At 37.0% G+C, this 57,671-nt stretch carries 45 protein-coding genes, 1 tRNA gene and 2 pseudogenes (1 of these 48 running past the window's edge); 21 read left to right on the top strand and 27 right to left on the bottom strand.

Translation table 11 applies throughout. The annotated features are described in order from the left end of the window. Positions 1–414, top strand: the 3' portion of a protein-coding gene (locus ABD909_RS03830) for a L,D-transpeptidase (protein ID WP_345096643.1). It extends 330 nt beyond the left edge of the window; the window shows 414 of its 744 coding nt (coding positions 331–744); its start codon lies off the left edge, out of view; it ends in the stop codon at positions 412–414. A gap of 295 nt (positions 415–709) precedes the next feature. Here ABD909_RS03830 and pth read toward each other — a convergent pair whose 3' ends face one another. Continuing rightward, on the bottom strand, positions 710–1,288 hold the full coding sequence (gene pth / locus ABD909_RS03825) for an aminoacyl-tRNA hydrolase (protein WP_345096642.1): 579 nt from the start codon (positions 1,286–1,288) through the stop codon (positions 710–712). Between the two features lie 81 nt (positions 1,289–1,369). Next, a complete protein-coding gene (locus ABD909_RS03820; protein ID WP_345096641.1) occupies positions 1,370–1,996 on the bottom strand; it encodes a 50S ribosomal protein L25/general stress protein Ctc in 627 nt (208 codons plus the stop codon). A gap of 281 nt (positions 1,997–2,277) precedes the next feature. Between ABD909_RS03820 and ABD909_RS03815 the strand changes: the two genes are divergently transcribed. After that, positions 2,278–3,777: a helicase HerA domain-containing protein gene (locus ABD909_RS03815; protein ID WP_345096639.1), complete on the top strand. Its 1,500-nt coding sequence runs from the start codon at positions 2,278–2,280 to the stop codon at positions 3,775–3,777. On the opposite strand, the gene ABD909_RS03810 is transcribed toward ABD909_RS03815, so the two are convergent. The 4 genes from ABD909_RS03810 to lgt all read right to left on the bottom strand — a co-directional run bounded on the left by ABD909_RS03810 (position 3,774) and on the right by lgt (position 7,960). Beyond that, positions 3,774–4,706 carry a ribose-phosphate pyrophosphokinase gene (locus ABD909_RS03810; RefSeq protein WP_345096637.1) on the bottom strand — a complete coding sequence of 311 codons (933 nt, stop codon included), beginning with the start codon at positions 4,704–4,706 and terminating at the stop codon, positions 3,774–3,776. The genes ABD909_RS03815 and ABD909_RS03810 overlap by 4 nt on opposite strands. A gap of 461 nt (positions 4,707–5,167) precedes the next feature. Then, complete coding sequence (gene pgeF / locus ABD909_RS03805; RefSeq protein ID WP_345096636.1) at positions 5,168–5,947, bottom strand: peptidoglycan editing factor PgeF; 780 nt, start codon at positions 5,945–5,947, stop codon at positions 5,168–5,170. Between the two features lie 80 nt (positions 5,948–6,027). Continuing rightward, a complete protein-coding gene (locus ABD909_RS03800; RefSeq protein WP_345096634.1) occupies positions 6,028–7,107 on the bottom strand; it encodes a class I SAM-dependent methyltransferase in 1,080 nt (359 codons plus the stop codon). Further along, positions 7,082–7,960 (bottom strand): prolipoprotein diacylglyceryl transferase, encoded by an 879-nt coding sequence (gene lgt, locus ABD909_RS03795; protein WP_345096633.1) that lies wholly within the window; start codon positions 7,958–7,960, stop codon positions 7,082–7,084. The genes ABD909_RS03800 and lgt overlap by 26 nt, the downstream gene beginning before the upstream one ends. A 269-nt stretch (positions 7,961–8,229) precedes the next feature. On the opposite strand from lgt, the gene ABD909_RS03790 reads away from it, so the two are divergent. Both ABD909_RS03790 and ABD909_RS03785 read left to right on the top strand, forming a co-directional pair. After that, complete coding sequence (locus ABD909_RS03790; protein ID WP_345096632.1) at positions 8,230–8,493, top strand: accessory factor UbiK family protein; 264 nt, start codon at positions 8,230–8,232, stop codon at positions 8,491–8,493. A gap of 362 nt (positions 8,494–8,855) precedes the next feature. Continuing rightward, positions 8,856–9,356 carry a type III secretion system chaperone family protein gene (locus ABD909_RS03785; RefSeq protein ID WP_345096631.1) on the top strand — a complete coding sequence of 167 codons (501 nt, stop codon included), beginning with the start codon at positions 8,856–8,858 and terminating at the stop codon, positions 9,354–9,356. Between the two features lie 50 nt (positions 9,357–9,406). On the opposite strand, the gene ABD909_RS03780 is transcribed toward ABD909_RS03785, so the two are convergent. Then, on the bottom strand, positions 9,407–10,747 hold the full coding sequence (locus ABD909_RS03780) for an ATP-binding protein (protein ID WP_345096629.1): 1,341 nt from the start codon (positions 10,745–10,747) through the stop codon (positions 9,407–9,409). An 8-nt stretch (positions 10,748–10,755) separates the two neighbouring features. Beyond that, entirely contained in the window at positions 10,756–11,460 is a 705-nt protein-coding gene (locus tag ABD909_RS03775; RefSeq protein WP_345096628.1) for a response regulator, read from the bottom strand. 145 nt (positions 11,461–11,605) lie between these two features. Between ABD909_RS03775 and ABD909_RS03770 the strand changes: the two genes are divergently transcribed. Continuing rightward, entirely contained in the window at positions 11,606–12,256 is a 651-nt protein-coding gene (locus ABD909_RS03770; protein WP_345096627.1) for an MBL fold metallo-hydrolase, read from the top strand. Positions 12,257–12,320: 64 nt separating this feature from the next. Here ABD909_RS03770 and ABD909_RS03765 read toward each other — a convergent pair whose 3' ends face one another. The 3 genes from ABD909_RS03765 to ABD909_RS03755 all read right to left on the bottom strand — a co-directional run bounded on the left by ABD909_RS03765 (position 12,321) and on the right by ABD909_RS03755 (position 16,549). Then, entirely contained in the window at positions 12,321–13,043 is a 723-nt protein-coding gene (locus tag ABD909_RS03765; protein WP_345096626.1) for a BA14K family protein, read from the bottom strand. 735 nt (positions 13,044–13,778) lie between these two features. Further along, positions 13,779–16,100 carry an excinuclease ABC subunit UvrB gene (gene uvrB / locus ABD909_RS03760; protein WP_345096625.1) on the bottom strand — a complete coding sequence of 774 codons (2,322 nt, stop codon included), beginning with the start codon at positions 16,098–16,100 and terminating at the stop codon, positions 13,779–13,781. Positions 16,101–16,228: 128 nt separating this feature from the next. Next, positions 16,229–16,549 (bottom strand): SH3 domain-containing protein, encoded by a 321-nt coding sequence (locus tag ABD909_RS03755; RefSeq protein WP_345096624.1) that lies wholly within the window; start codon positions 16,547–16,549, stop codon positions 16,229–16,231. A gap of 332 nt (positions 16,550–16,881) precedes the next feature. On the opposite strand from ABD909_RS03755, the gene greA reads away from it, so the two are divergent. Further along, positions 16,882–17,355, top strand: a complete 474-nt coding sequence (gene greA / locus ABD909_RS03750; protein WP_006590195.1) for a transcription elongation factor GreA — start codon at positions 16,882–16,884, stop codon at positions 17,353–17,355. A gap of 6 nt (positions 17,356–17,361) precedes the next feature. Next, positions 17,362–18,420, top strand: a complete 1,059-nt coding sequence (locus ABD909_RS03745) for a glycosyltransferase family 4 protein (protein ID WP_345096623.1) — start codon at positions 17,362–17,364, stop codon at positions 18,418–18,420. Between the two features lie 490 nt (positions 18,421–18,910). Here ABD909_RS03745 and ABD909_RS03740 read toward each other — a convergent pair whose 3' ends face one another. After that, positions 18,911–20,305 (bottom strand): TrkH family potassium uptake protein, encoded by a 1,395-nt coding sequence (locus ABD909_RS03740; protein WP_345096622.1) that lies wholly within the window; start codon positions 20,303–20,305, stop codon positions 18,911–18,913. Between the two features lie 311 nt (positions 20,306–20,616). Between ABD909_RS03740 and trxB the strand changes: the two genes are divergently transcribed. Next, entirely contained in the window at positions 20,617–21,570 is a 954-nt protein-coding gene (gene trxB / locus ABD909_RS03735; protein ID WP_345096621.1) for a thioredoxin-disulfide reductase, read from the top strand. 36 nt (positions 21,571–21,606) lie between these two features. Beyond that, a complete protein-coding gene (locus ABD909_RS03730) occupies positions 21,607–22,512 on the top strand; it encodes a LysR family transcriptional regulator (protein ID WP_345096620.1) in 906 nt (301 codons plus the stop codon). A 622-nt stretch (positions 22,513–23,134) separates the two neighbouring features. Here ABD909_RS03730 and ABD909_RS03725 read toward each other — a convergent pair. The 4 genes from ABD909_RS03725 to ABD909_RS03710 all read right to left on the bottom strand — a co-directional run bounded on the left by ABD909_RS03725 (position 23,135) and on the right by ABD909_RS03710 (position 30,467). Beyond that, the gene (locus ABD909_RS03725) at positions 23,135–24,337 is read right to left on the bottom strand and encodes a pyridoxal phosphate-dependent aminotransferase (RefSeq protein ID WP_345096619.1); all 1,203 of its coding nucleotides are present in this window, start codon (positions 24,335–24,337) and stop codon (positions 23,135–23,137) included. Between the two features lie 493 nt (positions 24,338–24,830). Further along, complete coding sequence (locus ABD909_RS03720) at positions 24,831–25,040, bottom strand: cold-shock protein (RefSeq protein ID WP_345096618.1); 210 nt, start codon at positions 25,038–25,040, stop codon at positions 24,831–24,833. A 605-nt stretch (positions 25,041–25,645) separates the two neighbouring features. After that, positions 25,646–29,146, bottom strand: coding sequence for a carbamoyl-phosphate synthase large subunit (gene carB, locus ABD909_RS03715; protein WP_345096617.1), 3,501 nt, complete (start codon positions 29,144–29,146; stop codon positions 25,646–25,648). A 481-nt stretch (positions 29,147–29,627) separates the two neighbouring features. Beyond that, positions 29,628–30,467: a DUF1460 domain-containing protein gene (locus ABD909_RS03710; RefSeq protein ID WP_345096616.1), complete on the bottom strand. Its 840-nt coding sequence runs from the start codon at positions 30,465–30,467 to the stop codon at positions 29,628–29,630. Between the two features lie 630 nt (positions 30,468–31,097). Between ABD909_RS03710 and ABD909_RS03705 the strand changes: the two genes are divergently transcribed. Beyond that, positions 31,098–32,318, top strand: a complete 1,221-nt coding sequence (locus tag ABD909_RS03705) for an MFS transporter (RefSeq protein WP_345096715.1) — start codon at positions 31,098–31,100, stop codon at positions 32,316–32,318. A 202-nt stretch (positions 32,319–32,520) separates the two neighbouring features. On the opposite strand, the gene carA is transcribed toward ABD909_RS03705, so the two are convergent. The 5 genes from carA to ABD909_RS03680 form a co-directional block, all read right to left on the bottom strand. Continuing rightward, a complete protein-coding gene (gene carA, locus ABD909_RS03700) occupies positions 32,521–33,717 on the bottom strand; it encodes a glutamine-hydrolyzing carbamoyl-phosphate synthase small subunit (protein WP_345096615.1) in 1,197 nt (398 codons plus the stop codon). Between the two features lie 727 nt (positions 33,718–34,444). Further along, positions 34,445–34,960 carry a chorismate lyase gene (gene ubiC / locus ABD909_RS03695; RefSeq protein ID WP_345096614.1) on the bottom strand — a complete coding sequence of 172 codons (516 nt, stop codon included), beginning with the start codon at positions 34,958–34,960 and terminating at the stop codon, positions 34,445–34,447. A gap of 749 nt (positions 34,961–35,709) precedes the next feature. Further along, complete coding sequence (locus ABD909_RS03690) at positions 35,710–35,961, bottom strand: GlsB/YeaQ/YmgE family stress response membrane protein (RefSeq protein WP_345096613.1); 252 nt, start codon at positions 35,959–35,961, stop codon at positions 35,710–35,712. 644 nt (positions 35,962–36,605) lie between these two features. Further along, complete coding sequence (locus ABD909_RS03685; RefSeq protein WP_345096612.1) at positions 36,606–38,297, bottom strand: Na/Pi cotransporter family protein; 1,692 nt, start codon at positions 38,295–38,297, stop codon at positions 36,606–36,608. A 71-nt stretch (positions 38,298–38,368) separates the two neighbouring features. After that, positions 38,369–39,586, bottom strand: coding sequence for a mechanosensitive ion channel family protein (locus ABD909_RS03680; protein ID WP_345096611.1), 1,218 nt, complete (start codon positions 39,584–39,586; stop codon positions 38,369–38,371). Positions 39,587–39,720: 134 nt separating this feature from the next. Between ABD909_RS03680 and dnaG the strand changes: the two genes are divergently transcribed. The 3 genes from dnaG to ABD909_RS03665 all read left to right on the top strand — a co-directional run bounded on the left by dnaG (position 39,721) and on the right by ABD909_RS03665 (position 45,046). Then, positions 39,721–41,658 (top strand): DNA primase, encoded by a 1,938-nt coding sequence (gene dnaG / locus ABD909_RS03675; RefSeq protein ID WP_345096610.1) that lies wholly within the window; start codon positions 39,721–39,723, stop codon positions 41,656–41,658. 349 nt (positions 41,659–42,007) lie between these two features. After that, entirely contained in the window at positions 42,008–44,020 is a 2,013-nt protein-coding gene (gene rpoD / locus ABD909_RS03670) for an RNA polymerase sigma factor RpoD (protein WP_345096609.1), read from the top strand. 564 nt (positions 44,021–44,584) lie between these two features. Further along, positions 44,585–45,046 carry a YcgN family cysteine cluster protein gene (locus tag ABD909_RS03665; protein ID WP_345096608.1) on the top strand — a complete coding sequence of 154 codons (462 nt, stop codon included), beginning with the start codon at positions 44,585–44,587 and terminating at the stop codon, positions 45,044–45,046. A gap of 38 nt (positions 45,047–45,084) precedes the next feature. Here the strand turns inward: ABD909_RS03665 and ABD909_RS03660 are convergent, their stop codons facing one another. Next, the gene (locus ABD909_RS03660; RefSeq protein WP_345096607.1) at positions 45,085–45,822 is read right to left on the bottom strand and encodes an SIMPL domain-containing protein; all 738 of its coding nucleotides are present in this window, start codon (positions 45,820–45,822) and stop codon (positions 45,085–45,087) included. A 171-nt stretch (positions 45,823–45,993) separates the two neighbouring features. Between ABD909_RS03660 and ABD909_RS03655 the strand changes: the two genes are divergently transcribed. Together ABD909_RS03655 and ABD909_RS03650 are read left to right on the top strand one after the other, a co-directional pair. Continuing rightward, positions 45,994–46,070: transfer RNA gene (locus ABD909_RS03655), tRNA-Ile, on the top strand. Between the two features lie 1,096 nt (positions 46,071–47,166). Then, positions 47,167–47,349: a hypothetical protein gene (locus tag ABD909_RS03650; protein ID WP_345096606.1), complete on the top strand. Its 183-nt coding sequence runs from the start codon at positions 47,167–47,169 to the stop codon at positions 47,347–47,349. Here the strand turns inward: ABD909_RS03650 and ABD909_RS03645 are convergent. Further along, positions 47,273–47,587 carry a helix-turn-helix domain-containing protein gene (locus tag ABD909_RS03645; RefSeq protein WP_345096605.1) on the bottom strand — a complete coding sequence of 105 codons (315 nt, stop codon included), beginning with the start codon at positions 47,585–47,587 and terminating at the stop codon, positions 47,273–47,275. The genes ABD909_RS03650 and ABD909_RS03645 overlap by 77 nt on opposite strands. A gap of 473 nt (positions 47,588–48,060) precedes the next feature. On the opposite strand from ABD909_RS03645, the gene ABD909_RS03640 reads away from it, so the two are divergent. Further along, positions 48,061–48,393, top strand: a complete 333-nt coding sequence (locus ABD909_RS03640; RefSeq protein WP_345096604.1) for a hypothetical protein — start codon at positions 48,061–48,063, stop codon at positions 48,391–48,393. A gap of 457 nt (positions 48,394–48,850) precedes the next feature. Beyond that, positions 48,851–49,165, top strand: coding sequence for a hypothetical protein (locus ABD909_RS03635; protein WP_345096603.1), 315 nt, complete (start codon positions 48,851–48,853; stop codon positions 49,163–49,165). 368 nt (positions 49,166–49,533) lie between these two features. Here the strand turns inward: ABD909_RS03635 and ABD909_RS03630 are convergent, their stop codons facing one another. Continuing rightward, positions 49,534–49,713, bottom strand: coding sequence for a YegP family protein (locus tag ABD909_RS03630; protein WP_345096602.1), 180 nt, complete (start codon positions 49,711–49,713; stop codon positions 49,534–49,536). Between the two features lie 407 nt (positions 49,714–50,120). Then, positions 50,121–50,660 carry a helix-turn-helix domain-containing protein gene (locus ABD909_RS03625; RefSeq protein WP_345096601.1) on the bottom strand — a complete coding sequence of 180 codons (540 nt, stop codon included), beginning with the start codon at positions 50,658–50,660 and terminating at the stop codon, positions 50,121–50,123. A 340-nt stretch (positions 50,661–51,000) separates the two neighbouring features. On the opposite strand from ABD909_RS03625, the gene ABD909_RS03620 reads away from it, so the two are divergent. After that, positions 51,001–52,053 carry a DUF475 domain-containing protein gene (locus ABD909_RS03620; protein ID WP_345096600.1) on the top strand — a complete coding sequence of 351 codons (1,053 nt, stop codon included), beginning with the start codon at positions 51,001–51,003 and terminating at the stop codon, positions 52,051–52,053. 46 nt (positions 52,054–52,099) lie between these two features. Here ABD909_RS03620 and pncA read toward each other — a convergent pair whose 3' ends face one another. Further along, a complete protein-coding gene (gene pncA, locus ABD909_RS03615; RefSeq protein WP_345096599.1) occupies positions 52,100–52,708 on the bottom strand; it encodes a bifunctional nicotinamidase/pyrazinamidase in 609 nt (202 codons plus the stop codon). A 47-nt stretch (positions 52,709–52,755) separates the two neighbouring features. After that, positions 52,756–53,292 (bottom strand): hypothetical protein, encoded by a 537-nt coding sequence (locus tag ABD909_RS03610; RefSeq protein WP_345096598.1) that lies wholly within the window; start codon positions 53,290–53,292, stop codon positions 52,756–52,758. Between the two features lie 160 nt (positions 53,293–53,452). Between ABD909_RS03610 and ettA the strand changes: the two genes are divergently transcribed. The 3 genes and pseudogenes from ettA to ABD909_RS03595 all read left to right on the top strand — a co-directional run bounded on the left by ettA (position 53,453) and on the right by ABD909_RS03595 (position 56,762). Beyond that, on the top strand, positions 53,453–55,102 hold the full coding sequence (gene ettA, locus ABD909_RS03605; protein WP_345096597.1) for an energy-dependent translational throttle protein EttA: 1,650 nt from the start codon (positions 53,453–53,455) through the stop codon (positions 55,100–55,102). Positions 55,103–55,209: 107 nt separating this feature from the next. Next, positions 55,210–55,413: pseudogene (gene murD / locus ABD909_RS03600) on the top strand (UDP-N-acetylmuramoyl-L-alanine--D-glutamate ligase); the annotation flags it as partial. Between the two features lie 411 nt (positions 55,414–55,824). Further along, a pseudogene (locus tag ABD909_RS03595) lies at positions 55,825–56,762 on the top strand (methyltransferase domain-containing protein). The last annotated feature ends 909 nt before the right edge of the window (positions 56,763–57,671 follow it).

The raw sequence follows: 57,671 nt of genomic DNA, 5'->3' as shown, positions 1-57,671 counted from the left end.
GGGCTAGCATTTGAGGGTGAGGGAATTATACAGCGCAAGCGCCGATGGCCAAGTTGGGTCCCTACAGCGGCAATGATGGCCAGAGAACCAGAACGTTATGGCCATTTGGGTAAAGGAATGCCGCCTGGAGCTGATAATCCATTGGGAGCGCGCGCACTTTATCTTTTCAAAAATGGCCAGGATACGCTCTTCCGCATTCATGGTTCGCATGAATCATGGTCGATTGGTCGTGCTATTTCAAGTGGCTGTATTCGTTTGCTGAATCAAGATATTATTGATCTTTATGATCGTGTTCCTATTGGTTCACGTGTGGTGGTGCTGCAAAACAATGCAAGTGCACCTCGTATGTTAAGTCAACAATCCAATGTTTATGATCCACTAGAGTCCACCATTTACTCCAATAAATTGTTTTAATTAAAATGTAATTAAATCTTTATGGGTCATGCTCCTGTTGGTTTGCAGGTAGTGGTGTTGCAAAATCATAGGAGGGCTTCTAAAGCTTTAAGTTAATAATCAAGTGTGGACCATAAAGATAATTTTTAATCCAAGTAGACTTTTTTAAATGCTAAAGAGGGTAAGTTTGGCTTACTTCCTTTGGTAATTTTTACTTTGCTTTTTGTGCATGTTCCTTAAAAAAGAGTCGGGGGGATTATGCAAAAGATTTACAGAAGAATTTAATTTATTTTGTTTTAAGGATAAAGAGTTGCTATTATAGATTTTTGTTCCTCATTGTTTGTGAGATTTCATTTATAAAGAGGCTTTTATCATTTTTTATAAGGAGAGCAATGTTTTTTGCAATTGTCTGTAAAAGAACAGGTAACCATTCTTGATCAGATTTTGTAAAATTTCCTAAAACATGTTGGTGAACGAGCTCTTTGGAATGTGGGCGCCCAATTCCTAAACGCACACGGTAGTAGTCAATACCGCAATGGGCATCAATAGATTTTACACCATTATGCCCATTATTCCCGCCCCCGATTTTTACACGAACTTCTCCTGGAGGTAAGTCTAATTCATCATAAATAATAATCAAATTTTTCACATCTAATTTATAAAATCGCAAGGCTTCGCCAATGGCTTGGCCAGAGAGATTCATAAAAGTTTGCGGTTTTATCAGAAAAGCTTTTTCACCATTTATGAGACCATTGGAGATTTCGGCTTTAAATTTTTTCGACCATGGAGAAAAAGACAAGAACTGATAAATAGCGTCAATAGCCATGAAACCGATATTATGACGGTTGTTTTGGTATTGTAAACCAGGATTGCCAAGACCAGCAATAAGCCACATGTGCATCTTCAGTAAAGTGTGAGAGGTTCGTAAATGCCTCAACAAGTTAAGGCGGGGAAAATTCCCGCCTGCTGAGATTTATCAATTTTTTTCGTTGTTTTCATCATTCTCTTGTTCGGAAGTTTCATCACTGACATCCATACCAGCAGGAGCTGCAATGGTTGCAATGGTAAAATCTCGATCCTGAATGACCGGTATTACATCTTTTGGTAGTTGCACCGCCGAAATATGGATAGAATCACCAATAGAGTAGCTGGAGAGATCAATCTTAATCGCTTCAGGGATAGCATTTGCTGGAGCGGTACATTCAATTTCGTGGCGAACAATATTGAGAACGCCGCCTTTTTTAAGACCAGGAGCTGTATCTTCATTGAGAAAGTGTACAGGGATATTTACTTCCACAACGGATTTCGCTGAAATACGGAGAAAATCTACATGTAAGGGGAAATCACGCACAGGATCTAATTGGTAATCTTTTGGGAGAACCATGATTTTTTCTTTACCAATTGTAATCGTTGCAACGGTGGTACGAAAACCACCAGCGTGAATTTTATAAAAAATTTCTTTATAGGGAACTGTGATTGCCAAAGGTGGTTGTTTTTCACCATAAATGACAGCAGGTATGAGACCGTTGCGGCGAAGTTCACGGGAGGACCCCTTACCAACCCGCTCGCGAATTTCGGCCTTAAGAGTGTAGCTTTTGCTCATAATTTAAGTCCTTTTATATGATTGGAGATTCATAAAAAACCAACAACAGTTTTTGTATGAATATGAAGATATGCGCTGATAAGCAGCGATTGCTCCATTCTGCGTTGCCTCCAAGGGTGTCTACGCAGAGACTTTTTCTATAATTCAAACTTTTCACAGATGCAAGAGTTGTGGGAAAAATCGATGATTTCTATCGTTGAAAAAGAGGAAATGTTACAAGCATAGTTTATTTGGAGAAGAATTAAGAGCCAAGATATTCAAAATTGGATAGTGGAGATGTTATGAAGGTTGAGATCGCCTTGGGTGAGATGGCAGAATGTAATGCTTTGCGTAAATCCGTATTAGCATGTATTGATTTGGAAGAATTATTGGCAACACGTCTTCTTGTGCAGGGCAACTCTGGTTCAGGAAAGTCACATCTTCTTCGACGTCTTCTTGAGCAAAGTGTTTCATGGGTACAACATTGTGTGATTGATCCAGAGGGCGATTTTGTCACTTTGGCAGATAAATTTGGTCATGTTATTGTTGAGGCTCAACGCAGCAAACTAGAATTGACGCGTATTGCTCACCGAATTCGCCAACATAGAGTTTCGGTGGTGTTCAATCTTGAGGGCTTGGATACGGAACAACAGATGCGTGCTGTGGGTGCCTTTCTTGGCGCATTGTTCGATGTGGAACGTGATTATTGGTATCCCATGCTTGTGGTGGTTGATGAAGCACAATTGTTTGCTCCAGCAGCGGCGGGAGAAGTGTCTGATGAAGCACGTAAAATTTCTCTTAGTGCTATGACAAATCTTATGTGTCGAGGACGCAAGCGTGGTCTTGCCGGTGTTATCGCGACACAGCGTTTGGCTAAGCTTGCCAAAAATGTTGCTGCTGAAGCATCAAATTTTTTAATGGGGCGGACTTTTTTAGATATTGATATGGTGCGTGCTGCTGATTTGTTAGGAATGGAGCGTCGCCAAGCAGAAATGTTTAGGGACCTTGAGCGAGGACATTTTATAGCTTTAGGACCCGCTTTATCAAGGCGTTCTTTGCGGATTATCATTGGTCCCGTTGAAACATTGGCACGTTCTTCTAGTCCCAAATTAATGCCTCTGCCAACAGAGCGAGTGGATGCAAAAGAGCTTGTTTTTACCGCTGCACCCGAGGAAATTTTAATTCCATTTAAACAATCACGAGAACCGGTGCGAGAAAAATCAATTCATGAGATGTTAGAAGAGGCTGTGCACAAAAAACAAGAATTATTGCAAGAAAACCCGAGCTTATTTCCTGAACTTTCTGTTGTTGAGCGTGATCGCCAAGTAGAGTGTATTATTCGGGAAATTCTTGATGATCCTGAGGCTTTTTATCCTTCTACAGCGGTACTCTATCAAGATTTCTTGGTGCGTTGCCGTATTCATGGTCTTTCAGGAGATCCTTTGAACTTATCACAATTTCGACGTAAATTGGCTGTTACTCAAGCTTGTGTTGATGAACAAACCGCTGTGAGTGAAAATTGGAAATGCCTTTTACAACTATCAGAAAGTCTAGAAGATGATGTTCAAGGTGTTTTTTTAAATGTTGCACAGGCCGCTTTAAGGGGAAAACCTTGCCCATCGGATGCATTTTTGGCGTGTCTTTATGGAACCCATTCGCTAAGTCGTGCACGCCGACTCTTAAGCTATTTTGAAGAGCGCGGTTTTATTATTATCCATACACATCTTAATGGTCAACGCATTATAGCTTTCCCTGATCTTGGTGTGGAAACAGCTCCAGGAGATCCTAAGCAACCCGTTTAACCAAATAAGCTTGAGACAGATTGTTCTGCCGCTGTTCTGGCGATTGCTTCGCCAATCAGGTCGGCAATTGGTAAAACACGAATATTATGCGCTTTTTCAATTTCTTCTGTTGGCATAATTGAATCTGTAATAACCAATTCTTTCATCTCCGAGTTAGTAATACGTTCAATAGCATTTCCAGAAAGAACGCCATGTGTGATGTAAGCTGTGACACTATTGGCACCGTGTTTCAGGAGAGCACTTGCTGCATTGCATAGTGTTCCACCTGAATCAACAATATCATCAAGCAAAAGACAGTCTTTTCCAGAAACATCTCCAATGATATTCATAACCTCTGATTCACCAGGGCGTTCGCGACGTTTATCAACAATAGCCAGCAAACTATTTAAGCGCTTGGCGAGCGAGCGAGCGCGTACCACACCACCGACATCAGGTGAAACAACAATAACATTTTCAAGGGGGTAATGCACTTTGACATCTCGAGAAATAACCGGGACAGCATAGAGATTATCCGTGGGAATATCAAAAAAGCCTTGAATCTGTCCGGCATGAAGATCCAATGTTAAAACACGGTGGGCCCCTGCTTCAGTAATCAAGTTAGCAACAAGCTTTGCGGAAATGGGGGTACGTGGTCCAGGTTTACGATCTTGGCGGGCATAACCAAAATAAGGTATAACGGCTGTGATACGGCGCGCTGAAGAGCGGCGAAGCGCATCAATCATAATGAGCAATTCCATTAAATGATCATTGGCCGGATAGGATGTAGATTGCAAAACAAAGACATCTTGTCCACGTACATTTTCATGTAATTCTACGAAAATTTCTTGATCAGCAAAGCGTTTTACAGTTGCTTTGCCTAAGGGAATATTTAAATAATTTGTAACATCTTCAGCAAGGCGTGGATTAGAATTGCCGCAGAAAAGCTTCATAGTAGGACCTCTGTGTCAGAACGGTAGGGTATGGTAAGGTTTTAACTTCTTATTATAAGATTGCAAGGAAACAATTATAAAAGTATTACAATTTTCTCTTTTATTGTTAAAGAGCTTTATATTTTGTTGTTTTGAGAGCTCAGTTTTTTGACTATGGGATAAAGAAATATAGTAATTAAACTTTTTTCTCTTACTCTATAAAACAATGTACGTATTGTTTTCTGTATAAGGAATAAAGTATAGTTAAAGTATAGTTTATGTTAAAAGAACTTTTCTTAAGCTCATCCCGCATAAGTGAATCTTGGAAAAAAGAATAGCCAAATGTTCCATATTTTATCTGTGAAAAAAACATTTTTTATAAAAAGCACAGTATTTGAAAGTGCGTGTTGTTTTATTGAGAACAGAAATTTTGTTTTGTCGTTTTGCTGTTTTCTTTAGGTAAGAGACTCGTATTACTCGTATTATTTATTCAGCATAATAGCAGAAAATTGTCGCCCATCGTCAGGTTCATTGCGGTGTATAGCACGACGATAGGAAAAGAAACGTTGTTCATCTTGATAGGTGCAAAGTTCCAAACAAGAAGCATTAACGCTAGCTTCTTTTAGTTGATCGAGAATGAATGCCCACAGGTTAAAGTGAAAATGATTTATTTTATCTGTTCTTGAAAAATATTTCTGAAATTTGCTATGGCAATCAATAAATTGATTGTAAAATTCGTCTGTGACTTCGTAGTGACAAGGACCAATACAAGGGCCAAGAACTGCTGTTATTGATTGTCTTTTTGCTCCTTGCTTTTCCATAACAGTAATCGTTTTTTCTACAATTCCTTTTAAGCTACCTCGCCAGCCAGCATGAGCAGCGGCAATAACACCTGCTTGTGGATCAGCAAATAAAATTGGTCCACAATCTGCTGTAAGAATACCGATGATAAGTCCTGCTGTAGTGGTAACAAGAGCATCTGCTTTGGGAGGTTCATCAATAAAATCTTGATCTACTACGATAACGTCAGAAGAATGTATTTGATTGACAGTGACGAAATTTTGCACCTTAACAGCAAAATAATCGGCAATCAAAATGCGATTTTGTGCGATTTGTTCAGGTGAGTTTTCTAAATTTTGGTCAATATGAAGACTTTGAGAATGTCCTTTTGAAACACTTTCTTGGCGTGTGAAAAAACCATGTTTTATTCCGTGTAAGGAAGAAAGCGCTTTGGCAAGAATAGGGGGAGAGACGAGATTCATACAAATTCCTTATAGGGATAGTTATTTTCAAAGGAAGAATGGTGGGTGAGATTGCGCGTATTTGTCAATATTTACGGTTATCAAAGTCTAGGAGGTATAGATATATTTTTATTACTCACATGCAAAACTTTAAATAATTTTCCCATTTGATCTGGGCTAGCTAAGCGCTTGATATCTTGGCGGATTTTATTTTGTATTGTCACATTTTTGTCTGCTCCAAGCTGTTTTGCGCGTTCTAGCAGCCCCATTTTTAAAAGAAAGTCTCCTTGTTCTAAAATTTCAACAAAACAGCCTTGTTCAAGGGCTATATTCTTTAAAAAGGAAAAATCAACATGGGATGTTAAATCATGTTGACCTGGAGCATCAAAAATATCACGGAATTTATGTCTTGAGAGCGCTTGAAGTGTATCACCAAAGGTAAGAGCACAAGCACCATAATCAATAAGCAAAGCCGAACCTTTCACTTGGATTAAGTGGTTACTGATTTGTTGCATGAATTGATGGCGTGAGGGTGCGTGTTCAAAAATTGTTCCATTAGGGGCTTCAGAACAATAGGATTGTAGACAAGAAGAGGGAAGTTTACGCGAGTCTGCAACAAATGTGAAATTTCCATCTTGATTGGTTGTGATGAGGCGTTCTCTCCATTCTCCATCAATTTTAATATATTGGTTTATGGGGAGGGTATCTAAAAATTCATTTGCAATGCAAAAGAGAGGTTTTGCAGGGAGTTGATCAAAGTTTTTAATGCTATGGATTTGTTTCTGATAAGAGGCAAGATTTTTTTTTTGTTCTTTTGCGAGCTTTTCACTTATTTCAATAAGAAAAATTTCAGCAACATTAAATGCTGTTGTGGATAATTTTTGTATGGTGCGCAAAATATCATTCATCAAAGTTCCACGTCCTGGTCCTATTTCAGCGAGAATAAAAGGGGTAGGGCAATCATGGGCTTGCCAATTTGCAAGAAGCCAAATGCCAATTATTTCTCCAAATAATTGGCTTACTTCAGGTGCTGTTATGAAATCACCAGCACGCCCAAAGGGTGTTTGTGTTTGATAATAGCCAAATTGAGGGTCTGTGAGCGCTAATGTCATATATTGGCTGACAGTAATGGGCCCATGAGATGCGATGATTCCTTTAATTTTTTCTTTGAGGGATGCCATTTTTGGTAGATTTGTCTTTATATGCTTGGAGGAGGAGATAAAATCCCAAAAGAAGCATGGGAAGAGATAACGCCATGCCATAGGTGAAGCCTGTGGAATGAAAAAGAGTAGAGAACCATTCTGGATCTTCTTGAGGAGCTCGGTAAACTTCTGAGGTGCTGCGTGCTATTGCATAGCCTATAATAAATATTCCGGACACAATTCCGCGGCGCTTTAATGCTTTGAAAACAAAAATAACAATGAAAAGAATGATGAAGAGAAGAAATCCTTCCATAAATGCTTCGTAAAGTTGGCTTGGATGGCGCGGTAAATAATGAGGATCTAGGGGAAAACAAACAGCCCAAGGTTGTGTGGTAACGTTGCCCCATAACTCTTGATTGATGAAATTGCAGATCCGGACAATGCCAATACCGATAGGAGCACCAGCTGCAATAATATCAAACATTGCGCGTATGTTGATGTTATTTTTACGGGCGAACAAAATCATTGCAATGATAATACCAATGAGACCGCCATGAAAAGACATCCCTCCATCCCATACTGCGATGATAGCACTTGGATGGATAAAGTAATAAAGAGGATCCCATACAAGCACTTGCCCTAAACGGCCACCAACAACAACACTGATAGCAGACCAAACAACAAAATCCCCTATTTTTTCCTTATCCATGGGAGGGTGATTTGCATACCATAGAGATTGTTTTTTTAAGAGTTTCTGTGCATACCACCAAGCAAAAAGAATGCCTATTACATAACCAAGTCCGTACCAATGTAGAGATAAGGGACCTAAACGGACAATTACCGGGTTAATAAAAGATGGAAAAGCAATGGCTGGACAGATAAGATTGTTCATGAGTTACATTCTATAAGATTACTAGTCAGAAATGACAGATGAATGCACAATGGTCAAGCGGGGAGGGTGGTCGCTTTCCACTGGATTCTCATGCTAAAACTTTATGATGGTAAAAAGAGTGTAAAGGACTTAAAACGAAATCTGTATGGCAGAATTTGTATGATTGAAGGTAAAATCTATGGGATAAAAGGAACAAATACAGTATCTAAATGTTATGAAAATACGCTATAATGCGTGTGTCAATAATTAAAACTTAAGGAAAAAACGTTATGCGTAATGGATCAAACCGTATTCTTGATGAATTGGCAAAATTAGCAACGGATGCTGCTGAGTTTGCTCAAAGTATACGACGTGAAGCTGGAACAGCTTTTCGTTTGCAGGCTGAAAAGATAGCAAATAAACTTGATCTTGTTTCACGCGAAGAATTTGAAGCCTTTAAAGAGATGGTGCTAAAAGCGCGTGCTGACAATGCGGATTTTAAAAAGCGCTTTGATGATTTGGAAAAAAACACAGACACGAAACAAGTAAAATAATTTCTATAAAAAATATCCCCAATTTTTCAATAGCATGCGTGTAACTAAAAAATGCTTAGTCTTGAGTCTGTTAGAGCGAAATGTTCTTTTATTTTTGATTTGTTTTTTGTAGAAAAAACACTTTATTTTAAGTGAGGGGCTGGTGCTGTGAAATTGTATCAATACACTGAAAAAAACTTGATGATTCGTTTTATGATTATCAAGTTGCCTGAGAGGGCATGATTGTATTCTGGGTACTATATGTACTATTGTTTTTATATGTGTACTTGTTTAGTGTAAAAGCTTTGATTGTAGCAAAATGTTGTTACAGTTGAGGTGGTTTATATTCTGTTGATAACATTTTAAGATGATTGAGGATTATAATGAGGCTTGCATTTTGCGCCACAGAAAGAGAAGAGCACCCTGTTGATTTTATTGAACAGATTGCTTGTAAGTATGACTGGTCGTTTGAGCGCGATGCACAAGATGAGATTCGTGTTTGTGTAGAAGGGAAACGAGCAAATTATCGTCTTGCTTTTTCATGGATGGAAGAGCAGGAAGCGCTTCATTTAGCTTGTGCATTTGATCTTTCTATTGAAAATGCTCGAACGGCAGAAGTGCATCGCTTGTTGCTGGCAATTAATGAAAAATTGTTGCTGGGACATTTTGATTATTGGCAAGGAAATAATTCTATTATTTATAGGCAAGGGCTTCTTTTGGCTGGCGGAGCGCATCCATCTCATATACAAGTTGAAACGTTGTTGGTACACGCGCTAAAAGTTTGTGAAAGTCATTATGTTGCATTTCAAATGGTCGCTTGGCGTGGGGAAAGTGCTTATAAGGCACTGCAATATACTTTGTTTGAAACTGTAGGAAATGCTTGAATTTGCAAAATTCGTTGTGTCTTTTTAAAAGACGCGTTATGAAGTCTTGTTTATAGAGGGATATCAATAATAGCACGCAAGCCTCCTAGAGGGCTATCATCTAATTGAATGTTGCCTCCGTGGCTATGTGCTATATCTTGGGCAATAGAAAGGCCAAGTCCTGTTCCGCTTGCATCTTGATTGCGTGCTTTGTCAAGTCTAAAGAATGGTTTAAAGACTTCTGTACGCATATTTTTATGAATGCCAGGTCCGTCATCGTCAATCGTCAATATAAAAGATTCTTGTTGGGATATGGCTGTTAGTTGAATAGTTTTAGCATAACAAAATGCATTTAATACAAGATTATTGACGAGACGTGTAAAGGCACGTGGGCGTACTTGTATTTGTGTAGGACCTTCAATGGTGTAGGAAAATTGGCGTTTGTTAAGGTCGGCATCTGTAGAGAATTTTTGCATAAGAGCATTGAGATCAAAGGTTTTAACACTTTCACTCCCCTCACCACGGGCAAAAGCAAGATAATCTTCTAACATATTTTGCATATCGCTAATATCTTGTTCAAGCGGTTTAATATCAAAGTCCGTATTTGCTAATGCTAATTGGAGTTTAAAACGTGTAAGAATTGTTCTTAAATCATGGCTTACACCTGAGAGCATCATGGTACGTTGTTCGATTTGGCGTTCAATTCTTTCACGCATGCGTAAAAAAGCAATACCAGCACGGCAGACTTCATCCGCTCCTTGTGGTTGAAATCCTTCTGGTAAAGGACGTCCGCGTCCAAAACTTTCTGCTGCTTCAGCCAATTGTTGAATTGGTTTGATTTGATCGCGCAGGAAGTAAATTGCTATCAGTAATAAAACAAGAGCGGTTCCCACCATCCAGCTTAAAAAAATCGCAGTATTGGAGGCGTAGGCTTGGCTGCGTGGTGCAAAGACGCGTAAGATAGCGTGACCAAGGTGAATGCGGATTTCAACAAGATCAGAATCGCCTACTGTATCAATCCAGAAGGGGCGATTAATTTGGCGGGTAATTTCTTCACTGAGAAAATAATCAAGAATTGCAAAAAATGGTTTAGGGCCTAAAGGAGGAAGAAGGGCAGGGGGGAGAATAGCAATGTTTAATCCCATACGTTGTTGTGCAATACGCTTGATATCTTCATAATTATCTTGTTGGGGATATGTTTCAATGATGTCAATAATCGCTGAAATATCATGAACCACAGCGGTGGAAAGACGTTCAGTTACCATTTGCCAGTGGCGTTCCATAAAGGTGTAAGCAATCACTGTTTGCAACAGGACCATGGGAGCTATAATGATGATCAAAGAACGTGCATAAAGCCGTTTAGGCATTTGCTTTGTTAACCATTGAATAAATTTTTTTGAGGATTTGATCATATTATTGCTTATTCAATTGAAAGTTTATAACCTATTCCTCGTACGGTTTGGAGCCATATAGGGAGTGTTGGGTTTTTTTCAATTTTACGGCGAAGACGGTTAATTTGTACATCAATAGCACGTTCGCTGATGATTTTATCATCCATGGCAAATTTATGGCGGGGAATGATATCACCGACATTCTCGGCAAAAATAACCATCATTTTTTGTTCGCTATCTGTTAACTTAATACTTTCTCCTCCTTTTTTGAGTTCGCGCTGGGGAATGGAAAAAATATATGGTCCAAAAACAACTTGTTCAATTTTAGGTTGATTTAATGGAAAACCACGTCGTAAAATAGCGTTAATGCGAAGGAGAAGTTCACGAGGGTCAAATGGCTTGGCAAGATAGTCATCTGCACCTGCTTCTAAGCCGTGGATTCGATTGTCTATTTCTGATAAAGCTGTCAACATGAGGATGGGAACGTTTCGTGTTTTGCGAAGTGAGCTGGTGAGATCAAAACCGTTTTGTCCAGGCATCATGATGTCAACTATAAGAAGATCAAATTCTAAACTTGCAAGTTGTCGTTTTGCTTCATCAGCATTCGCCGAAACGGAAACACGAAATCCATTTTTCATGAGAAATTGAAATAAAAGATTGCGAATACGGGTGTCGTCATCAATCACAAGAAGATGAGGTGCATCGTCACACAAAGCTTGAATATGATTGGTCATTTTTAAAAACCTTGACAAAAATTTCATTTTTATAAAATTCAAGTTTACATAAGTTGCATAAAGCTGTCGAGCAGGCTATTTTACCCTATAAAGCAGAAAATACTCCTTTATAGGCGTAGAAGATTTTACTTTGAAAAGAACTGTCATGAGTCATTTTAGTGCACATATTATTCCCGTTACGGTTTTTCAACAAAATTGCACTTTGCTTTTTGATAATGAACAAAAAGTAGGAGTTCTCGTTGATCCTGGAGGGGATTGGCCTCAAATTCAAGCAGAAATCCAAAAGATAGATGTTACCGTTGAAGCTATTTGGATAACACATGGACATTTTGATCATGTGGGTGCTGCAATGCAAGCTAAAGAAGCCCTTGATGTTCAAATTATTGGTTCACATCCTCATGATAAACCAGTGATGGATACAGTGGTTGAGAGTGCAAAAAACTATGGCATTACTGATGCATGTATTTGTGTTCCTGATCAGTGGTTAGAAGATGGCGATAGCGTTCATTTTGCTGGACATGTATTCAATGTTTTTCACACACCAGGGCATTCTCCTGGGCATGTTATTTATTTTAATGAAAAACAACGTTTTGCTTTATTGGGTGATGTGTTGTTTCGTGGTTCTATCGGACGTACGGATTTTCCCTTTTGTTCAAATAAGGAATTGATGAGATCACTTCGAGAAAAAGTTTTGCCTTTAGGTGATGATGTTCGTTTCATCTGTGGACATGGACCAGGAAGTCAGTTAGGTTATGAGCGTCAGTGGAATCCTTTCCTTCAAGAGCTCAATACATAACCGAAAAGACACTTAAAATGTCTTTTCGGTTATTTAAAACTTCTTCAGTAGAATGTCGTAGAAGCTAATTTACTGGGGCATAACAAAAGTGATCTAAGCCATCATAGCCTCGAAAAGTCCCTGTTCTTGGGTTGAATGAACGATACCTTTTCTGGCAATATTGAAGCCAATTACGGGTCCATGGTTGGTGGAGTGGCTGATATACTGTTGTTGACTGAGCTTCATAAATAATTTGATTTTGCGGGACTTGTTGGTACACAACTTGTGGCACTTCTTGGTATATTATTTGGTTTTGTGGTACAGCTTGGTACACAATTTGTGGTTGTTTTGGTTGTTTTAAAACATTGCCAAGAACTGCACCGGCAGCAAGACCAATAATACCTGCTGCTAAAGCGTCTCCCGAGTTGTTACGATTCACATTATGCTCATATATATGGCGGTGCGTTATTGTTTTGTGCTCGACACGACGATATGTTTTGCGTTCAACATGATGATGTTTCTGCTCACGCTTTTTACGGTCTACATGATGGTAGGGACGATGATCAGAAGAATGAAAAGAATCAAAATGAGAAGAGAATTTGCTATCCATATTCTTCGTTTGATTATTTATTCTTCTTTCTGTACTTCTCATTTGATTATCGATTCTTTTTTCCATATCCTTCATTGTTTTCGTGACAATATCTTCACCATAGCTCAATTTTATATCTGCAAGCGTTGTATCTAATGGTGCTAAAATTGTTGCTATTGATACTGCTGATAATATCCCTAATTTAATCATTTTTTTCATAGTGATGCTCCTTGTATAAGTAAATTCGCATTTTCTCCCATTCTACATGTGTTAAACTGAATGCAATCTGAATGATTTTGGACTTTATTTTGATAAAACGCATAAAAAAATATTTGGTTGAGTATAAACCATAAAATTGTGGCATAAAATCATGACAAAAATTTGCTTAAAACAATATACTTTGTTTAGCTTAATTTATAAGATCGTGTTAATTGTTATTCATTTTGGTTATGGCAATAAAATTTTATGTAAAAATAATATTTTTATCCTTTTTTATATTATAAGATTTTAAAAAGTGGCGATAGTAACATGAATGAGAGATACGACTCTTCACTATTAGAGATTTATACTGGTATGATAAATTCTGTTTTTATTTTCATGACTTATAAAGAATATTGTTTTATTTAATGGCTTTATAAGAGGCTGATGGTAAAAATTGAGCTTGATGTTCTACATACACTATCTATGTAGGGTGGAGAGTAAAGATATATCCTTTGCGTTTGTTATTGGTTAGAGTTGAGAAATGTTTTTAAGTCGTTTTATGGATTTTTCACATTTGCTAGATATTTAAAACAGCTGGATTTTTTGAAAAGATAATGAAAAAAGTTTTCTCATATTGTTTATTTCTTTAATTGTAGCGGTGTTGATGTTTAGGGTATTCATTTGACGGAATGGTACTTTTTCCTGTCATCTTATCAAAATTTTAGAAGGATAATATTTTGTGAAAGTTTTAGATTATTGGTTGGGCAGAATTTTTCTTGTGTTTTTTGTTGTCGTTTTAAGAGTGTTTTGGTAAAATCTGTTTTTGCTCTTTTGATTTTTTAAAATACCAGTGTCTATTGTTGGCCCCATGTGATCAAGATCTGGCTTCGAGAAAAGATTTGGTTGTATCATAGGTTCATGACTAGGTTGTTCACGGTGATCTGGGAAGGGATCATCCGCGATTGTGAGTTCTATTTTTTGGAGCTGTTTGATCTCATCACGAAGTCGTGCAGCTTCTTCAAAGTTGAGATCAGCAGCAGCTGCACGCATTGATTTTTCCAGAGATTGAATATGGATTGTCAAATTTTTGCCAACCATATTATTTTGTCTGATAAAATCAGGAATATTTTTAGGAGTATGTTGTTTTTCATTCCCTGTATTGAGAATATCATCGATATTTTTTTTGATACTGGTTGGCGTAATATGATATTTTTCATTATAGGCTATTTGTTTTTGTCGACGTCTTTGTGTTTCTTGCAGAGCTCGTTCTATAGAGCCAGTCATGGTATCTGCGTAAAGAATTACGTGACCATCTACATTGCGTGCAGCACGTCCAATTGTTTGCACGAGTGAGGTTTCTGAGCGCAAAAAGCCCTCTTTGTCGGCATCTAGAATGGCAACAAAACCACATTCTGGAATGTCTAAGCCTTCTCGAAGCAAGTTGATGCCGATGAGAACATCAAAGGTGCCAAGCCGCAGATCGCGAAGAATTTCAATACGCTCTAATGTATCAATATCAGAATGCATATAGCGTACCCGAATAGCTTGTTCGTGGAGATATTCTGTCAAATCTTCAGCCATACGCTTGGTTAGCACAGTTACTAAAGTACGGTAGCCTTTTTGAATTGTTTTACGAATTTCATTTACCACATCATCGACTTGGTTGGAGGCTGGACGCACCTGTGTTGGTGGATCAACAAGCCCTGTTGGGCGAATGATTTGTTCAGCAAAAACGCCTTGAGATTGTTCTATTTCCCAGCGTCCAGGTGTTGCGGAAACAGCAATGGTTTGTGGACGCATGGCATCCCATTCTTCAAAGCGTAAGGGGCGGTTATCCATACAAGAGGGCAGACGAAATCCATATTCTGCTAGGGTTGCTTTTCTTCTAAAGTCACCTCGATACATGCCACCAATTTGAGGAATCGTGACATGGCTTTCATCGATAAACACCAGAGCATCGTTTGGAATATATTCGAACAAAGTTGGGGGTGGTTCACCAGGTTTTCGTCCTGTCAGGTAGCGTGAATAATTTTCGATTCCAGCGCAGGAACCAGTCGTTTCTAACATTTCTAAATCAAACATTGTACGCTGTTCTAAACGTTGTGCCTCTAAAAGACGTCCGGCTGCATTCAACTCCTCGAGGCGTTGAACCAGTTCCATTTTAATCGCTTTCATAGCTTGATTTAATGTTGGACGCGGTATCACATAGTGCGAATTGGCATAAATTTTAATGGATTTCAGGTTGCTTGTTTTTTGACCAGTGAGAGGATCAAATTCAGTAATTGTTTCTACTTCATCGCCAAAGAGCGAAAGTCGCCAAGCACGATCTTCAAGATGGGCAGGATAAACTTCTATTGTGTCTCCTCGGACACGAAAAGAGCCGCGAATAAAATTTATATCTTGTCGATAATAATGTTGAGAAACTAAATCAGCTAAGAATTGTCGTTGATTGAGTTTGTCTCCTTCTTTTATTTGCAAGGTCATGGCTGTATAAGTTTCTACTGAGCCAATCCCATAGATACAAGATACAGATGCGACAATAATAACGTCATCACGCTCTAAGACAGCGCGTGTGGCAGCATGGCGCATACGGTCTATTTGCTCATTAATAGAAGATTCTTTTTCGATATAAGTGTCAGAGCGTGCAACATAGGCTTCTGGTTGATAATAGTCGTAATAAGAAACAAAATATTCAACGGCATTATGAGGAAAAAAACTTTTAAATTCTCCATAAAGTTGTGCGGCAAGTGTTTTGTTCGGTGCTAAAATGAGTGCTGGGCGTTGTGTTTTTTCAATGATTTTAGCCATCGTATAGGTTTTTCCTGATCCGGTAACACCCAAAAGCACTTGTGTACGTTCATTTTTTTCAATCCCCTCAACGAGAGTTTTTATTGCTTGAGGTTGATCTCCTGCAGCTTCAAAGGAAGTTTCAAGTTGAAAGGGAATCCCACCTTCTGATTTTTCAGGACGAATAGGGCGGTGAGGTGTCCATAATACGCCATTCTTAAAAAGGGGATTTCCTGAGGCAATCAGAGCAGAAAGAGCTTCTACTGTTGCTGTGACACCATTTTTCATTATTACATCCTTTTACAGAAGTGTTCGTAGTTTTAAAGAAAATACCCAATTTTACAACTCTGTACGATATTTCTTTTGCACTATGATGATGTTTCATAGGGAATTGGTTATAAGCTTTATCATGATTGTTATGGAGAATAACTGTATATGTTGTAATTTGTTCCTGAAGATACTGTGTATGTATGATAAAGAGCATTACCATCTTTAAATGAGAGATAACGAGATGATACCCAACCTGTTTTGGCTTTATATTTGATATGGCACCAGTTCCCTTTACAGGTTTGAACAAATACCGTTTCTCCTGTAGGGATTAAACCACGAAGTTTATGCTTGGTGCTTGGTCCTGTTCTCAAATTAAGGTTTCTTGTGACAAAGGCATTTGCAGCTCCGGATACTGTTGTGGCTAAAAAGAGAGCTATAAACACAAAAAAAAATATTAATTTTTTCATTTTTTGCAGAGGATTCCTTTAGAGATTTCACTTTTTTCTCTCTATCATACAAACTTCCTTTTTCTAAGTTATGATAAAATAGAAAGAAATACAATTTTTCTTCTTTGACTGCAGAATGGCAGAGGAGAAGTGTGGCCTTTGTGTGCGCTAAAATATCAGATAATTTAAAAGATAATCGGTGAATGTTTTGTTTTCTTTTTTATTTTTATATGGAAAACAAGGCCGCTGTACTATATAATAAAAACAATTGTGGTTTTCGGATTCCAAAAGTTATTTTGGAAGCCGTTTTTTATATTTTATTGAACCTTCCGTGTAACAGAAAGGGACGGATTATGGAAAAAGTTCCGATGACTACAGCTGGTTTTGAGAGTCTTAAAGAAGAGCTACGTTGGCGTCAACAACAGGAACGTCCACGGATTATTGAAGCAATTTCTGAGGCGCGTGCGCATGGTGATTTGTCAGAAAATGCTGAGTATCACGCTGCGAAAGAGGCACAAAGTCATAATGAGGGGCGTATAAATGAGCTTGAGGATTATATTGCACGGGCAGAAGTAATTAATGTCTCCCGTCTTTCAGGCGACAAAATCAAGTTTGGTGCCACCATTAAGCTTTTAGATGAGGATACTGAAGAGAAGAAGGTTTATCAGATCGTTGGTGATCAAGAAGCTGATGTAAAGACTGGTAAAATCTCTATTTCTTCACCTATTGCGCGTGCTCTCATTGGCAAGCAAGAAGGCGATGTCATTGAAGTAAATGCACCAGGGGGGGCGCATAATTACGAAATTATTAAGGTTCAATACATCTAAATTGTTATGCGCGTGTCTTTGCAAGAAACAGAGATTATAGCTCCTCACTTTAAAAAGCGTTTGTCCGGAGTGACATCTACAGTCATTCAGCTCGTTCCATTGCAGCGAGAACAAGGGGTACATATATCTACTTTAGGGTTTGGGCTTCCAGAGAATTTGCCAGATCTTGGATTTAAGGATCTTTTCGGGCTTTGGAAAAGCCCGATAGGTAAGCAGTTTCGTATTTGGCATGCACGGCGCAATATTGAGATGCTTTGTGGCATCTTTTTGCGCGATGTTTTACATATGAAACTTAAACTCATCTTTACATCTGCTTCTCAACGTCATCATAAGTCTTTTACCAAATGGTTGATCCAACGTATGGATAGGGTGATTGCTACCAGTATAAAGACGGGTTCTTATCTAGAAGTACCCCATGAAGTTATTATGCATGGTGTGGATATTAGACGTTTTTCACCACCAAAAACTCTTGAAGATGGTTTTTCTTCTTCTGGATTGCCAGGAAAATATGCGGTGGGGTGTTTTGGACGTGTGCGCTCCTCAAAGGGTACTGATTTGTTTGTGGAGGCAATGATAGCATTGTTGCCACGCTATCCTGAGTGGACAGCCCTTATTGCTGGCCGAACGACAGAACAATATTATAATTTTGAAAGAAAATTACGTCAAAGGATTGCTGAAGTATGCTTAGAGGATCGCATTATTTTTCTTGGTGAGCTGCACAATACACCTTTGTGGTATCGTCGCTTATCGCTTTATGTTGCACCTTCACGTACTGAAGGTTTTGGTTTGACGCCTTTGGAAGCAATGGCATCACAAACAGCTGTTGTTGCGAGTGATGCAGGAGCTTATAAAGAATTGGTGGTGGAGGGAACAGGAACGGTTGTTAAAGCAGGAGATGGTGAGGCTTTAACAGCAGCAATTGAACCTTATTTAGCTGATTTAGAAAAAACAAGAACAGAGGGAGAAAAAGCTTTAGCGCATGTTCGTGCCCATTTCCCTTTGGAGAAGGAAGCTGCTGCAATTGGGAGTATTTATGAGGAAATGTTTGCGGAAAAAATATCTTAAACATATCGGAATTTTTTTTGAAAAGTAGAAAAAATATATCATTCTCAAAAGTTTTTTTCTCATAATGAGGCAGATTGTATTGCCTTGAGGATGAGAGTTCCAATGTATTTTACCATAATAAAATTTATATCAGCTGCACTGCAGTGAAAAACATTTCTACTAGAAATTATCTGTGCTTGTTTGCAATCGGAAAGCATTGGTAAGAAGCTCTATATGATGCGGTATCATTATCTTTTCAGTAAAGAAGCACATAAGATTTTAATATGTTTTGAAAGCCTTTGCTTACTCGCGTAAAAGTTAAGAATTCATATTTTAAAGGTCTCATGTTTTGAGAAAAGTTTTTAAATTCTCTTCATTAGTTTTATATTGCTTGTATAAGGATGTGTGTGAGGCTCTTTAAAGATTTTTTAAGCAATGAAATTAAGATTGGGTTTATAACATACATTGTTTATCTTTTAAATTTTTGGTCATTGTCAAATAAATACTGTCATTAAAATTGTTCACGCCAAAAAGCAGGAATAAAAAGTACGAATATCGTTATAATTTCAAGACGTCCAGCCAGCATCAGAAAACTCAAAATCCATAAAGCATTATCATTGATTGTAGAGAAATTTCCAACGGGGCCGATAATGTTTCCAAAACCTGGACCGATATTAGAAAGGGCGGTTAAGACGCCGGTGAAGGCAGAAGTAAAGTCAAGTCCGGTTGTGAGCAAAAGTGCAGTACCAATGAGAAGACAAAATATGTAAAGACATACAAAAAATAAAACTGCTTTTGCAACATCGCTCGAGATGTTTGTATGATCATAGCGCGCTTTTACAATGACATTAGGAAAAAGAAGTTTTTCTATATTTGTTTGTGTAATACGCCAAAGGATAATGAGACGATTGATTTTTATTCCACCAGAGGTAGAACCAGCACATCCACCTGTAAATGAAACAATGAAAAAAATGCCAAGTGCAAAGGGACCCCAAAGTTGGTAATCTTCGGCACTATAACCGGTGGTGCTAATAATAGATGTAAGGTGAAAAATGACATCAAGAAAAATAAGATGGAAAGCACGATGGTCATGAAATTTAAGCCATGCTGCTAGAGCAAAGCTGAAAAGAAAGACAATATAGAGAAAAACAATGATTTGTGAATCAATAAAGCGTTTGGAGTGTCCAGGAAGTACTAATTTAACGTAAAGCACGAAGGGCAGTGCAGAGAGCAACATAAAAATTGTTGAAATAATGAAGATGGCTGGTTTATCAGAAAAATAGCCAAAAGAAGCGTCATGGGTTGAAAAGCCAGCTGTTGCGATAGTGCTCATTGCGTGGTTAATGGCATCAAATAAACTCATACCCGAAGCAAAATAAGAAAGCATGCAAGCCAATGTTAATCCAACATAAGCTATAATAATGCCGTTGGCAATCTGGTTAATACGGGGCAATATTTTTTCAGATTTATCTGATGATTCCATATGAAAAAGTTGCACGCCACCTACACGCAAAGAAGGCAAAAGTAAGAGCGCTAAACCAATAAAACCAATGCCTCCAATCCAACATATGAGAGAGCGCCATAACAAAATACTTCGCGATAAATTATCTAGACCGTTAAGTACTGTAGAGCCTGTGGTTGTAATTCCAGAGACCGATTCAAAGATTGCTCCTGCAAGAGAAATTGGAAGAGGAGAAAGATAAAGGGGAAGGGCACCAACAATGCTGCCTGTTAGCCAAAGACAAACAGTGAGCATGAAACCAAGCCGTGCTGAAAAACGACAGGTCGCTCCCTTGGTTGCTAAAAGTATCAGCGTTGCTAACACGGTGGTTATGGCACAGGAGTGGAGAAAAATTATCCAATGATGGTTGTGGTCGTGTAAATCAACCAACATTGGCAGAAGCATTGCTCCTCCCATGATTAACGCAAAACGTGCACAGACATTGATAATAAATTGAAAAATGGCCGTTTCCTATCTTTTGATTTCTTTTTGTTACGATTTTGTGCTTAATTTTAAGAGTTTACGTTTTTTTGTTTATACGATAAAGATCAGCCTTTATATTAAGTGTGCTTTGGTGAATTGACAATGGAACCTTTTCATTAAACTTGAAAAGAGGTACATATACACCATAATTTAGACTGTTGAAAAATATTTTTTAAAGTCTGCATTTTGTTATGATTTATAGAATAGTTCAGTAAGAAAAAGAAGGGGACTTTATGCTAGAATCGCGTATTCGCCTGCTTATTATTGGCTCAGGTCCAGCTGGTTATACAGCGGCGATCTATGCGGCAAGAGCAATGCTAAAGCCAGTTATGGTTACTGGTGTACAACAAGGGGGACAGTTGACAATTACGACTGATGTTGAAAACTATCCAGGTTTTGCTGATCCTATTCAAGGGCCATGGTTAATGGAACAAATGGCAAAACAAGCTGAAAATATGGGTACAAGAATTATCTATGATACTATTATAAAAGCTGATTTATTGAAGTATCCTTTTGTTTTATATGGAGATTCTGGGGCGCAATATTGTTGTGATGCTCTCATTATTGCAACGGGGGCGCAGGCACGTTGGCTTGGTTTGGAAAGTGAACAAACTTTTATGGGAGGAGGTGTTTCTGCTTGTGCTACATGTGATGGCTTTTTTTATCGTGGGAAGGATGTCATTGTGGTGGGAGGAGGAAATACAGCCGTTGAAGAGGCTCTTTATTTATCGCATTTGGCCAAGAGTGTCAGTGTGGTTCATAGACGGGATTATTTTCGGGCAGAGAAAATTTTGCAAGATAGATTGCTTGCCCGTGATAATGTGCGTGTTTTTTGGGATCATGTGGTAGAAGAAATTGTTGGTTTGCCAGCGCAAGATTCAAAGGGCGCTATTGTAACAGGTGCACGTCTTAAAAATACTAAGACGGGTCAAGAGATTAAGGTGAATGCGGAAGGGATATTTATTGCTATTGGGCATGACCCTGCTGTTTCTTTATTTGTAGGGCAATTGAAACAAAAACGAGGTGGTTATTTGTGGACACAGCCAGATTCAACGGCAACAAGTATTGATGGTGTTTTTGCTGCAGGTGATGTGACCGATGATACATTTCGTCAAGCTATAACCGCCGCGGGAAGGGGATGTATGGCCGCTTTAGAAGCAGAACATTTTTTAGAGCTGCAAGCGTAAAGTTTATCAAAAAGTAAAAAAATCAGAGGTAAGATTGTGCCATTGCCGTTAGATTGGGATAAATTAAGGATTTTTCATGCTGCGGCAGAAGCAGGGTCTTTTACACATGCAGCACAAAAGCTTCATTTATCCCAATCAGCAATTTCACGACAGGTTTCAGCTTTAGAACAAGAAGTTGGTGTGTCTCTCTTTCAGCGTCATGCGCGTGGTTTAATTTTAACAGAGCAAGGTGAAATTCTTTATCGCACAACGCATGATGTTTTAATGAAGCTCGAAAATGTGCGTTCGCAGTTGAGTGAAGGTTGTAAAAAACCAACGGGGCATTTGCGTATTACTTCAACTTTCGGAATGGGGGCTGGGTGGATTGCAGAGCGTATGCCAGAATTTTTAAGCCTTTATCCCGATATGCGGGTTCAGCTTTTGCTTTCTGATGAAGAACTTGATTTGACAATGTGTCGTGCAGATTGTGCTGTACGCCTTCATCAGCCTCAACAGCCTGACCTTATACAAAGAAAACTCTTTACAATTCATATGCATGTTTATGCTTCGGAAAACTATATTGCAAATTATGGAAAACCAGAAAAATTGTCTGAACTTGACGCTCACCGTATTATTTCATTTGGTGAACCTGTTCCGCATTATTTGTCTGGCCTAAATTGGTTAGAAAAAGCTGGTAGAAGTGATGGTTCACTACGTACTTCAGTCTTGCGAATCAATAATATTATTTCAATTAAGAATGCACTTATGCGTGATCTTGGTATTGCTGTGCTGCCTGACTATATTGTGAATAATGATGAGCGCTTTGTGCGTCTTTTCCCCGATATGGTTGATATTCCTTCTTTTGATACCTTTTTTTGTTATCCTTATGCTTTAAAGAATTTGGCAAAGCTGAATGCTTTTCGAGATTATATTTTTTTAAAAGCGCGCCAATGGTCTTTTTAATAAAAGGACATTGAAGAGCTATGTGTTTAATGCATAGCAGATACGCATAAGTCTTTATTGTGCTTTTTCTCATAAAATGAGATAGAAAGTTATCTCTTGATTATGTTGCCTCCCATTGCATTTTCTTGAGTGTTCCCTTACGAAGATCTGTTAGATTGATTTTATCTCTGTAGATTTTCTAGATTTGCCGGACATTTGTCCGGCTTTTTTTTATATTGTCTCTCAAAATGCAAATGTCTTGAAAGATAATAAAAAAAATTAAAGTCTTTGTAGATCCTTAACGTTTTTAGCTCCTTTAGTGTAAGATAAAAAGCTTTGAAGGATATTTACATCACCATAAGTATTTCAGAATCAAAAAGGGTTGTTTTGTGGACCTATAGTTGATCACTATTTCAACTATAGGTCCATAGAGACTTGTTCCAGGGAAGTGTCATTTTTAAAATTATTGCTATTTTATTGCTTGAATCAGATATTTGATGTTTTGGGTTCTATTCCCAGCATAGGTTGCTATACAGTTTATCCTTCGATATTTTCTGTAGAATCTTCTTTGATTTGTGCGATAATCTAATCATCAAAAGACTCTCAGATAAACGGATCATAATAAAATTGTAAATATAGCATTTTAACGCAAACTATGACAAAAGCGTTGAATACGCACACAAGCTTCTTCAAGTCGTTTTTCTGATGTTGCGTAGGAAATGCGAAAAGCTGGTCCAAGTCCAAAGGCAGAGCCATGAACGACGGCAATTGATTCTGTTTCCAAAAGCGCCATTACAAAGTCTTCATCATTAGAGATCACTTTACCTTCAGGTGTCTTTTTCCCAATCAGCTTTGCACAGGAAGGATAAACATAGAAAGCGCCTTCTGGTGTTGGGCAGTTAATGCCAGGAGCTTGATTTAACATGGAAACGACAAGATCACGGCGTGTTTGAAAAATAGTTTTATTTCGAGCGATAAAATCTTGTGGACCATTGAGCGCTTCGACAGCTGCCCATTGAGAGATAGAGCTTGTACCAGATGTTTGTTGACCTTGGATGGTATCCATGGCTTTAATCAATTCTTTTGGTCCTCCTGCATAACCAATTCTCCACCCTGTCATGGCATAAGCTTTAGATACACCGTTCATTGTAAGTGTACGGTCATAAAGTTTTGGCTCGACTTCTGCTGGAGTGACAAAGGCAAAATTTTCATATGTTAGATGTTCATAGATATCATCGGTAAGGATATAAACATGAGGATATTTCACTAAAACATCTGTTAGCTTTTTTAATTCGTCACGCGTATAAGCAGCACCTGAGGGATTGGAAGGAGAGTTAAAGATGAACCATTTTGTTTTAGGGGTAATGACAGCTTCTAGTTCTTGCGGTTGAAGCTTATAAGAAAACTCTAATTTTGTTTCTACGAAAACAGGGACGCCATCGTTGAGGGTAACCATTTCTGGATAACTGACCCAATAAGGAGATGGAATGATAACTTCATCTCCTTTATTTAAAGTTGCCATTAATGCATTAAAAAGGATTTGTTTGCCACCGGTGCCAACAATAATTTGCTCTGGTTGATAGGTAAGATTGTTTTCTCTTTTAAACTTTTCTGCAATTGCTTGACGCAATTCTGGAATACCAGATATGGGAGTGTATTTTGTTTCTCCGCGGCGAAGAGCTTCAATGGCAGCATTTTTAATATTGTCGGGTGTATCAAAATCCGGCTCTCCAGCACTTAACGCAATGACATTACGGCCTAGAGCTTTTAAATTACGTGCTTTTTGGGAAGCTGCAATTGTTGCAGAAGGTTTGATATGAGAAAGCCGCTCGGCAATAAAAGCCATAATTTCAATCCTTATATGATATAAGCAAACATTTAAAAGTATTCTATAAGAGATTATGTTCTATGCAATAAAAAATTGCAGGAAAATTGTTAGGCTCTGTATAGTTAAATAAGATTTAAGTTCAAATACGACTCGAAGAGGGAAATAGTGTTTCTTCAATAAAAACAATAGTCCAGATATATTTTAATCGCGATTCAAAAAATTGTTCTTTTATGAAATTTCTAAAATATATTTTCAATTCTTTGTTGGGTTAAGGTGCTAGGTACACAGAGCTTAAAAAAATTCGTTGCAAATTCATAATCTGTACTGTTCTTTGAGATTTTACAGAAAAAAATAGTGCGCGGTGATTGTGAAAAGTTTTAAGCGATCTCTTAGATTATTACACAAAGTAGTAAGTTAGTGCTTTTTTGTAAAAATTGATTATATCTGCTTTGATAAAAAACTCGCCTATAGAGGCGAATTTTTTTATCGAAATGTAGCAAAATTGTGAAAATTAAAGCGCTGCAAGGTTTTCAGCAGCAAATTTTCCAGAACGACGATCTTGAAGAACATCATAAGAGACTTTCTGCCCTTCATTAAGATTGCTTAAACCAGAACGTTCAACGGCGGAAATATGTACGAATACATCTGCACTTCCGTCACTAGGCTGAATAAAGCCAAAACCTTTTGTTGTATTAAACCACTTAACTGTTCCTGTAGACATAGGAAACTCCTTAGAAGATATAATTATATTATGTACTGAAGCCATAAAAACCTTCAGTACGGTTTTAGATCGAAATTAGGTGGGAGAAGTTTCACTGAGAGTGCAGAATGCACAGGAAAGAAAGTCACATAACCGAAAATTCGATAGAGTATAGTATAAAAGTCTTTAGAACAAAAAGCAAGTCTCAATCAGTATTTTATACAAATAAAAGATTGTGAAAATATAAAGGGGATATTCATCGGTGTGTTTTAAAGAGATAACTCTTAAAGCATCCAAACTTATTTTAAGATGGTGCTTGTGAATAGTGTAACGGAAAAGCCATATCACTATCTTTACATTTATGAAAGAGGCAAGCCGGCGGCACCATCACACTCTTTACCAGTTTTTAAGATCGCGACAACTCTGGGTCTTTGAGACGTTTTATGAGAATTGTTTTAATTTTTTTTCTTTAAGAGTTATGATCTACACGCTTGTTACGCTTGTGATGTGTAAGCAAGTAATTTTAGTTTATTCAACAGACACAGATATGCAATGAAAAAAACCTATAATATTAAGGTTGTTTATTTAGGTTGCAAAACAATGAATTATTATAAACACTATGTTAGTTATGTTTTCATCATAGTAAAATAACTTTGTAGTGAGCGTACTTCAAGGCAGTTATTTTTGAGTGCCTTGATCGCTTCCACGACAGCTTGTGCTCCAGCGATTGTTGTATAATAGGGAACTTTTTGCATGAGTGCGGCATGGCGTAGTGATTTGGAGTCTGAGATGGCACTGGGGGTACTGGTTGTATTGAAAATCAATTGAATTTGTCGATTACGAATGGCATCTTCAATATGAGGATGCCCTTCTAGAACTTTGTTAATTTTTTTTGCTTCAATATTATGTTCAGCAAGAAATTTTTGTGTTCCACTTGTGGCGAGAACAAAAAAACCAAGTTGTGTTAAAAGTTTTACGGGATTCAAGATACGGTTTTTGTCTTCATCTCTTACAGAAACGAACAAAGTTCCTTCCTTTGGGAGTTCAACACCAGCACCAAGTTGGGCTTTAGCAAAAGCAAGAGCAAATTCATAATCAAGCCCCATAACTTCACCGGTTGAGCGCATTTCTGGACCAAGAAGCGTATCTACACCTGAAAAACGGGCAAAAGGAAAAACAGCTTCTTTAACAGCGATATGTTGTTTTTGCTGCTGCGAAGAAGGGAAGCCACCATAAGCTTGAAGCGATTTTTGAAGCGTTTCTCCTGCCATAATACGTGCAGCTATCTTTGCAATAGGCAGCCCAATTGTTTTGGCAACGAATGGAACAGTGCGTGAAGCACGGGGATTAACCTCTAATACATAAATCGTCTCATCTTTAATGGCATATTGTACATTCATTAATCCACGAACATGAAGTGCTTGGGCTAATGCTTTGGTTTGACGCTCTAATTCGACAACTATTTTATTTGAGAGCGTATGCACTGGTAGAGAACACGCTGAATCCCCCGAATGGATACCGGCTTCTTCAATATGCTCCATAATACCAACCACAAGTGTTTCTTCTCCATCGCATAGACAATCAACATCAACTTCAATAGCTTCGGTGAGATAAGTATCAAATAACAATGGATTCTTATCAAGAAATCTATTGATTTGTTGTGTTTTATCATTGGGATAACGGGCCTTGATGTCTTCTGGAATTAGTTCAGTCACACTCTCAAGCAAATAATTTTGTAAACTGCGTTCATCACGGATAATTTGCATAGCACGACCTCCTAAAACATAAGAAGGGCGCACAATCAATGGAAAACCTAGTTCATGAATGATAAGGCGGGCTTGTTCGATTGAATGGGCAATACCATTTTGCGGCTGTGTTAAGTTGAGTTTGAATAATAATTTTTGAAAGCGGTCTCTATCTTCTGCTAAATCGATGGCGTCAGGTGAAGTGCCTAAGATAGGGATATTGTGTTTTTCTAATGCACTTGCCAATTTGAGTGGTGTTTGTCCACCAAATTGGACGATCACCCCAACCAATTCACCTTTTTTCTGTTCTGTTTCTAAAATAGCAATAACATCTTCTGTTGTTAAAGGTTCAAAATAAAGACGATCAGAGGTATCATAATCTGTTGAGACAGTTTCAGGATTGCAATTAATCATAATAGCTTCAAGTCCTGCATCACGAAGCGCAAAGGCAGCATGGCAGCAACAATAATCAAATTCAATACCCTGTCCAATACGATTGGGGCCCCCGCCTAAAATAACAACTTTTTTGCGTTCAGAAACTTGTGCTTCTGAGTGTTCTATACCTGCAAAGGGAACTTCGTATGTCGAATACATATAGGCTGTAGGTGAAGAAAATTCAGCTGCACAAGTGTCAATCCGTTTGAAAACATGCTGAATATTAAGCGATTTGCGCAGAGCAGCAATATCATCGACTTCTTGCCCCGTTAGGGTGGCTAAACGCGTATCCGAAAAGCCCATTGCTTTTAACATGCGCAGATTGTCTGAGTCTTGGGGCAAACCATAGGTGCGGATACGCTGTTCTATTTCAATAATGGAGGCTATTTGCTCTAAAAACCATGGATCAATTTTGCTAATTTGGTGAATTTCATTTAAAGGTAAACCAGAACGCATTGCTTGGGCAATGTAGCGCAAACGATCAGGGCTTGGTATTGCAATGGCGGAGCGTATAGAGCTTTTTTCATCACCTTCCGCATGTTCCGGGATAGCAATTTCATCAAAACCGGTAAGTCCCGTTTCAAGTCCACGGAGGGCTTTTTGCAGCGATTCCTGAAAAGTGCGCCCGATTGCCATAACTTCTCCTACAGATTTCATTGCAGTTGTTAAGACAGATGATGACCCAGGAAATTTTTCAAAAGCAAAACGAGGAATCTTGGTAACAATATAATCAATAGAAGGTTCAAATGATGCTGGTGTTGCACCGCCCGTGATGTCATTTTTTAATTCGTCAAGCGTATAACCAACTGCTAGTTTTGCCGCTATTTTGGCAATTGGAAATCCTGTAGCTTTTGAGGCAAGCGCTGAAGAGCGCGAAACACGCGGATTCATTTCAATAACAATAAGGCGGCCATTGTCAGGATTAACAGCAAATTGTACATTAGAGCCACCCGTTTCAACACCAATTTCACGCAGAACAGCAATGGAAGCATTGCGCATAGATTGGTATTCTTTATCTGTTAAGGTGAGAGCAGGAGCTACGGTAATCGAATCACCGGTATGAATGCCCATAGGATCAAGGTTTTCAATGGAACAAACAATGATACAGTTGTCGTTTTTATCACGTACAACTTCCATTTCATATTCTTTCCATCCTAAAACACTTTCTTCAATCAAAACTTCTGTTGTCGGTGAAGCTTCAAGTCCTCGTTCAATGATTTCATAAAATTCAGAACGATTATACGCGATACCACCGCCAGTACCACCAAGGGTGAAGGAAGGACGAATAATCGCTGGAAGACCAATAATATCAAGAGCTTGAACGGCTTTTGCAGTTGCATGGGCAATATAATGCTGTTTACGATCGCTTTCTGTTTGTCGCCAATCATGCTCAAGCTTTTCCAGTGCTTGGTCAAGTGCATCACCAGAAAGTTTTGCTTTAAGTTCCTCGCGCTTTTTTGCATGTAGTTGGCGATTTTCTTCTTTAAGTTCTGTAGCATTGGCTAACATAGAACGCGGAGTTTCTAAACCGATGTTTGCCATCGCTTTGCGAAATAAAGCACGATCTTCAGCCTTATCAATTGCATCCGCGTTTGCACCTATCATTTCAACATGATAGCGGTCTAAGATACCCATACGCTTTAATGATAAAGCGGTATTAAGGGCTGTTTGTCCTCCCATAGTTGGCAAAAGAGCATCCGGCCGTTCACGAGCGATAATTTGTGCAACAATTTCAGGAGTAATAGGCTCAATATAAGTCGCATCAGCTAAATCTGGATCTGTCATAATGGTGGCAGGATTAGAGTTTACCAAAATAATGCGATAACCTTCTTCCTTTAAGGCCTTACAAGCTTGTGTGCCTGAATAGTCAAATTCGCATGCCTGACCAATAACAATCGGTCCTGCTCCAATGATAAGAATAGATTTTATATCTGTGCGTTTTGGCATGGCTTTCCCTACGTCAAATAACTGTACACGACTACGGCAGACAGAGTTAAACTTTGAGGTTGAAATAATTTTATAGGTTAACTGACAAAGAAAGTAAGCACTAAAATGCTTTTTCCCTGTTTTTTTTCATCAAATTGAAGCTAAATATTTTTTTTGAATAGAGAAATTTTAGCTGAATATTAAAAGTATTATTTACTTATAATAATAATACTCTGTAGCAAAATAGAATATAAAAATATTCTTAATAAATATAAAATATTAATTTATATAAAATTATGAATATAACCCTTTTAAATGTTTAATAAATATTTTAATTTTATGTTTTTATATAATAATTAATGTATTATTTTATTGTGGAATGAATTTATTTGTTTTTTAGTAAAAATAAACAGATATAGTATATCTATATAAATTATACGATTTTTAATTCTTAATAATTTCAGATGAATAATATGGAGAATATTTTTGTTTCCTCTATAGGTTATGGAAGAGCTCTTAAAACAATAATTCCTGGTGTTTTTGCAACATAATCCATAAAAGGAGAATCTATAACTTTTTTATTTTCTTTTTGTGAGGAAGCATTCCGAAACATTGGACCATTTTCTGTCATGATAAAGAAACCTACATGAGACACATCTAGCCCAGCCAGTTCGGTATAAATACCAATGAAATCACCAGTTTTTAAATGACTTATAACCTCTTCATTAATAAAGCGTCTTGGAATATAGGTTATCTTGCGTTTAATAACCGGTAGTCCAGGAAGATAGTTTCTGCCATCAGTTTTTTCATTGAGATATTTTTCAGTGCTTACTGCGTTAGGGCTTATTTGGGCGGTGATGTCAGTGGTGAGTTTATATTCTCTATAAGCCCAGTCAGTAAAAAAATGCTTCCGATTAAAAAAACTCACGTTACCATCAACATAGCGCGTTCGTATAACGTTTTTAATGAATTCCGTTTGTGATGTTGATTTTGATAATGCTTCAACATAATCTAGATAAGTGAAACAATCTAAACCTCTAAAGTCAATGATCAGTTTTTCTACTGTATTTTCTGAGCCATGTAACATGTTTGCTTGGTAAGGTGTTTCTAAAAAAGCTTTAGAAAGCAAGTCAATCATTTCTCCTCTTTCATAGTGATGAGCTTTTGAGCGTTTTTCAAGAAGAATGTTCAATTTATTTAAAGTGTATGAGTCTAAGTCTACTTTAGTTGTTTGTTGTAGCTCTATTTTGTTTTTTGGAATCTCTTTGTTTTTATCAGAATTTTGAGCATTACATCCTGTGGTTAATGCTGAGATTAAAATTAATTGGAATATTTTTTGCATTTTATGCACCATTTTAAAATTAGCAGTTTATCAGGCTACCCTTTATGGAAAGTAGTATTTTTAATGCTAAGCTTGTTGTTTTTAAAACCATGATAAGCATATTCTATATCATAGCATAGATCGATATGGTTTTTAAGGCGCTATAAATTATATATGATATGAATATTCTCTAGTTTCGTAAAATAAAACTGTTTTTTATAAAATTTCTAATTTTTTGAGATGGAAGAGTGTTTGAATGTCACATACTTTAATCTTGTAGTATCTGCATATGGGGGAAGAAAAGTGCTAAGAGGCTACTTTAAAAGATTTTCGTTATTATACATGATCACTTGTTTTTAAACTGTTCTCTTTGAAAGGGTGAGATTGGAAGGAGTAATCAATGTATCATAATATTTCTAAGTGCTGAAAGTGTTCTCTCTTTAATTGAAGATTTTATTTATAGTTGATTTGCACGATGCAAAAAATAATTTTTATGTCATTACATTAAGAGATCTGATATAAGAAAAGTATGTGGTCTTTTCTTAATTTATTCTATGAGAATAATCATTTTCTATGAAAATGATTGATGATATGCAATGGCTTCAGAAATAGCGGAGATCTAGAAGATAACGGAGAAGCGGTGTGAGTGCTATGCGAAATCACAAGTTTAATCCAAAGTGTGTTCAGGGTGAGCTCATTCTTATTTTCATTATTTTGTTGTTGGATATTATTGCTATCGCAATTGTTAGCCCTGTTTTGCCTGAATATTTTGCTCAGTTGACCGGAAAAAACATAAGTGCATCGTCTGTAGAAAGAGGGAGATTGCTTATAGCTTATTCAGCAATGCAATTTTTGTTTGCTTCTGTTATTGGTAATCTTTCTGATCGCTATGGCCGCCGTCCGATTTTACTTATTTCTATTATGTGTTTTGCTTTTGATCATTTCATATGCGCTATAGCGTGGAATTATTCTATGTTGTTTATCGGGCGCCTTTTATCAGGAGCGATTGGTATTAGTTTTGAAACCTGTGCAGCTTATCTTGCTGATATATCTGATGATAAGACGCGTACACGCAATTTTGGTTTGTTGGGAATTGCCTCTGGATTGGGATTTATTTTAGGTTCGTTACTCGGCGGTTTTTTAGGCCAATTTGGTCCTCGTGTTCCATTTTATTTTGCTGTTGGTTTTTCAGTTATTAATTTTATTTTTGCATGGATGATGCTCCCAGAAACGCTTCCTATGCGGAAAAGACGCTCTTTTGATATTAAGCGTGCCAATCCTTTAGGAGCACTTTTGCAATTGAAGCAATATCCAACAGTTCTCTGGATGTTGCTGGTCTTTTTTCTTTATTGGTTTGCAGAAGCTGTATGGTTAAGTATTTGGGCTTTTATTGCTAAAGAACGCTATAATTGGAGTTCTTTTTCTATCGGTGTGTCTTATAGTGTTTTCGGTATAGGTCAGATTATAGTAGTTGCCCTTGTTTTGCCTTATTTTTCTCAGCGATGGAGCAATTGGCGTATTGCTATGCTAGGGTTTCTCTTTGCATCGGTTGCTATGCTTGGTTATACATTTGCAACGCAAGGATGGATGGTTTATGTGGTTTTTGCATGTACGATGTTTGAATATCTTATTCATGCACCTATGCGTGCTATTGTTGCAAAACAGGTGCCGGAAAATGTACAGGGTGAATTGCAGGGCGCAATGGTTTCTGTTGCTTCATTGAGTTTGATATTTGGCTCAATTTTTTATACGTTTCTCTTTGAGTGGTTTACACATGCGAAGCCGGTGTTTTATTTTGCGGGTGCTCCTTTTGTGGGCGGCTTTTGTATTCTTGTCATTGCGATGATCATTTTTGCTTCACGGATACGTTAAGCGTTTGAGATTCTGGTTGGTAGAAATATTTTGCTAAGACGATACTCTTAAGTAAACAAGCTTTATAAATTTTCAGCAGCTTCTACTCTTTTTTGTGTTTCAGAAAAGCGGTTTTATAGAGGTGTGATTGCTTTTTGTTATAGTAGAAGATTAGCTGTTTTGCGCAGCAAAAGAATATAATTTGAGGAAAAATCCATTTTCATTAAGCTATTTTTTTATAGTCCATAATAAGATCGCAGAAGTGGCGAAAGAGATAGTGACTATCTTGAGGGCCTGGGGAAGCTTCCGGGTGATATTGAACAGAAAAAATAGGTTTTCCAATGATTCGAATACCACAATTTGAACCATCAAAAAGGGAAATATGTGTTTCTTGCACATGTTGTGGTAGAGATTTTGCGTCTACGGCAAAACCATGGTTCATTGAGACAATTTCAACTTTTCCAGTGTTAAGATCTTTAACTGGATGATTGGCACCATGATGTCCTTGGTGCATTTTGATGGTTTTTGCGCCAACTGCGAGTGCCAAGAGTTGATGACCCAGACATATACCAAAAAGCGGTAAATTACGTTCAATCAATGTTTTAATCGTTGGAAGAGCGTATTGCGCTGTAGCAGCTGGATCGCCTGGCCCATTAGAAAGAAAAATACCATCAGGTTTCATTGCGAGAATTTCTTCTGTATTGGTGTGTGCTGGCACAACAGTAATGCGTGCATTTTGTGTCGCCATAAGGCGAAGAATATTGCGCTTAATACCATAATCAATTGCAATGATATGAAAATTGTGAACAGTATTTGTACTATATCCTTTATTCCATATCCATGGCTTTTCATTCCATTGCCTTGATGACTGAGAGGTCACTTCTTTTGTCAGGTCGAGATTAACAAGACCAGACCATTTTTGTGCACGTTTTCTCAAAGAAGGAATATCGAAATCGCCCTGCGCGTTGTGGGCGATGACAGCATTTTGTGCACCTTTTTCACGAATAAGAATAGTAAGAGCACGTGTATCAATACCACAAAGTGCAATAATTTTACGCGTTTTAAGCCATTTATTAAAGTTTTCATTGGCACGGTAGTTAGAGGGATGAGTAATATCTGCCTTAAAAATAGCACCCACTGCACCATGACAGTTAAGGGGGGTAAGATCTTCAATATCTTCGCTATTGGTACCTACATTTCCTATATGAGGAAATGTAAAATTAATGATTTGTTGGCTATATGATGGATCGGTGAGGATTTCTTCATAACCTGTTATAGCGGTATTGAAACATATTTCCGCTTCAGCAATACCTTCCGCACCTGCTCCTTTACCTTCAATAATTGTTCCATCAGCTAATACTAAGAGAGCTGTAGGTTTGCTTACACTCCAAGGATCAAGAGATGGGATAGTTTGTGTCATAGTATGCGTCCGCGCCCACAATTTATTCTCTAAACAGTATAAAGCAAAACCATAACAGATGTTGCGTATGTTGTTTCTATAATGTTTTGCTTGAAGTAGGAAGTATAAGTAGATTGTGTGAAGAGGTAAAGTCCTGTTTTAAGATTTTCTAAGATATGCATGTTGATTATTTTTGTTATGAGCTCGAAGACATGTAAAGATTGGCGAGATGCCACTTTTTTGTTTGAACAAAATTGACTCAATTTAGGTTGTGTCATCAAATTTCAGATTAATGGGGTTTCCACAATACTTTGGAGGCATAGGATAGTGTGGATTTTTCTTTCATGGTTTCCTGTATGCTGTGGTGAGAGATTGCAATATTTTTCGTTCTGATAGAGGCTTTCTAGGAATTTATCACCATTCGATTATAGTCTGGTTTTTATTGAAATGATTCAATTGTATGAAGCATGTATTTATCAAGAATCTTGTCTCGTAAGAATGAGTAAAGAAAAAATGGAAATCATATCTGCATTTTTATCGTATTTTGCTTTATGAAAGAGGAAGTACAGAGGTGATTTGTAAAGCTTTGCAATAAACAATGGCTGGTAGATTGCGTGATATCGATAAAGTTATGGCATGATTGAAGAAATATTTTGAAGTAAACAGATGCATATCTTTTACTTCTTAATTTGAGAAAGTTATTTAAAACAATAAGTTGAGTATAATAAGAGAGTGTAAAAATCTCCATTTATACAGAATTTGTTATATAAAGTGGTGAAGCTGTTAAAAACAGCTCAGTAAGTAATAATGGTTTGTCTGCTAATCGCAAACGGGAACGGCGTGCCCATAACGCACCTTGTTGGCCAATGTGGATGTAATCGCGGGTTAATTTGCCACTGTTAAAGAGGTAATGTCCTAATGGGGTTGTGCCTAAATGCATCAGTACTTGGTTTTGTTCAAGGAGGGTTTCTTGTGGGATTACAGTGCGTCCCAGAAGCCAAGGTTGCTTGTCTCCCATCAGGATGACTTCTCGCAACCAGTAACGTGGGCTTTCAGGGAGATGCTCTGCTTCATCTTGCAAGTTATCTCGCGTAATAAAACATTCACGTTGTGGTTCAACATGTATATGTGCACAATGTTTTTTTAATCGAAGCGTCATTGATCCCGATTCCATGAGCCAATCACGGATGTTTTCTGGGATAGGAAAGGCTTGATCAAAGGTCCATTTTAGAGGCGGCATGATAGAATCTCTAAGATTAGACATTATTTCACTCCACATCTAAAATCGTATTTTGTATGCCATCTAAGAAGATAAAAACAAATATTTTTCATTATAATGCGGAAATACCAAGGCAGCAAGATTTTAAATGGGAAGATGTTGGTGAGAAAACAGAATGGGAGATTATTTAAAAAGCTATGATGAAAACATATTATAGATGGAAATTTAATATCTTTCATTCATAAAATTGCGAAAAGTAAAAATATCATATTTGTAAGAATTTTTTTATTTTTGTGAATATTAGATTAGAGAAAACTCTTGTTATTATTGTCAAAATTCAGGATGGCTATTTGAATTTTTTAATAAAATGGTTTTATTTATAAAATATATAGGAATTTTAGCTCTACACGAGAGAGTTTTGTAATATCATTATTATTTATGTCATAATATGCAGATGAGTTCACATTGCTGTGTTTTCTTAACAGAATGTGTTGGTAAAATACTAGTGCAGCCAGTTATTAAAAACTGTGATATTTTAGATGTGAATTGTAAAGAAACCGTGCCAATATTATACGAGAATAATGTCGTTTTTTGGTGTTATAAATAGGCTTTAGCATATTGACCACTGCGGTGAGTTGGGTTTTTGCTGTTTCTCATTTAATTATATTATGATGGTGATGCAAAAAGATTTCAGCTTAAAGCATCTAACCATCATTCCCCCCACGCTGTAACTGTTAAAGTTATTGCGGAAACATTTCGATTGTTTCATAGAGCTTCAAGAAGTGCTCTATGTTTTATGAGCGGATTTTTCGTCCTATCCATATAAGTATACAGGCACCTATAAAACCTGAAACAAGATAGCCAAACCAACCAGCAAAACTTACGCCTAAAAGGCTAAAAAGAAAACTGGCTAATGCGGCCCCAATAATTCCTAAAATAATGTTTAGAAAAACTCCCGTTTGGCTTTTCATAAAATATTGTGCGGCCCATCCTGCAAGGCCGCCGATAATAATAGCTGCAATCCAGCCGATACTTGCGTCTTCCATTCTATTCTCCTTTGCCATTGTTATTTTTAACTAGGGTAAGCTTTGTAAAGGTCAAGGTGTACTTTTTCCTCAAGGATAAGAATATTACTGGTGGAAACTTTGCTATAGTTTTCCTTTGCTGTTTTTTAACTCATGTGAATATTTCATATGTGCAATGTTATACCTCTAAAGTAACAAATGATATAATTTTCTTTATAAAACCCAAAAGTACTGGATTTAGCAATTGTTTTATGTAAATAATAGTATTTATAAAAGTATTTTTTGTGCATGAAAAGTTCATTTATTAATTTATTTCTTATAAAGATTTTTTGATATTTTGATAAAAATTAAATTTATCTAATTTAAGGAATAAAAAAGAATATAGATTCAAAAAAATTGAAAATAAGTTTGTTAATATAAGAACAGAGAAGCTTGAAAGTGAATATTTCTGTTTTATACTTTACGGAATATTGTGTCGACTGAGTTTCTCGAAATGTCCATATCATCATGGCAATTCTATAGATTTTGTGTTTTTGATGATAGGCTTTTTCTTAATTGTAAGATTGTGTAGTGGTGTATTTCTTGCAAGAGAATTTGATTTGGCTCAGATATTTGAACATTCATAATTTAATAAGCAATGGGATTTGCTTATTGTGCAAATATTTTTAAAATTCACGATTTTGTTGTTCAGTCAGATTGAGCAGGCGTGAACTTTGGAGGAGTCCTTGTGCTTCTAAAATTGGGTAGATCATTGAGGTTAAAAGGGAGTTAATTTGTTTTAGATCGCGTACTGTATCAAGATGAAGGCTGGATGACTCTATATTTTTGAGATCACCTTCACGAAGACGTTTAAAATGCTTTAAACTCATCTCTTTTTCTAAATTTCGCAGTTGATCTTTTTTCTGTACAAGTAAGTGCGCAGTGTGTGTATCATGGGAGACAAGAACATTAAATGCAATATGCGCATTAGCGAGAACAATGGAGTGGAAACGAAGAAGGTCATTCCACCCATCGCTGTTAAATTGCAACCCTTTCTGTTGTTTCTTTTTAACCAGCATAAGCATATTATGAATAATAATATCTCCTGCTTGATCTAATTTTATACAAGCTTCCAGAAGTTCTTGTGTTTGAAGGGCTTCTTCATCCGACAATTTTTGCCCAGCTAAGCGTGCAAGATAAAGTTTGATGGCGATGTGCTTTTTATCCAATATGGTGTTTAGTTGGTTAAGCTCACGGATGATGTCAGGATCAGGTTTTTCATAAAGTTCCATGATTTTTTTCAGCATGATGTCCACAAGGTCACAAATGTGGATAACTTCACGCATGACATTAGAAAGTGCTAAAGTTGGACGTTCAAGAACACTGTCATCAAGAGCTGTTTGATGAGATAAATTAAGCGTTTTATCAGTTTGCGTTTTTTTTGTACTTAAATCGACAATTTTGGTGGTCAGTTTTAAAATCCATTTCGAGAGTGGTATCCCAGCAAAGAGAATGAAAATATTGAAAATGATATGGGCGTTGATCACTTGAATAGAGGCATCATTGCCAAGCCAGGTGATGGGTGGTTGAAAGGAGAGAAAGAAGATAAGGACAAGGATTGAACCGGCTCCACGCATGAGTAAATTTCCCAAGGGAACGAGACGGGTATTAGGAGAGGCGCTGCGTGTTAAAAGTGGTGCTATAAGAGAAGAACCAAAATTCACACCAAGCACCATGATCACACAGAGTTGTGCATGGATAAGATCATAATTGGCTAAATTGATTAGCAAAATGATCCCTGCAATGGATGAATGCAAGAGATAAGTCAATGCAGCTGCTAATAAAAAACTGGAAACCGGATCGGTCGAAAGATAACGGATAATGTTGGGCAAAATCGCACTCTCACGTAAAGGTTCTGTCGCTGTGCTTATCATTTGTAAAGATAAAATTAAAAGGCCAATGCCAATAACAATACGTCCTATTTGACGCCAATCACGTTTTTCTGTTGTCATAAAGATACAAGTGCCGATTAAAAGACACAAAGGTACAACGATTGTGAGGTCATAGGAGAGAATTTTGACCACTAATGCTGATCCTAGTTCTCCTCCGCGTACAGCCATAAGACCTGCTAATCCAGAGATAAAACCAGATTCAACAAAAGAACCAACAAGCAGTGTTATTGCTGTAGAACTTTGTAAAGTCATAGCAGCAAAAAGTCCAAAACTTACAGCAAAAAAAGGTTTAGAAATGACATGGCGCATTTTGTATTTAAGCTTGTCGCCATAGGCTCGTTCAACACCTGTACGCACCATGCGTGTCGCCCAAAGAAGTAAAGAAATAGCGCCTGCAAGATGAAGGAGTACCAATGAACCATGCATGATACTTTTTTCTTTCTCTGTTGTTATAAATACGGTTGATCTCAAAGATTGATAAATTCTGTTTTATTGTTTTACTTTTCTTTCGCTTCTAATACATGACGGAAATCATAGCCGCTTGGATTTTGAAAAATCTTTAGACCAAAACTGGGAAGAATGGAGTAAAGGTGATCAAAAATATCGGATTGAATTTGTTCATATTCCAGCCAAACGGTTGTGTTGGTAAAGCAATAGATTTCTAAGGGTAAACCATTTGGTGTTGGAGGTAATTGTCGTGCCATCAGTGTCATGTTTTGTTCGATATCGAGATGTTTTCTTAGATAAGCAAAAACATAAGCACGAAAAGTTCCAATATTGGTTAAACGGCGGGTATTGGCTAATACATTGGGGTTTTTATCTAATTGCATATTCCATTCATTGATTTCTGGTATTTTTTTGGTGAAATAATTTTCTAATAAATTAAATCGAGAAAGATGTTCTTGTTCTTCTTCAGTATGAAAGCGGATACTTGATTGGTCAATGAAGAGAGAGCGTTTAATGCGTCGTCCACCGGCTTCTTCCATACCCCGCCAATTTTTAAAAGGATCCGTTACTAATTTACGGATAGGCACAGTTGTGATTGTTTTATCAAAATTTTGTACTTTAACGGTATGAAGTGCGATCTCAATAACATCACCATCTACATCAAGACTGGGAATTTCAATCCAATCGCCAACACGAACCATATCGGTAGATGAAATTTGGATACCTGCAATAAGAGACAGCAAGGTATCTTGAAAAATCAACATGAGTACGGCGGCCATTGCACCAAGACCAGATAAAAGAATAAGAGGTGAGCGGTCAATTAATGTGGCAACCATCAGAATTGCAGCTACAGTAAAAAGCGCAATTTTAGCGATTTGAATATAACCTTTTATTGGTTTTAATCGTGCTGTTGGCCGTTGTTCATAAAGAGTGTTAATAATATTCAGAAAAGAAGAAATGATGAGAACAACCATAAAAATAATGAAAGCATTTGCAACATTACCTATAATCGTGCTGAGTGTTGAAGGAAGTGTTGGGATGAAATTAATACCAATGGAAAGCGTAAAGGCAGCAATAATATCCGCTATGTAATGAATGGTGTTTTTAATATCAACGGCTGTTTCTTTAGGAAGAAAAGAAGAAAGCCGTTTTGCTCCGTGACAGAATAAGTTTCGTGCTAGCAAATTGACTAAAAACGCAATGATAATAAGAACAATGAGCCAAGAAATAGATTCTAGCAGTGGATATTGAACAAGAAATTTGATCACTTTTTCATTCTCCATTTCTAAGAAATATACGGTTAGGACTTTGAATTTTTTAACCGCTTGAAGAGGAAGTCTTGGAATTATGCTCTAAAGTCGTTAAATATGCAAAAAAGAATTTTAAACCTCTGTGAGAGATAATGCGCTTTCCGTCTGATTTCCTTGATGATCTTCGCACTAGATTACCCATTTCAACAGTTATTGGACAAAGGGTGGTATTCGATCCTCAAAAAAGTAAGCCTTCACGAGGAGATTTTTGGTGCTGTTGCCCATTTCATGGGGAAAAAACGCCAAGTTTTCATTGTGATGATCGTAAAGGTCGCTATTATTGTTTTGGTTGTGGAGTGAGTGGCGATATTTTTACTTTTCTTTGTGAGCTTGATGGATTGCACTTTTCAGAAAGTGTCGAGCGTTTGGCTGATTTTGCAGGGATAAAATTACCCCTTTTTGATCCACAAAGTCATAAACGTCAAATGGAAAAAGCTGATCTTTATGACATTATGAGAATAGCTACAGATTTTTTTCAACAGAACTTACATGATAAAGAAGGTATGCAGGCGCGTTGTTATCTTGATGCGCGTGGTGTAACCCCAAAATTCATAGAACGTTTTCGGATTGGTTTTTCCTCCATGAGGCGTACAGCTTTAAAAGAAGCTTTAAGCGCACGTGGTATTTCTGTCAAACAAATGGAGGCTTGTGGACTTCTCAAGTGGAGTGAAGATAATGCGGTTTCCTATGATCGATTTAGAAATCGTATTATGTTTCCTATCGAAGATTTACGCGGACGTGTGGTAGCTTTTGGTGGGCGTGCATTAGAGAAAGATACGCCAGCAAAATATCTCAATAGCCCAGAAACAGTGCTGTTTCATAAAGGGAATATGCTTTACAATGCAGCCGTTGCTCGTAAAAACAGTCGCTCTGTTGGTGATGACAAAGTGCGCTCTCTTCTTGTCGTTGAAGGATATATGGATGTGATTGCGCTGACTAAGGCTGGTTTTGAGGGAGCGGTAGCACCGTTAGGCACAGCATTAACGGAAGCGCAAATCGGGCTTTTATGGCAGTTGGGCTCTGAGCCCATTTTGTGTTTTGATGGCGATGAGGCTGGTTTAAAAGCTGCTTTTCGTGCAGCTGATCGCGTGTTGCCTCTTTTAAAGGCGGGGGTATCCGTACGCTTTGTTTTGTTACCACAAGGTAAAGATCCCGATGAAATTATTTCTGCTGGTGGAGCACAACTTTTTTCCACTTTTTTACAAAAGGCAATTCCATTGATTGAGCTTTTGTGGTGGCGTTCTACTTATGGAAGGAGTTTTGAAACCCCAGAGGCACGAGCAGCGCTAGAAAAACAGCTAAAACAGCAAATTTTTACCATTAAGGATGAAGATATACGCCGTTATTATTTACAGGATATAAAAAAGCGGCTTTTTGATTTTTTCTCTCCCTTTTTTTCGAAAAAAACATTCACAGGGCGTTATCATCAGTTCTCCCCAAATAGAATATTTAAAGATCAGGCTTTTCCTGCTTTGGTAAATTCTGATATAGTGCGCAATTCTTCGCAATCTATTCCTTTGCGTGAGGCAGTTATCTTATTGATTTTAGCTTATTATCCTGAATTATGGTATGAAAATTTTGAAGTTTTGGCTGAGCTGGAATTACAAAACACACAATTGGTATGTTTTCATCAATCTATGTTAGAAATTCTTGGTCATCAGCAGCTGCATGATAAAGAGACAATGGTTGCGCTCTTAGAAGAAAAAGGACAAAAAGCTTTGCTAGAGCATATGAGACAGCTTGTACAAAATATTGGTATGCGTACTGTTTTTCTTGGAGCACCTATTGAAGATGTTCGTGCTATATTAAAACAGGCTGTCTACTTGCATCTTCAGGAATACCACCTACATAAGAGACTACAAGATATTGAAGAGCAACTCGTAGAAAATCCTAAGAGTGAGGTTTTTGATCTGCTTCGTGAGGTAAAAAGTGAGATAGAGCAAATGCAAGCAACAGAAGCATTAATTGAAGGATTTGGGGGGGGCTTGGATAAAAAAATAGACGGGAATAAGCAAGATACGGTAAAATGATTCGCTTTTTTGATGCGAATCAGTCACCTAAGGCTTAGTATGAAGAAGTTATGTAAAACGGCATTTTTATAAGTTTTATAAAAAATGACGACTAAATTTTAGGAAAAGCGGGAAATTGGTTCTTACTATAGGGTATAGAGATTATCTCAGAAAGGCTGAGAGGTGTCGGGGAAACTTCTAGAGTTTTCCCGCGTTTTTGTGTGAATGAAGGGTATATATAAAATGTAGTCTTTCAAATAGTAATCTGCTCTAAGAGGAAGTATATTGTGGGGAACTGTTAGTACGTTTAAGTGAGAACACAAAAAGCTGGTCACGTGAGAGCTGTGAAGTGGTCAAGTGGAGTTACGGTATGGCAACAAAGGTTAAACAGAAAGATAATGTGGAAGTAACAAGCCAAGCGAGTTTGGATAGTCCTCTTCTTGATTTTTCTGATGATGCCATCAAGAAAATGGTTAAACTTGCCAGAAAAAATGGCTATGTGACGATGGATGAACTCAATGCAGTTCTTCCTTCCGATGAGGTTACATCTGAACAAATTGAAGATATCTTGGCGATGTTCTCTGATATGGGTATTAATGTCGTAGATGATGAAGAGGAAGTCGATTCTGAACAATATGACGAAGAAGTGATGGTGGTGGGAGGCGATTTAGTAGAGGCTTCTAGTCACGCAATTGCAACGACAACAAATAAACGTGAGCTCACAGATCGTACTGATGATCCAGTGCGTATGTATTTACGTGAGATGGGAGCTGTTGAGCTGCTTTCGCGTGAAGGTGAAATTGCTATTGCTAAGCGTATTGAGGCAGGGCGTGAAACAATGATTGCAGGACTTTGTGAGAGTCCTTTGACTTTTCAGGCACTCATTATTTGGCGTGAGGAATTAAAAGAACAGCGTATTCTTCTTCGTGAAATTATTGATCTTGAAATGACCTACGCTGGTCCAGAAGCAAAGCAAGCCCCACTTGTTGAACGAAGCGAAGTTGATAAAATAAAAGAGGACAAGATAGCAGCTACTACACGTGATATTGAGGGAATCCCCGGTGATAGAAGTATTGAAGATGATGAAGAAGACGAAGATGATGTGAATTTATCTCTTGCTGCAATGGAGAATGAGCTTTGTCCTCAAGTTATGGAAACATTGGATTTTATTGCGCAAACCTATGTAAAATTGCGAAAACTGCAAGATCAGCATGTTGAGAGCAGTTTGGCAGAACGGAAAGAGGGGGCTCTTTCACCTTCTCAAAAGAAAAAATGTATCCAATTAAAAAATGAGTTGATTCAAGCAGTAAAGTCGCTCTCTTTGAATCAAAACCGTATTGAATCTTTGGTTGAGCAGCTTTATGATATCAATAAAAGACTGATTCATAATGAAGGTAAGCTAAAACGAATCGCTAATAGTTATGGCATTGGTCATGAGGACTTTTTAAAGGAATACCAAGGTCGTGAATTGGATGCAGATTGGGTGAATTATATTGCTACTTTGCCAAGACCTGGTTGGCAAGAGTTTTCAATGCGTGAAGCGAAAGAAATCCAAAATTTGCGTAGCGAAATACAGAATCTTGCTCAAGAAACAGCTATTTCCATTAGTGAATTTCGTCGGATTGTTACACAAGTGCAAAAAGGTGAACGCGAATCAACCATTGCTAAAAAAGAAATGGTGGAAGCAAATTTGCGTCTCGTGATTTCAATTGCAAAAAAATATACTAATCGTGGCTTGCAGTTCCTTGATCTTATTCAAGAAGGCAATATTGGCTTGATGAAGGCCGTCGATAAATTTGAATATCGGCGTGGTTATAAGTTTTCAACTTATGCAACGTGGTGGATTCGTCAGGCAATTACTCGCTCAATTGCTGATCAGGCACGTACCATTCGTATTCCTGTCCATATGATTGAAACAATTAACAAAATTGTACGTACGTCGCGTCAGATCTTACATGAAATTGGACGTGAGCCCACACCAGAAGAATTGTCTAGCAAGCTTTCTATGCCTTTAGAAAAGGTACGGAAAGTTCTTAAAATTGCAAAAGAACCTATTTCACTTGAAACACCTGTTGGTGATGAGGATGATTCTCATTTGGGTGATTTTATTGAGGATAGGAATGCATTATTGCCAATTGACGCAGCTATTCAGGCGAATCTACGGGATACAACGACTCGTGTCCTTGCTTCCCTCACGCCACGTGAAGAGCGTGTACTACGGATGCGTTTTGGTATCGGAATGAATACCGATCATACATTGGAAGAAGTTGGTCAACAATTTTCAGTAACGCGGGAGCGCATTCGCCAAATTGAAGCAAAGGCACTTCGTAAATTGAAACATCCTAGTCGTTCACGCAAGTTACGTAGTTTCCTCGATTCTTAAATAGAGGAGTCTTTGTATTTTCAAAGGCGTTCTCTTTTTGATGAATGTAGATAAAAGTGCATTATATCGTTTTTTGAGATGCCCCTTTGAGAAAGGGGCAGAATAAATCAATTCATGAAAAATTTGCGATGTCTAGCGTTTTTTGTGATTTTGTTCTTTGTGCCACTGTTTATAAAAACAGCAGAGAGTGCAAGAGGATTATAGGCTGTTTTCTCAAAAAAGTGAATGATATCTAAAGTACTATTTTGCCTGTAGTATTTAATTTATTCAGAGACATGATATTTAGAATGGTTGGTGTTGTAGAAAGGTATCAACTTTTTATGATTAAGATGCTTTTTTTCGTTTCTATAGGCGATTTATATGGATGTGGAGAGTTTAAAGATTTCATTTAGGTTATGGAGTATTTTAATTTGCATATTTTGAAACATTATCTTTCTGCATATTAGCTGTTTGCTCAATAGAGTACCTTTTTTGTTGAATTTTTTTAAACTTATCTTAATGTAATGCAGAAAATTTATTTATTTTGTTTTTTGATCGTTTTTTCAAAAAGGTATGGCTGATTTTATGAGTAAAGAAACTCCTTTTTGGAAAGTAAAAAAGCTAGAAGAAATTTCACTTTTTGAGTGGGAAAGTCTCTGTGATGGGTGTGGATGCTGTTGTTTGCACAAAGTAGAAGATGATGATACGGGTGATCTGTATGCAACCAGTGTTGCTTGCCGTCTTTTAGATAGGGAAACTTGTCGGTGTCGAAATTATGTTCATCGTCAATCAATTGTTTCCAATTGTATAGCGTTAGATATTGCGACGGTTAAAACAGCCCGTTGGCTACCAGAAACTTGTGCTTATCGATTGATGAGCGAGGGAAAAGATCTGCAATGGTGGCATTGGTTGGTATCAGGAGATTGTCAGACCGTGCATCAGACACAATTTTCTGCACGTGGACAGATAGAAGTTTACGAAGATGAACTACCGTCTGAAGAAGCCTACCTTGAATATATCACTGGTCTTCTTTGTGAAGGCCAGTGATATATTGTTTTATGTAATAAGTGATGATATTATATAGCTTACTCTATAGAAAACACCACAGTAACACTGACATTATAGCTTAATTCACCCCCTGAAAAATTTGTATCTGCATAGCTTGTATCCGCTGCCCGGCTCATAAGACGTGGCATCAGGTAATGGTGATCATTATTTTCATTGATCTCAGTGATTTTTCCTAATTTTACATCTGCTGCTTGCGCTATCGTTTTCGCTTTTTCAATGGCTTCAGCAATAGCTTTTTTGCGTGCTTCTTGATAAAGTGGTTTTGTATCAGCATTGGTAAAGGTAATACCATTTACTGAATTAATGCCGAGCGCCATTGCTTGATCAAATATTTTACCAGCATTGGAAATATCACGAATGCGTACAGTTAAAGAATTTGAAACATGATAGAGTTTTTCATTGTTCTTTTTTTCGTGATGTTTATCAGGGTGAGATTGATAAATAGATAAACCCGATGTTTGTAAATCATTTGCTTTGATACCACTGTTTTTAAAGGCATTTACAATATCATTCATGGACTTATTATTTTCTGCTAATGCTTTTTGAGCAGTTTTATCGTCAGTCACAACGGAGAGATTAATAATTGCCATATCTGGTGCTGCTTGGCTTTCGCCAGTTGCGGTAACTGTAATTGTTGCGTTTTTCATTTTGCTTGCTTCGGCATATAGGGGGAGGGAACTGACGAGCAGCGCGAGTATCATCATCGCTATTTTGATGCTATAGTGATTCAACGAATGGGAAACTGTTTTTTTCATATCTATTCCTTTATATTTAACAATTTATTACTTTCTCATTTCTAGGAGTTCTTGTAAAGAAATTAGAGCATTAGAAAAAAAACCAATAGAAAAGAAAAAAGATAGGTTTATAATTTAAGGTAGGCTCTTGTATCATGGGGCGTTTTAGTTTAGAGAGGAACAACCTATGTGGGGCCTGTAGCTCAATTGGTTAGAGCCAGCGGCTCATAACCGCTTGGTTGGGGGTTCGAGTCCCTCCGGGCCCACCACTTATAAAAGAATAGGTTATGTGGCGGTTTTAGAATTAAGTGTTCTGTCGTCCTTCTGATTTGTTTTTTATTTATCCTAAATTCTTCTTTTGAGTGCTTTCTTGCAAACAACTTTTTATTTATAATTTTTGTATAGAGTCATGTTGTGCTCCCTTTATGTTTAGCCAAACATTGATAATGGTTCTGCACCTACATGAATTGATGTAAGTTATTGTGCACTTTATATTTCTCATGAAACAGAGGAAAATTGTTTCCGGTAAGTTTATTATTGCTTTTTTGCAAATGTAATATTATTTCCAATAAGCTGGGTTATCAGTTTTTTGCGTTTTCAGCTAAAATCGGAGAAATTTTTATTTTAAATTGGCTTTTCTCTGTCACTTTCATAAATAATATGATCTATTATGTTTTTTCGATCAGGTTGCATCATTATCGTTTAAGCCTGTATAAAAGAACGTCATTCATATAGATTTATATGTATTGTGTGATCAACAATGCGACATTTATTGTTTTTGGGTAAATATTTGTTATACATGGGGGGGATCATTAGGGCTTGATCCATTGTCTCTTTTTAAGTACTACCTTTTTGTTCATGAAAGATCTCTATGTCTGTATTCCAAAGGAGCTTTCAGAAAGAAGACTTCCTTTTTAGAAAATATATTGTAAAGTTGTAGGTAGCGCTGTTGTTCATAAAAGCTAGGCGTATCGCATTGTTATGTTTTTGTCTTATCGTATCGTTTAAAAAACATAGATAGTGCTATGTAAAATAAAATTGTGATGTATCTTTCACATGGAAACCAGCAATGTCTTTAGAGATATTTTTGCTTTGATTCGCTATTGGTTCGAATCATCAGATCTGCGTAACATTATTAACGTTGTTGATAAAAGTGATAATGCTAATTTTTTCGTAAAAAGGTCTGGATCTTAGAATGTTTTCTGTTTCATCATGGTACATAAACAACAGAGTTCCATCTGATTTTATAAAAGCTGTTTGTATAAAACTGCTTCCATACTGCCAATTGCAAATATTTTTTTCTAAGGTTATGGGATATGTATAAACGCTTTCGCGTTATCTAGTTTGTCTACATGGAGTATAGCTATGAAGAATGAAGAAAAATTTGATTCAGCTTTATCTGATATCATTGTAAAATGGGAGGCTTTGTCTACAGCTCAAAAGCAAGAAATATTGAAAATAGTAGAAAACTCTACAACTTCTGCTCAGTCAACAGAATGTTTAAAGCTTCAATCTTCTTTTTATCTCCAGACGAAATCAAAGCGATAAGTTTTAAATCTTCATCGGAGATGTTAAAACCAGTTATCACATATATGGCGCTAGCATTTCCGAGTGTATTAAGAATAGCCATAAGTTTATCGACAGAGGGTCTTTTTCCTCCCTTTATCATTTGTTGTACGTAGTTTTGTCCACAGCCTGCTGCTTTACTTATTTGAATCATTGTGCGTCCGTCACTTTCTATCAATTCAATTAAGCGTTGGAACCAATCTTTTTCAGTCTTTTTCATTTTTAGACCTTTACACATTTACGCTATAGCGTTAATATTGTACTGCGAATCCAGAATATATGAGATAAGGAGCATGGAAATACCTATGTGTAGCTTTTCGTTTATGAAGGATACAGAGTTGTTTTTTACTAATAACAAAATGTCTCCATACACTTTTAGATTCGAAACAATAAGAAATGATTGCTCAGTTTCATGATCGTGACGAGTAGGTGCGTATAACCATAGATGGAAATACACTTAGTGTGTTCATAAAATATTACTAATAGTATACGCGGCATCATTGTAAATCAAGATATACTCCAACATTGGCTTTTGTGAGAAATTTCTGCATTTTGTGTGTGGATATAGCGGGTTTCTATACTCTGAAGGAAAAATCATGGCTGTAGAAAATACAGATTCGTGGACATGGAGCACTGATTTCTCTTTTGTTTTAAGAGCTTAAGTTACTATCAGAGATGGTATATGGCATGTGTGTGTTAAGAGAGTTTAAAAATATCTCCAAAAGTAATCTTGGTAATTTTATACAGCATGAAGCTAAGCTTAGTAACAAAGATGATTTTGGAGAAAAATATCATATAAATGATAGCTGTTTTATCGAAAATGGGTGTGTTTTGATTGACACTATGGTTTATGAAGACATTCCTTTTTGCACGAACATTTGTGTTTATGATAGTGCGCAGATATATTGCGTATTTCCTGTTTTCAGCTTTGTTTATGTGTATAGTAATGCACAAATATATGGTTATGGGGGAGCTGTATTAGGTTGTATATTTGCAACAAAGATAAAGATTTATTTATTAGTTTGAAGGTTCATGGCAATGCATAGATTGACGGCTATTCTCGTTTTTATAACGGTATAAAGATACTCAAAAATTCTAAAATTTATGTCAATGATTTAATTTGCGTTTATACAAAGGTTTGTAAGAAAAGGAAAGTTTATGGTCATATCGAGGTTTGTAACTATGAAAATTTTTGTAATGAGAAAGAGATTTGCATAGGAAACCCTACCCTGCATGATGCAAAAAAGGTAAGCAAAACGGTGAGATGAAGGCATTTGTTGAGCTTGTCGGGTTATTTGTATTGTTTGAAATCATTTGTGATCTTGCATTTTGTGTCATTTTTTAGCGTGGTTTGATGGAGTGAATAAGGGGACCGAGCGCGATTTGTTGCACTTGGCATACAATTTTTGCATTTTTTAATGGAGGACAAAACAAAAAAAATTGGTCGATATGATCAGTTTAATGGCAATTAAAGGAAATCAAAATGAGCGTAAATGAAATTTTATTAGCAGTGGTGATTGTTGTTTTGCTTTTTAGTGGAGTCATGTTTCGGTTTGCTCTTTATTATCGTGACAAAGTTAACGTTCTTAAAGAACAAGTACGAAAAATAAAGCATGAATTTTTAAGAGATTCTATAAAGGTGACTGAAGAGCGAGATAGATCTATTAAAGAGCAAAGTATGGTGATTAAAAGACGCGATCAAGCAATTGAAAAACTGAAAAAACAAGTGAAGCAATGCGAGGAAGTTATAAAACAATATCAGGAAGCAATGAAGTCTGAAGATGATACGAAAAAGTGATTGTGTTTATTTTTTTGCATTGGAGTTGTCTATGAAAGAGTTTGAAAGTGTGAAGAAAGTAATGCAAGAGGTTAGGGATAGTGAGAAAGAGATAAATCTTTATTATAAACGCGGATGTTTATTTGCTGATAGGGTTATGTTTTTTTCTATTATTCAAGTTTATAGATATGTTAAGATGATTAAAAATTTATATGGTTCCACAACTTTTTAGCAAGCACGGAATCTGCCAGAAGCTTTATTTCATTTTTCTATATTAAAGATCACATAAAAACTTTTCTCTTGAGGGAAGAGCAGTTGCTTTGCTTTCCCTCATAAAAGTACAATGTAAGGCTCTAAATAACCAAATAATTTTTGATAATTAAAGAACGTTAGGATTGTAGTTCTTTAATAAGAGCCTTATGCGTAATCTCTTTTATCTGCTCAATATTTATCAGGATATCTTGTTTTGTTGGATACCCCTTGCTAGAGAAAGCAATTTTTTGTTCATCGCCTGAGATTAAACGCCAGTACCATTGATTATGAACACCTTGAAACACCTCAAAATACATGTTTCTCACCTTATAAAATAGCCAATAATTTTCAGGATGAAATTCAAACACTCTGACTATGGATTTAAGGTATGTCTCTATAGTAAGTAGTCAATGTATTCCCCTTCAATTTTTTGTTTTAAACAAAATTTCTATGAGGGTTTTATATTTGTAACAGAAAAATATTTATTGTCAATAAGTTATAAATAGGTATTTTATACTATAAAAATTATTTTTTAAATTCTCATGAAATTATTACTCTATTTAGAGTAGAAAAAATTTCTTTTCATTATTATTAAGTTATTCTTTTTGCTTCTTCTACTATAAAAATATAACGCACTAAACTTTATCAGCATGGAAAAGTAAGAAAATTTCTTTCCGTGCTGATAAAGTTTATCTATACTTGTTGTTTCTTGTAACAAAAATGCTTATTGATTGGCTATAATTTCTTTTTGTGATACGCTTCGAATAAGTAGATCAATGAACAAGCTAAGGGTGTAAGAATTAGCCATTTTCGCTTTCATATCAATGAGAGAACTTGCAGATTTTGGATTCAGACCATTCGATATACCTTGTTTTGACAAGTAATGCTGCAATTTCTCGTAAGATCTATCAATCTTTTCTTGATTTGGGTTTTCACTACAATCATTGTTGGCAAGAATTTCTTCAAGTCCCTCGATTTTTTTTATAAAATAGTTCCAATCAAAGTCACCTTTCGCATACTCGGTGTCAAACATTTTTCCTTGTCCGGTCAAAAGCCAATTAATATTGACACCATATAACGTGCGGTATGTTTGTAAAACACTAAGGTTGGGTTCTCTTTCTCCACGTTCATAAAAAGCGATAGAGTTTTTTGTCATACTAAAGCTTTTAGCTAAAGTTTCACGCGATGGGTCTCCTAAAGCAAGACGTACATAACGTAAACGTTTGCCAAATATAGTTTTCGATTCAGTTTCAGGACGTGCCACGAATTATCTCCCTCGGTAAATCATCATGGTATAGTTTAAACCAATAAAGGCACACTATGTATTAATAACTCATGATGTAATGTCAATATTTATAGCTTTATTTTTCTTTATTTTTTTAATTTTAGTGGATAGAAAGCGGTTTTTGAATAGTTATGCTGCATCTTATCTAGGACTTTTGCTTATATTTTTAGCAAAATAATAGAATTACTGATTCTTTATCTTGTTTTTTCTAGAGGGAATTCCATATAAGGCAGCCGTGTGGATTCTCTCTATTTTAAGAGATACAATCCTTTGGTTTTTGATACAGGTAGATTAAAGAAATAAATTTTGAGGAATGATCATGGCCTTATTAGGCTATTTTAAATGGACCTTTTTTTTCACAATTGTTGGTATCTTTGTGGGAGGTACTCTTGGTTGGTTAGAAACGGGGAGTGTTACTGGTGTTCTGAAGTATTTTTTTATTTGCTGTGTTCTTGGTATTTTAGAAATTTCTTTATCTTTTGATAACTCCATTATAAATGCCCGTGTTCTTGGAACAATGGATCCGTTATGGCGCCGACGTTTTTTAGTATGGGGTATTTTGGTAGCCGTGTTTGGAATGCGGATTATTTTTCCGCTACTAGTGGTTGCTGTTGCTGTCGGGATTAATCCAATTGCGGCCGTAAAATTAGCAGTATGGGAACCACATCGCTATGCGGCAATCTTAACAGATGCGCATGTGGGAATTGCGGCTTTTGGAGGAACTTTCCTCATGATGGTCGGTTTAAAATATTTTTTTAACTCTGAAAAAGAGGTGCATTGGCTTGCTTTTATAGAAAGACCTGCCCAAAAATTTGGAACGCTTGTTGGTGTCGATATTGCAATCATTTTGGCTTTGATATTATTTTTTTCAACACAACTTGCCACAGAAGATAGAATGACTTTTGTATTTGCTGCTCTTTATGGACTTTTGACATTTATAGGGGTTGAAGCTGTCAGTTCGCTTTTGGACGCTCCAAAAACAACTCTTGCATCCGTTGCCAAAGGAGGAGCAGGAGCTTTTCTTTATCTAGAGATTCTAGATGCGAGTTTTTCTTTTGATGGGGTTGTTGGTGCTTTTGCTTTTTCTCACAATCTTTTTATTATCGCAATTGGTCTTGGTATTGGTGCGTTTTATGTTCGTTCTATGACGATTATGTTGGTCGAATCAGGGATATTGTTGTATTATCGTTATTTGGAGCATGGCGCTTTTTATGCGATTTTGGTACTCGCGGTGATTATGTATTTGCAAACTGTTATAGCGATTCCTGAAGTTTTAACTGGATTGGTGGGGATTTGTATTATTGGGATGGCGTTTTATTCTTCTCTTCGTTTTAAGCATCATCATTTCAATAAAGAGGTTGACGCAAAATAAATTAAGAATTTTTTGTGTGTAGCAATAGTAAAAAGGATAAGAGATTTTAAGAGACCATTAAGAGTTCTATATCCGCTTCATTCATAAGTTTAAGCATGGTGTTGAGAGAGCCATTGAGATCAATACCAGCGCAGGCGTTTAATGAAACGCTGACTTTAAAGCCGCATTGTATGGCATGAAGAGCAGAAAATCCTACACAAAAATCCATTGCCAAGCCACACATAGAAAGTTTTGTAAAACCATGTTCTTTGAGGTAAACTTGTAAGCCTGTTGGTGTTTTTTGGTCATTTTCCAAAAAAGCGGAATAGCTATCCATTTTTGGATTATAACCTTTTCGAAGAATGAGTTGTGCTTTATCAATTTTGAGAGATGCATGAAAGTTTGCTCCCTCTGTTCCTTGTATGCAGTGATCGGGCCAAACTATTTGAGGTCCATAGTCAAGATTAACGGTATCATAGGGTTTTTTATTGGTATAAGAAGAAGCAAAACTACAATGGTTTCTCGGATGCCAGTCTTGGGTTAAAATAACATGCTCAAAACGGTCTATGAGATTATTGACAGCTGGTAAAATAATATTGCCTTGTGGTACTGCAAGTGCTCCACCTGGTAAAAAGTCATTTTGAACATCAATGACGATTAAGGCCTTTTTTTCCATAAATATATTCCTGTAGGAGATATAACTTTTGTGGTACTTTTAAGAGATCATATTTTATTTTGAAGTTTTAAGATAATTTCGTGGATATTGGCATTATTTTTATAATTATCAAGCCAAAAAAGAGGAATAGAGAGGCTTTTACAATTCATTTTATAGCCTTTTACGAATTGTAGCCATTTTCCAATGGGGAGTGCACTGTAGTGACTCATCGCTACATGTTGGTGTAAAGCTTTCATGATCATCAGACTTGGAACATCAGATCCCATAAGGCGGCGATCATTTTGTAAACGCAGCTTGAGCCATACCAAGGCAAGGGGAGACACCCATTGTTTTCCATAACATAAAATTGATGAAAAAAGGGAGGGGTTTTGTACTGCGTAATGTAAAGCCCATAAGGTAAAAAAAGAGGGAGCATAGAGAATTGGTTTTTGGGGGGGGACTATATTGCATTGATATGTTGGTTTAATACGGTAAAAACACAATGTTGTATCTGGTATAGAAAAGACAGTTGATGTGTGATGACACGTTTCAGGTACAGCTAAAAAAATTTGCTCTTTGCTCTTCGAAGGAATGTTTTTTTGCATTTAAAATCGTTGTAGGGCTTGTGAGATTAAAAAAAATGTATCAATATAAAGTGAAAAGTTTTGATACAATGCAAGCACTCTTTGACTGCACAGCTTAAGAAAAGCGAAAGCAATTTTCAAAGTCCTAACCTTTAATACCACACAATATAAAGAGAAATTTATGGCACGTCAATTTATCTATCACATGGCTGGGCTTAACAAAGCTTATGGCAATAAAAAAATTTTAGAAAATATTCATTTATCTTTTTATCCAGATGCAAAGATTGGTATTTTAGGACCAAATGGTGCTGGTAAATCAACTATTTTACGTATTATGGCTGGGCTTGATAAGGAATATACGGGAGAAGCATGGCTTTCTGAGGGGGCGCGTTGTGGTTATTTGCCGCAAGAACCTTTTCTTGATACAAGCAAAGATGTGTGTGGCAATGTGATGGAAGGGGTTGCAGATAAGCAGGCAATTATCGAACGTTATAATGAATTGATGATGAATTATAGTGAAGAAACGGCAGATGAAAGTGCTCGGCTTCAAGATATTATCGATAGCCAGAATTTGTGGGATTTAGAAAGTCAAGTGGAAATGGCTATGGCTGCTCTTGGGTGCCCCCCTGCCAATGAGAGTGTGGTAAAGCTTTCAGGGGGTGAGAAGCGGCGTGTTGCGCTTTGTAAATTGCTGTTGTCGAAACCTGATTTGTTGCTTTTGGATGAACCAACAAACCATTTGGATGCAGAAACGACAGCTTGGCTTGAAAGGCATCTGCGTGAATATCCTGGTGCGGTGCTTTTGGTAACGCATGATCGTTATTTTCTCGATAATGTAACTGGTTGGATTTTAGAAGTCGATCGCGGTAAAGGCATTCCTTATGAAGGAAATTATTCTGCTTATTTGGCGGCAAAAGCCAAACGTTTGGCGCAGGAAAGTCGTGAAGAGGCAGCACGTCAGCGTGCATTATCCCGCGAGCAAGAGTGGATAGCGGCGAGCCCAAAAGGACGTCAAGCAAAATCGAAAGCTCGAATTAAAGCCTATGATGAGTTAGTCCAAGTTGCACGTGAGCGCCGTCCTGGAGAGGCACAAATCATTATTCCTATTGGAGAAAGATTGGGGCAGGTCGTGATTGAAGTTCATAATCTCTCTAAAGCATATGGTGAGCGTGTCTTAATTGATAATCTCTCTTTTAAGCTTCCAGCTGGTGGTATTGTGGGAGTTATTGGTGCCAATGGTATGGGAAAGACTACTTTGTTTAAAATGTTGACGGGGCAGGAACAACCAGATTCGGGACAAATTCGTATCGGAGAAACAGTGCATATGAGTTACGTTGATCAAAGTCGTGATGCATTGGCGGGTGATAAAACCATTTGGGAAGAGATTTCTGGTGGAAATGACATTATTAAATTAGGCAAATATGAGATGAATAGCCGCGCTTATTGCGGTGCTTTTAATTTCAAGGGCATAGATCAACAGCAAAAGGTGGCAAATTTATCCGGAGGGCAGCGTAATCGCGTCCATTTGGCTAAACTTTTAAAAGAGGGAGGCAACGTTCTTCTTCTTGATGAACCAACGAATGATCTTGATACTGAAACATTAGCGGCATTGGAAGATGCATTAGAAAATTTTGCTGGTTGTGCGGTGATTATATCACACGATCGTATGTTTCTTGATAGATTGGCAACGCACATTTTGGCCTTTGAAGGTGATGGCCATGTGGAATGGTTTGAAGGGAATTTTGCTGAATATGAGGCTGATAAGATCCGCCGTTTTGGTGCAGAAACTCTCAATCTTAAGCGTGTCAACTATAAGCCGCTTACACGCTAGCATTTTTTATTTTTTGTATTTGGTTGTAAAAAATGGTGATGTTGGTTGGTTTTGCTTTTGCCATTGCTCATGTTGCCGATCGTTTTCGCATTGAGATGTTTATAAGGGCGTCTTTACGTCTTTTAAAAATAATCAATTCACATATGAACAAGCATTTAGCAAGTTATCAAGGGGTGGCGCATCATATGCAACAGGTGCTAAAGTGGGATCAGTTTTGTTTGTTAATGATAATAAGGCTACTAATGCAGCATTTGCTCTCGCATTTGTTGCTTTTCATGATATTTTGGCTTGTTGGGGGACAGGTAAAGGAATTTTGTCATATTCGATGGGCTCATTCTAGTTGAAAATGATCAATTATCATGATTAAGGAATGTTTTGTTTTTAGCAATGTATGCTGTGGTGTGAGTTTTTTTATTCATTGCATTTAAGATAGAAATAACGTGGAATTCTGATTATCTTCTTTACGGAGTGAGGCTATCATATTTGATATGCTGTAACATGTATCAACATTTTTTACCCATTAAGTTACAATAGAGCGTTATAAGTTTTCATATGTGGTTTTGCGATTGGGGAAATAGTGGGGGGAAAAGCCACTCATTTTGTATAAATCTCTCATTTTTATATTATTAGCAAACAATATGAATAACAGTTATGCAACTCTATACCTTCTGTTTGATTTTCTATTATTCAAAATAAACGTTTATCTAAGTTACGGAGAATTGATGAAGAAAATAGAAAATTTGGATGCAATGATTGGATTGCTGAAAATGATGGCAGAAGTGAATCGTTTGCGTATTTTGGCACTTTTGTGTCGTGAAGATTTAAAATCTCCGATCTTAGTTTTATTCTTGAGCAGTCGCAATCGCATGTTTTGTGGCATTTACATTTATTGTGTGAGGTAGGGTCGATTATATGTTATCAGAAGGGCGATGAGAGTTATTTTAAGTTTTGTCATAGTTTTGGGGCAAAGACATTGTGATGGCTGTTATTGCCACTTTACCAAAGCATGAGGCTATATTGGCGTATGATTTAAAACGTTTGATGTATGTTAAAAAATGGAGCTCCAAAATGGGGAGGAAGTTTTTTTTACGAAATGCAGCGCAGAGGGAGGCATTTCGGTTATCCTATATTGCAGATCATGTTGTGGAAAGTGCTTTACTTAAAATCATTGGCGATAAGCCATTTGAGACGATGCTAAGTATTGGTATAAATACTGCTTCTGTCTTAAAATTGTTTTCCGGTCTTTATAGGTGTTCCGTTGAAGTTATGCTTGAGAGTGATGTTTTGCAGCTCTCTGTTGGAGAGGAAACTTTTGATTTGGTTCTTTGTTCATTGCGCTTTTCATTTTCTTGAGAGTCCTGAGATGGCTTTGCATGAGGTGGTGCGTGTTTTACGTCCTCAGGGGCGTTTACTGATTGTGGATTTTGTTACACCTGATGTTGATACTGCACGTGTCTGCCACACTTATGTGCACTTTGGATTTTTAGGCTCACAGATGGAAAAATGGATTAAAAATGTAGGGCTCATTTTAGAACAAAAGCTTTATCTTACTCCTATAAAAAATGAAAATAATGAGAGGCAAATGGTTGCAGTTTGGCTTGCACGTGATCCACGTATCCTTATAGATGATATTAACGATAAGGAAGTCGATTTTGCATAATCCTATTTTGTGAATCTGCTCTATTCTCTGATTTTTTAAATGAAAAGCAGTAGAAGTGTCATTTGAGCCTAATCTTTAAAAAGTTATTGTTTTTTACATGCACATTGTATTTTTTTCGTGAGCTGTTGCAGGTACTTTAATAGGTTGGTGTGTAAGCTGTATTACTAAAACTCCTATAGAGATGAGGCTGTTAGGATTATTATGAGGGGTTTGATATAGTCTTTTGTGTCATTTTGTAAGGAAACTAAACTCAGTATTAAGAGGGTAAATTATCTTTATTGACCATTATTTTTTACAATAATATATTGAATTTTCTGATTGTGAAAGAATTTATCACAATCTTAGATAATGATCAATTATTCGATATAAAAGGCGTTTAGAGCTTTGATTTTTTTATGTAATTTTATCGGCTAAAGCGCTTATATTTTGCTTGTTATGATGAAAGTTATTGAATAGGTATTTGCTGTTTTTATATGCCTTGTCTTTATCTTTAAATGATATTCAAGCAAATCACTTATGCTTTTAAATTTTATGGTTATTAAAGTTTCTGAAAAATGACTATGAAATTATAATGTTGTTAGATCATTATTGATTCTCTTTGAAATAAAATTGCTTCAAATTGGATCATTTTGAATATTTTTTGCCTAAATTTTTCCATTTTTAAACGATTTATAATTTTTTTGTGTTTTTTTGCGTGGAAGTTGATAAGAATTTCTTGTTGTTTAGAACATTTTATTCTATAGCAGAGATATTGCATTGGCTATCTTAGTGGTTGATGCGAGAAGACGATCGGGGAACCTCCTCCCCCCCCCCCCGCGTGGATCCCTTAGATTGTCTGGCTTGGCTGAGGATTTCCTCAGCCAAGCTTTTGCGAGTATAGTATTTTATGATGTGTAAGGTTAGGGTGTG

This window comes from Bartonella acomydis (genome assembly GCF_039543025.1).
Taxonomy (GTDB): domain Bacteria; phylum Pseudomonadota; class Alphaproteobacteria; order Rhizobiales; family Rhizobiaceae; genus Bartonella; species Bartonella acomydis.
This window is presented reverse-complemented; position numbering and strand designations above follow the sequence as displayed.

Coding starts and splice junctions, on each gene's coding strand:
- rpoD (WP_345096609.1), top strand. CDS start 42,008: ATGGCAACAAAGGTTAAACAGAAAGATAATGTGGAAGTAACAAGCCAA.
- ABD909_RS03635 (WP_345096603.1), top strand. CDS start 48,851: ATGAGCGTAAATGAAATTTTATTAGCAGTGGTGATTGTTGTTTTGCTT.
- ABD909_RS03770 (WP_345096627.1), top strand. CDS start 11,606: ATGAGTCATTTTAGTGCACATATTATTCCCGTTACGGTTTTTCAACAA.
- ABD909_RS03650 (WP_345096606.1), top strand. CDS start 47,167: ATGAAGAATGAAGAAAAATTTGATTCAGCTTTATCTGATATCATTGTA.
- ABD909_RS03810 (WP_345096637.1), bottom strand. CDS start 4,706: ATGAAGCTTTTCTGCGGCAATTCTAATCCACGCCTTGCTGAAGATGTT.
- ABD909_RS03745 (WP_345096623.1), top strand. CDS start 17,362: ATGCGCGTGTCTTTGCAAGAAACAGAGATTATAGCTCCTCACTTTAAA.
- pncA (WP_345096599.1), bottom strand. CDS start 52,708: ATGGAAAAAAAGGCCTTAATCGTCATTGATGTTCAAAATGACTTTTTA.
- ubiC (WP_345096614.1), bottom strand. CDS start 34,960: ATGTCTAATCTTAGAGATTCTATCATGCCGCCTCTAAAATGGACCTTT.
- greA (WP_006590195.1), top strand. CDS start 16,882: ATGGAAAAAGTTCCGATGACTACAGCTGGTTTTGAGAGTCTTAAAGAA.
- uvrB (WP_345096625.1), bottom strand. CDS start 16,100: ATGAAAAATGGTGTCACAGCAACAGTAGAAGCTCTTTCTGCTCTGATT.
- ABD909_RS03630 (WP_345096602.1), bottom strand. CDS start 49,713: ATGTATTTTGAGGTGTTTCAAGGTGTTCATAATCAATGGTACTGGCGT.
- pgeF (WP_345096636.1), bottom strand. CDS start 5,947: ATGAATCTCGTCTCTCCCCCTATTCTTGCCAAAGCGCTTTCTTCCTTA.
- ABD909_RS03800 (WP_345096634.1), bottom strand. CDS start 7,107: ATGGCATCCCTCAAAGAAAAAATTAAAGGAATCATCGCATCTCATGGG.
- ABD909_RS03720 (WP_345096618.1), bottom strand. CDS start 25,040: ATGTCTACAGGAACAGTTAAGTGGTTTAATACAACAAAAGGTTTTGGC.
- ABD909_RS03610 (WP_345096598.1), bottom strand. CDS start 53,292: ATGCAAAAAAACATTCCTTCGAAGAGCAAAGAGCAAATTTTTTTAGCT.
- ABD909_RS03755 (WP_345096624.1), bottom strand. CDS start 16,549: ATGAAAAAATTAATATTTTTTTTTGTGTTTATAGCTCTCTTTTTAGCC.
- ettA (WP_345096597.1), top strand. CDS start 53,453: ATGGCACGTCAATTTATCTATCACATGGCTGGGCTTAACAAAGCTTAT.
- ABD909_RS03620 (WP_345096600.1), top strand. CDS start 51,001: ATGGCCTTATTAGGCTATTTTAAATGGACCTTTTTTTTCACAATTGTT.
- ABD909_RS03775 (WP_345096628.1), bottom strand. CDS start 11,460: ATGACCAATCATATTCAAGCTTTGTGTGACGATGCACCTCATCTTCTT.
- ABD909_RS03665 (WP_345096608.1), top strand. CDS start 44,585: ATGAGTAAAGAAACTCCTTTTTGGAAAGTAAAAAAGCTAGAAGAAATT.
- ABD909_RS03790 (WP_345096632.1), top strand. CDS start 8,230: ATGCGTAATGGATCAAACCGTATTCTTGATGAATTGGCAAAATTAGCA.
- carB (WP_345096617.1), bottom strand. CDS start 29,146: ATGCCAAAACGCACAGATATAAAATCTATTCTTATCATTGGAGCAGGA.
- ABD909_RS03740 (WP_345096622.1), bottom strand. CDS start 20,305: ATGCTTCTGCCAATGTTGGTTGATTTACACGACCACAACCATCATTGG.
- dnaG (WP_345096610.1), top strand. CDS start 39,721: ATGCGCTTTCCGTCTGATTTCCTTGATGATCTTCGCACTAGATTACCC.
- ABD909_RS03645 (WP_345096605.1), bottom strand. CDS start 47,587: ATGAAAAAGACTGAAAAAGATTGGTTCCAACGCTTAATTGAATTGATA.
- ABD909_RS03685 (WP_345096612.1), bottom strand. CDS start 38,297: ATGCATGGTTCATTGGTACTCCTTCATCTTGCAGGCGCTATTTCTTTA.
- ABD909_RS03820 (WP_345096641.1), bottom strand. CDS start 1,996: ATGAGCAAAAGCTACACTCTTAAGGCCGAAATTCGCGAGCGGGTTGGT.
- ABD909_RS03780 (WP_345096629.1), bottom strand. CDS start 10,747: ATGATCAAATCCTCAAAAAAATTTATTCAATGGTTAACAAAGCAAATG.
- pth (WP_345096642.1), bottom strand. CDS start 1,288: ATGTGGCTTATTGCTGGTCTTGGCAATCCTGGTTTACAATACCAAAAC.
- ABD909_RS03710 (WP_345096616.1), bottom strand. CDS start 30,467: ATGCAAAAAATATTCCAATTAATTTTAATCTCAGCATTAACCACAGGA.
- ABD909_RS03705 (WP_345096715.1), top strand. CDS start 31,098: ATGCGAAATCACAAGTTTAATCCAAAGTGTGTTCAGGGTGAGCTCATT.
- ABD909_RS03785 (WP_345096631.1), top strand. CDS start 8,856: ATGAGGCTTGCATTTTGCGCCACAGAAAGAGAAGAGCACCCTGTTGAT.
- ABD909_RS03690 (WP_345096613.1), bottom strand. CDS start 35,961: ATGGAAGACGCAAGTATCGGCTGGATTGCAGCTATTATTATCGGCGGC.
- ABD909_RS03725 (WP_345096619.1), bottom strand. CDS start 24,337: ATGGCTTTTATTGCCGAGCGGCTTTCTCATATCAAACCTTCTGCAACA.
- lgt (WP_345096633.1), bottom strand. CDS start 7,960: ATGAACAATCTTATCTGTCCAGCCATTGCTTTTCCATCTTTTATTAAC.
- ABD909_RS03660 (WP_345096607.1), bottom strand. CDS start 45,822: ATGAAAAAAACAGTTTCCCATTCGTTGAATCACTATAGCATCAAAATA.
- carA (WP_345096615.1), bottom strand. CDS start 33,717: ATGACACAAACTATCCCATCTCTTGATCCTTGGAGTGTAAGCAAACCT.
- ABD909_RS03815 (WP_345096639.1), top strand. CDS start 2,278: ATGAAGGTTGAGATCGCCTTGGGTGAGATGGCAGAATGTAATGCTTTG.
- ABD909_RS03765 (WP_345096626.1), bottom strand. CDS start 13,043: ATGAAAAAAATGATTAAATTAGGGATATTATCAGCAGTATCAATAGCA.
- trxB (WP_345096621.1), top strand. CDS start 20,617: ATGCTAGAATCGCGTATTCGCCTGCTTATTATTGGCTCAGGTCCAGCT.